A 57,671-nucleotide genomic window follows, 5' to 3' on the forward strand; every position below is an offset into this window, starting at 1 on the left:
TGGAGCATTACTAATCGGTCAGCAAACAATTTTAAGTAGATTGGGCAACCAGCTTCCCGGTGGTATTGGGGGTAAACTTTCAAGGTTTGCTGATTGGATGCATCTTGATAGAGTCCTAAATATATTGATTTTTGCTGCAACTATTCATAATGCATTGATGCTGTCTAATGATATAGGACAGACTTTAGTTGGAGCGCTAAATAATGTTTTACAGCTAATAGGTTTAAAAAAAGAAGATGGCAGCGCTTTTGACATTGGTTCTGTTATTAGTGGTTCTATTGAAAACTTAATAAAAGGTGCAATTGGAGCGGAAAATTATACTGAGCTAAAAGAAGCTTGGGCGAAAGCTAACAGAATATATCAGGCAACAAATAATGTCATAAATAGTTTCTTAAATCTATCTCAAACTATCCTGCAAGCGTCTGAACTGATAGCAGCTTATACAGGAAGGATTGGTAACGCTTTAAAAAAAGGTGGTGTCATTCTTGAAAGTGCCTATGGATGGATGAACCCCCAACCTAAATTTAATAGAGTAACTGGGTTTCTGGAAAAATTTCAGAATGGTGCTTCTACCATTCATCATAACAACGAGTGCCTGCGATCGCAGATGCGGGAATTGCTGCTTCAATGCGGGTTAAGTCTTCCGGGGATAGATTCACATCCAGAGCCGCCAACGATTCGGAAAGTTGGGTGCGCTTGCGTGCGCCGATGACTTACCATATAAATCGCCAGTATCCAGTAATGTCATCTCGCGATCGAGAGCTTTGGATAGTTGCAATGGTTTCGTTTTTGTCTGCTGCGCCGTACATATCGGACATACCCATACATCCGAGAGCTAGGGGAAAAATAGTTAGACCATTAGAACCAAGTTAGCGAGGTTGAATTTTATTTTGGGTGGTCATATAGCGGTTCTCAGTTGTTTTACTGCTAGCTTAGGTTGAAAATTCTTCGCATCTTTGCGTAATTATACGCTGCCTGTAGGACGCACGATAATCTCATTCACATCAACGTCATCCGGTTGTTCGATTGCAAAGGCGATCGCTCTGGCGATCGCTTCAGCCGGAAGCGCAATCTTGCGGAATTCCTGCATACCTTTGACAGCTTCGGCGTCAGTAATGCTATCGGCAAGTTCCGACTCCGTTACGCCTGGCGAAATAACTGTAACGCGAATGTCAGTATTTTCCTGACGCAGCCCCTCCGAAATTGCCAACACCGCGAACTTAGTGGCTGAGTAAACGGCGCAGGTTGGCCAGACAGCGTGTCCGCCGATGGAGGACAGGTTGACGAACTGGCCAAATCCTTGGCGTTTCATCAGTGGTAGCCCAGCAGCAATGCCATTGAGTACGCCACGGATGTTCACGTCAATCATCCAGTCCCATTCATCAACTTTCAGCGCTTCTAGCTTCGAGAGCGGCATAACGCCTGCATTGTTGACGATGACATCAATGCGGCCAAATTTGCTCTGAGCAAATTCTACAAAGGCTTGGAAGTCCGCGCGATCGGTAACATCAAGGGTCTGATACTCCGCCGAGCCTCCCTCAGAGCGGATTGTAGCCACGAGGGTTTCTAGCCGCTCCGTGCGTCGTGCGCCCAGGATGACGTGGATGCCCTTACGAGCGAGTAGACGTGCTGTCGCCTCACCGATACCGCTGCTTGCGCCCGTAATCAGTACTACTTTCTGTTGGTTGGTAGTCATAAAACCCTATCTCCAAGTTGTTGTATTTTCTAGCACACTTTTAATTTAAGAGAGTCAAAGCTTGATGCGGTAATCTGAATCTACGAATTTCTTGCCTAATCCTGCATTTTCCTTGATTGTCGATCGTAAAAAGATAAGCTGACATCAGCGGTCAAATAGATTGTGGCTCCCTGAATGTTAGTTTCATAAAGGATTTCAAACGAAATTATGGAACAGACTGTTAGAAAGCAGCAGTCCGAGCTAACTGCTCTGATTGCACAAAACAGTAATGGAGATGGTGTCCATCCCACAGCGATCGAGCGGTTATTCCTGATCCGTTCCTTACAACCTACTGCGCCTCTCCATACCCTGCATGAGCCTGCCCTGTGCATCGTCGCTCAGGGCAAGAAACAGGTAATGTTGGCAGACAATCTGTATGTTTATGGTCAAGACCAATATTTGGTGGTGTCCATCGATCTGCCTGTTGTCGGTCAAGTGATTGAAGCAACGCCAAGCTTTCCGTATCTGTGTCTTCGGCTCGATTTAGATATGGGAGAACTCAGCACACTGATGATGGAGGCAAAACTAGACGCTCCAGCAAACGAACCACTGGAACCGGGCTTGTCTATTAATCCTGTTAGCCCGCAACTGCTTGATGCTGCAATCCGACTTGTACGATTGTTGGAAACGCCTCAAGATATTGCCATCCTCGCACCTTTGATTGTTCGAGAAATTCTTTACCGTTTATTATCAGGCGAACACAGTGCTAGATTGCGACAGATTGCTTTAGTCGATAAACAATTCCAAGCAATTAGCAGAGCGATCAACTGGCTGAAATGGAACTACGAAAAACCATTTCGGATCGATACGATCGCTCGTGAAGCGCGCATGAGTCCTTCGTCGCTTCATCATCACTTTAAGTCTGTCACCACCATGAGTCCTTTGCAATATCAAAAACAACTTCGGCTTCAACAAGCCCGTCGTCTGATGCTGGGGCAAGGTATGGATGCGGCAACAGCTAGTCATTATGTGGGTTATGAAAGCCCCTCACAGTTCAGCCGTGAATACAGTCGCTTGTTCGGCGCACCACCATTGCGTGATATGGCTCGGTTAAAAAGTGGAGTTTTTGGGGATGGGGAGAAATCAATTCAAAATTCAAAATTCAAAATTCAAAATTAAAGAATTTCTGCCTCCTGCCTCCTTTGCCCCATGTCCTCAATTAGAAGCGATCGCACTTAAATCTGGCTCTATGAGTGAGTTTAGCAATGTCCACAACTGCAAATCAGTAAAGTCTGAAATTGCCATAAATGCACCGACTGACTGCAAAATTTGCGGATCGTGGGTGGAGGCGATGCCAATGGTGCGGATATCTGCGCCCACTGCCGAACGAATACCAGAGGGAGAGTCTTCTAAAGCGATCGCTTCTTCTGCTGTAATCCCCAATTTATTCAGGGCAACTTGGTAGGGCACAGGATCGGGTTTACCTGCAATACAATCATCCGCTAAAACAACTGTATGGAAAGCTTCTTTTATCCCCAAAACCTCTAGCATAAATTCTGCATTTAATCTAGGAGCATTAGTTACTAATGCTCGTTTTAATTGATGTGTTTCTGTCCATGCTAGTAGTTCAGAAAATCCATTTAGCGGTTTGAGATGTGGGGCAAGTTTGCGGAAGAACGCTTCTTTTTCGTCTGCAAATTGTTGCCCTTCTGCTGCTGATAATTGTGGCAGAATGTCTTTAACAATTTCTGGATTTAGCCTTCCACTAATTCGGGATTTATAAAATGTTTCATCTATTTCTATGTTGTAATTTAACAGCATTTCCCGCCAAGCTCGGTAGTGTATGGGATCGGTATTGACAATAGTGCCGTCTAGGTCAAAGAGAATTGCAGCCAGCATGATTTTTGGGTAAAATGTAAATAATTGTTAACTTAATTTAAATAGTTTACATTGTTTTTTGCCTTTAGTGATTGTTCCTTTGTTAATACGGGGATTGGGGATTGGAGAAGAAAATTTCAAGAGTCACAAATTACTTTGCTAAATCCTAAAATCTATACTGGATAGGGCATATAAGGGTAGACAGGTAAAACCTCTGGGCAAACTGCTGTATAATTGATAACCTTCTTCGTAAGCAAATGGTAGCCGCCACAAACTTTTTTCGCGTTGACGATTTATTAGTGCAGATTTACAACTCTGAAGTCGAAATGGCTGAGGATGTTGCCGAAATCGTGCAAAAGTATTTACAGCAAGTTCTTAATCTTCAGGAGACAGCTGCTGTATTGTTAGCTACAGGTAACTCCCAACTCAAATTTCTTGATGCTTTGATTGCATTGGGTGGTGTAGATTGGTCGCGGATTATTCTGTTTCATCTAGATGAATATTTGGGAATTACTGCCGATCATTCTGCTAGTTTTCGGCGTTATATGCGAGAACGTGTAGAAAAACGGGTTAATCCTAAGAAATTTCACTATATAGAAGGTGATACATTACAACCAGTAGCAGAGTGCGATCGCTACACTAAATTATTGCAAGCACAACCGATTGACTTATGCTGTCTTGGTGTTGGCGAAAATGGACATTTAGCTTTTAACGATCCGGCTGTAGCAAATTTTCAAGATCCTTACAGCGTGAAAATGGTAAAATTGGATACTGTGAACCGTCAGCAACAAGTAAGTACAGGTCACTTTCCGAATTTAGAAAATGTTCCACAGTATGCTTTTACTATCACCATCCCAACAATTTGTTCGGCTAAAAAAATTATCTGTCTTGCTCCAGAAAAACGTAAAGCGAATGTGGTAAAAGATATGCTGCAAAGCTATATCGGTACAGACTGTCCAGCTTCTATTCTTCGTCAACAACCACAAGCGACGTTGTTTTTAGATGTTAATTCTGCTAGTAAACTAGAATAAATTTAAACTTATTAACACATCAATCTTCCAAGCTAATTATTGCACTAGTGCACGAGCGCATTCAGAAGCTTTGCAAAGTGGCGGATTTTTCTTTGTTGACATTCAAAACAACCAAGTAGATGCTACTGGACAAGCTATTCTACGTTTTATCGCCGCTCAAGGGAAAGGGGCTATAGTCAGCCGCTAAACTCTATTGCAACAGTTACCCGATGCTGATATTACTTTCAACTTGCTGTTGCAACGGGAGTTAATTGAGGAAGTTGACGACGGCTATCGCTTCCAAGTGGAGTTTATTCGTCGCTGGCTTATTTGAATCATGTCTGATAAATTAACTTCTGACAAATACAGCAGATTGCAAGTAAGTGAGGTACAAAATTCAGGACTGATTTATCAGATATAAACAGTGTTTACCTCTTCCTCCTGCCTCCTGCCTTCTGCCTCCTGCCTCAAAACCCGTAACTTTGTACTTCATGCAAATGAAAATTGCTGTATTACTTGTGCTGCCGTAATTGCTCTACTATATATTCTTCTAGTTCTTGTTTTTCTCTGTTACTAGCATTTCGTTGATAAGTTCTTCCAGTTTCTTGAATAAACCTACGTTTCTCGCTGGGAGAAGATTTGAGTTTACCTCCAGTTCCTTGCAGCTTTTGCTGTAATTCTTCCCAAGTTTTTTCACCCACACTTTCACCTAGTTTGATCAGTGCCTTTGGGAGTAACATTTTTGCTTCTCTTTGAAAATCTTCTTCTGTCTCAAGGGAAGCTAAATCTATATTGCTAAAGTCGATATCGATTTGAAACTTATTCATACAATTGTATTTATTTTGTTCAAAATTATTACCCAAATCCGGGAAAGATGGGTTTTCAATTTTCAGTTACAATCGCAAGATAGTATAATTGTACTGTTTGATGTTGGTAACTGAAGTTGAAAATATCAATTCCGAAAGTTGATTTAATACTTCCGGTAGTATAGCCTTACTTATTCATTCATCACAAGATTCTCGGCTTATTGAAACAAGTGGGAAATCTCAGCCTTTTGGTTTTCATTTATAAAAGAAGATTGCTATATATTCAAAAAGAATACACATAACTAATGACCGTACAACCAAGTTAGCAATATTAGAAATGCTATCTTAAAAACAAGGTCATTTGCTCAGTTTTTGAGGATAATACTATGACTACAACGCTCAAAGAGCCTAATTCTATTGAGTCATTGCTAGGTAAAGAGGCTGAAGACCTGCTTACTTACAAAGCAAAAGTTTCTCGTGATTTAATACATTTACCGGGCCCAGACTTTGTAGATCGCATCTGGCTCAACAGCGATCGCAATCCTCAAGTATTGCGTAATCTCCATCTACTTTATTCTACTGGTCGTCTGGCAAATACAGGTTATCTATCGATTTTACCAGTAGACCAAGGGATTGAACACTCAGCTGGTGCGTCTTTTGCGCCCAATCCGATTTACTTTGACCCAGAAAATATTGTCAAGTTAGCGATCGCCGCAGATTGCAATGCTGTTGCTACTACTTTGGGAACATTAGGCATTGTATCACGGAAATATGCCCACAAAATCCCCTTTATTGCCAAAATCAACCACAACGAATTGCTGACTTTCCCCAATCAATTTGACCAGGTATTGTTTGCGGATGTAGAACAAGCTTGGAATTTAGGGGCGGCGGCCGTAGGTGCGACAATTTACTTTGGTTCCGAGAATTCTACCAGACAAATTCAGGAAATCAGCAAAGCTTTTAAACGCGCCCATGAATTAGGCCTGGCGACTATTCTCTGGTGCTATCTGCGGAATAACGCCTTTAAACAAGATAAAGATTACCATCTTGCGGCTGACCTCACGGGACAAGCGAATCATTTGGGTGTAACCATTGAAGCCGACATCATTAAACAAAAGTTACCTGAAAATAACAATGGTTACGGTGCAGTTGCCAAAGCCAGTGGTAAAAGTTACGGCAAAACCGATGAGCGGGTTTACACAGAGTTGACAACCGATCACCCAATTGATTTAACTCGTTACCAAGTACTAAATTGCTACTCTGGGCGTGTCGGGTTGATTAATTCTGGTGGCGCGACTGGTAAAAATGACTTCGCCGAAGCAATACGCACCGCCGTAATCAACAAACGCGCTGGTGGTTCAGGATTAATTTCTGGGCGAAAAACCTTCCAACGTCCCTTTGAGGAAGGTGTGAAGTTATTTCACACTATTCAAGATGTTTATTTGTCGCCAGATGTGACGATCGCTTAGGGAACGGGGAGTGGGGAGCAGGGAGAGCAGGGGAGCCGATGAGTAATGAGTAATGAGTAATGAGTTGGAGCAGGGGAGCCGATGAGTAATGAGTAATGAGTTGGAGCAGGAGAACATACTTCGACTACGCTCAGTAACCGAGGGAGCAAGAAAGAAGTTGCAGTAAGTCTTTTCCCTCTGCCCCTCTGCCTCTTCCCCATGCCCAATGCCCCATTCCCTATTCCCTATTCCCCATTTTTATCTAACATTTCTCAATAAGAAATCTGGCTGGCCACAACTTTTTTGCGATCGCTTCAAAATTTCGGCGCTACAAATACCAGGTTCGCCGTTTTTGGAATAACAAAAGAAGACTTCTTGCAAAAATCTTCCTGAACCAGAACAAAAAGGTGCTATACTATCAGCGGTAATTTGATTATTCGCACTCACAAATGAATTTTTAAAATTTGTAATTGTGGTACGCACGGGTTTATTAGGGCGATTATAAGCTGCGGGAATAGCGATCGCATCTTTTAATTTTTTACTCAATCCCAAGTATTCCACAGGAGTTTTACCCGAACAAGTACCATGTTTTTCCCATTCATGATCGTAAAGTTTATTACTAGGATATAAATTGGGAAATTGCCGCTTTACTTCCGACGGTAATTTTTGCGTAGAACAATTAGCAGGATAACCAGTTTGATACTGCGGCCACAAACCATGTAGTACAAAACCAAGTTTCCTTCCAGAACCGCACTGCTGCTTGTCACGGCTACCATTTGCCGCACAATAATCTGGCGACCAAGAGAGTGTCAATACATAAAAATCAAATTTACCTGGAGTACCGCGATTTTGAGCAATAGCAGCATTAGGTATAAAAAGACCAGTAATTAGCAGAGAAGATGCAATTAAAAGTTTCTTAATCTGCATATAAACAATTAGTTTTCACTAAAAATAAAGTTATATACGATACATCTTTAAGAGTCAATAATCAAACTGCTTTGCGGAGTCATTTGTCATTTGTCATTGGTCATTTGTCATTAGTTATTGATTATGCTCCCCTGCCCCCTGCCCCCTGCTCCTCGGTCACTGAGCGTAGCCGAAGTGCTGCTCCCCTATCCCTCAGATCCCCGATTCTCAACGAATTCAGAAAAAGCAAATCTTGGTAGGGATTCTGGGATATCCTTAGATAAGTGAAAGATTTGCCAAAAATAGTAAGAATGAAGCTGGCAGCAAGAGTAAGTCAGGTAACACCTTCATTAACCTTAGCGATCGCAGCCAAGGCTAAGGCACTGAAGGCGGAAGGAATAGATGTTTGTAGTTTTAGCGCTGGAGAACCAGATTTTGATACCCCGGCGCATATTAAAGCCGCAGCAGTCAAAGCTTTGGAAGAAGGCAAAACCAAATATGGTGCAGCAGCCGGAGAACCAAAGTTAAGGGAAGCGATCGCCCATAAGCTTAAAACCGACAACGGTCTTGATTACAAGTCGGAGAATGTGATTGTCACCAATGGCGGTAAGCATTCTCTGTACAACTTAATCGTGGCATTGATCGATCCAGGTGATGAGGTAATTATCCCTGCACCCTACTGGCTAAGTTATCCTGAAATGGTGACTTTGGTAGGTGGAGTTTCAGTAATTGTCCCTACAGATGCCACGACGGGTTATAAAATTACTCCCGAACAACTCCGTAAAGCAATTACGCCGAAGACGAAGTTATTTATCCTCAACTCCCCATCTAATCCCACTGGGATGGTGTACACGCCAGATGAAATCAAAGCACTGGCGCAGGTAGTAGTTGATGCAGATATCTTTGTTGTCTCTGATGAGATTTACGAAAAGATTCTCTACGACGGTGCAGAACACATCAGCATCGGTTCTTTGGGTCAGGAAATTTTTGACCGGACTTTGATTAGTAATGGGTTTGCGAAAGCTTATTCTATGACTGGGTGGAGACTTGGTTATTTAGCGGGGCCTGTGGAAATCATTAAAGCAGCCAGTTCCATCCAAGGACATAGTACATCTAACGTGTGTACCTTTGCCCAATATGGTGCGATCGCAGCCCTACAAAGTTCTCAAGATTGTGTCGAAGAAATGCGTCAAGCCTTCGCCAAGCGGCGACAGGTAATGCTAGACAGACTCAACGCCATTCCCGGATTGAGTACTGCAAAACCAGATGGCGCTTTTTATCTGTTCCCTGATATCAGCAAAACCGGTCTAAAATCCCTAGAATTTTGTGACGCTTTGTTGGAAGAACATCAAGTTGCTGTCATTCCCGGAATTGCTTTTGGCGCTGATGACAACATTCGCCTTTCTTACGCCACAGATATGGCGACGATTGAAAAGGGAATGGATAGATTAGAGAAATTTGTCAAGTCGCGTATTTAGTTGGTTGTCATTTGTCAGTTGTCATTTGTCATTTGTGAGGAGTATTTCTCTACTCTTCAACTTTTTAACTCCACCTTTTCGACTCAGAACTGGTGGAGTTCATTTTTAAACCTCAAGTTTCGTGTTCCGAAGTTCAAGTTCCGAGTTCTGAAGCTCAAGTTCCGAGTTTTGAAGCTCAAGTTCCAAGTTCTGAAGCTCAAGTTCAAGAGGTTTTTAGTAAAACATTGCTTGTTTCATTGGCTCTATGTCAGCTAAAAACAACTCGCGGGATTCAAGATAATATAAGATTGCTTCAATAGGATCTCGTGTTTCGGTTGGGTAATGCCTTTGCTCGTATGCTTTCACAAGCGCAGTTAAAACTTCCAAGCGGTCAAACTCTGGTGTATTTAGTTCTGCATCAAACAATCTTTCAATTTCATCAAGTGCAGCACGATAATCAGCTTCGGTGTGGATAAGATGGGTTTCAAGCATAGGTATTACTTCCTCAGATACTTATTGCATCTACGTTGTCATATTCTTTAAAGAATTATGCCCGTGAAGGCAATTATGCTGCCAACATCCCGAATACGAATAAAATATACGAAATAACTTTATTTCTTCATTGATAAAATAATGAAAAGTTTGATACTGCCAAAAGTTTTGATTTTAACTTTTGGGTTGGTATTTTTAGATTAGGTAACAATCGGGGAGAACTAGGGGAGGTAAGTTTTGAGACTATAAGTCAATACAGTTAACTTAACTGTATTGAACTATACTTCAGTCTGATGTTTTATGTTTCCAGCTTCAAGTTTTTGAAGTTCTGGATATTCACACAAACAACCTTTGTCATTTGTCATTTGTCATTTGTCATTTGTTATTCTCCTCCATACCCAATGCCCAATGCCCCATGCCCCATGCCCCATGCCCAGTGCCCAATGCCCCATGCCCCATGCCCCATGCCCAATGCCCTATATTAACTGCATCTCTTGCAATCCCTGGCGTAGTCTCTTCGCTTCTTCGGGATTATACCTTTCGTGAAGGGCGATCGCTTTTTTAAAAGCTGCTAAACTATCTTGATGATTGCCAACTTTCAGCAACACTACCCCCAAATTTTGATATGCTTCGGCATAGTTGGGATTTAAGGTAATTGCATGTTGATAATATACGATCGCATCTGCAAATAAACCCAAAGCCTTAAATGTCATCGCCAAATTATAATGTCCAAAAACAAAAGTGGGATCGATTTTCAAAGCTGTGATATAAGCAGTTTTCGCACCGTTGAAATCTCCTGCTGCTTTGAGTAAGTTACCCAAGTTGTTGTATGCTCCTAGTTTAAGCATGGGATAAATTGGCAATTTGATGGCAGCTTGATAGTGAGAAATCGCTTGTGGGTATTTTTGCAAGCGACTGTAGGCAATGCCTAAATGATAGTGGAGTTCATATAAAATATCGTAGTTGTCTTCAGCAACGGTGATTCCATGTCTTAGCAAATCCATACCTTGAGAAATTTTCCCAGTTTGCACATACAACGCTCCTAATTTACTGCAAACATAGGGATCGTTGGGATGAGTTGCGAGAAACCCTTCCATCGCTGTAGCGGCTTTGGCATATTTGTTATTTTGAGCGATCGCACTTTTTTGATATCCTGTGTGTACAAGGGCAACCCCAGGTAAATAACCTATTTGCCAGTGAGGTTCTTTGGTTAAAATTTCTGACACACTATCATCTACCAAGGCATGGTAAGGACGGTCAAAACGAATATCTGGATGATTGCGGAATAGCCTGGAAACCAGAGAATAAGGAGATTGTTCTGCACCAACTTCTTGGCGGACGAGGTTGATGAGCAGGTATTCATCTGTTGCGATCGCCTCTCGTAACTGCGGTACAATTGCTGGAGTTAGAGTTTCATCAGCATCTAATACCAAAATCCAATCACCAGTGACATATTTGAGAGCTGCATTGCGGGCAGCACTGAAGTCATTACACCATTTAAAATGATGAACTTTTGCACCGAGTTGTTGGGCAATATTGGGAGTGCGATCGATTGAGCCTGTATCCAAGACTATCATTTCATCCACTACTTTTCTCACACTGCTCAGGCATTTAGGCAGTGTTGCTGCTTCGTTTTTCACAATCATGCATAGACTCAAACTCATAATTTAAAACTTGGGAGTGGGGAGTAGTGAATAGAGGGATAAGGGAAATGAGAAAGCAACATCTTTACTTGCTATTCCCTTTAACAGTGATAGACTCTGGAATAATGAAAAATCTGCTTCGATTGTGAAATGTTACAATCAAGGCTTTTGTATAGAGCAGAAATACTGACATTTAGTGTCAATAATGACAGTGTAATGGATAAACTGCCAATCTATGCCGACCATCTGAGTTTGCAGGTAATATAAAATTGCTAGCGTAGACGTAGCCCTTCCTAGACATCGCATCAGGGAGTATTACCTGAATCTGGATTGGACTAACTATTTAGCTGTATTACCCATTTTTTATGATTATATAACTATAATACACATTATCTAAAAGTCATATATGTAATGAAAAACTCACTTACCAGAACATTCCAAAAATATTTGCGATCGCTTAAGCGTTGGTTTTCAGATACGCCAGAAAGGGCACTTTTAGAAGCTTACCAAGCAGCTCAGAGAATTAAAAACGTTGAGAACGAACATTTTGATAGCAAAAAAATATCTTTACAATCAGTAAACTATACTGAAAATGTCATGTCTTATTGGCAAGTATATCTTAATAAGAATCTAACTATTATTAAGATCAGGCTTGCTGAATTCCAGCTTAGTCGGGGAATTGTCAATATTTCTAATTCTGTTTTATTAGAAAAATTGAAGATTATTGATGAAGTAGTAGAGAAATATGCTATTAAAGATGAAGCAATTAATAATACTTCTTTAGTGTCAAATTATCAAACTTTAAACATTAACGATAGCGAAATAAAAAAACAGCTAAATTCATCTAATATAAACGATCCTCAAATTAACCCTCCAATTCAAAAAACTAGATTACCTAAAAGTTCTATTCGCAGAAGAATTAATAAAATTCAAGCAGATTTCGCACCGCAGACAGAAGAAGAATTTGTCAGAAATTATCGCCTTTCTAAAGGTAGAACAATAATTGCTCTGCGATTTTTGATAGTTCTCATTCTTGTACCGTTTCTAACTCAATATTTATCTAAAGAATATATTGTAAGTCCAATATTAGAAAGGGTTAGAGGAGATAATGCAGCTACAATATTCATCAATTCTGATATGGAGAAAGAAGCTCTCCATGAATTCCATAATTTTCAACAAGAATTGAGATTTGAATATTTTATTAATCAAGCACCAGCACTTTCTTCAGAGTTAACACAAGAAAAAATTAAAAGTAAAGCAATTGAAATCTCGGAAGAATTTAGCAGAAAAAGTAATAGTAGTATTAGTAATGTTTTTGCTGATTTAATATCACTATTTTCTTTTGGTATAGTTATCGCCATGAGCAAAAGAGAAATTGCGATCCTTAAGTCTTTTATGGATACCATTGTCTCTGGTCTGAGCGATAGTGCTAAAGCTTTTTTTATTATTCTGTTTACAGATATATTTGTTGGATTTCACTCACCAGACGGGTGGGAAGTCCTGCTTGCAGGATTGGCAGAACATTTAGGTTTACCACCCACTAGAAATGTAATCTTTTTCTTTATTGCTACATTTCCTGTAATTTTAAATACTATCTTTAAATATTGGATATTCCGCTATCTCAGTCGTTTATCTCCATCGGCATTAGCGACATTAAAAGAAATGGACGAATAGTTTTTCAGTAAGAATTCAGCACCCACGAGTCAGGAGTCAGAATTTATCAGTAATGTATAATGATTGGTATTTTTCTCAGAAATCAATTAATTACAAATTACGAATTATTTTCACGCATTTGTCTTTTGATTCGCTAGGCTATGTATATCCTGGTTTTTCCGAAGTATACTATGGATTTTGAAAGCAAAGCTAATGCCTCAACTCCTACAGACAACATAGAGTTTGCTCAACCAACTACTACCCGTAAACCACTGGAATTGCTGCGAGATACTGAGGCTTTACTTCGTTGCTCAACTGTAGCGAAACTGTCGCCGATTTTGCCATCAAAACTGAGTAATAGAGTCCAAGCAGCCTCATCTTTGGCGGATGACTCCTTTAAGGAACTGGCAGAAATTGACCTAAATACTATTAGTGATTTTGAACTGCGTTCTGCACGGATTTTTATTGGCTTGAGCCTTGTTGGTTTTGGGGCACTGATGATATTGATGCTGCTGCTATACTTAAATACATTGCATCCAAAAACCAGTACAGTTGTACAAATTCGGCAATATTGGTATCAATATATTTGGTTTGTCTGTTTAGGTATCACGGGGATGTTTATCTTGGGACGTGAAGCAATGCGTCCTATGCCAAAGCGACGGAAGTAATTCATAACTAAGTTTTGTCATAGAGAGATGAGTGAAAAAGAATGTAGAGAGGTAGTAGTGCTAACTCTCTACAAGGTTTCTGGATAACACATAATGGTTAAAAAATCAGGATAAACTTTGGTGAATAAATATATCAATTATTCTAAATTCCCGATCAATTTTGACTCATGAATCTTGGGTACTGAATTCTTATACCAATTCAATTAATGATTGCAACACATCTTTGGGTAAAGACGCGATGAATCGCGTCTCTACAAATGGTCTTTTCAAATTGGTATTACTATTAATAAATCATAACTTTCAGGGATTAACGCTTCAAAATGTGCTTGTGTATTAAATAGTTGTTAGGAGATTTTATAAATGAATCATGATGCTTTCATTGTTCCGCCAGGTTCAAAGATTTCTCTGAGAAAAAACTATGACCCAGCTTATAAAACTGATTTTCATCAAAAAGCTGATGCTGCAACCAAATTAAAGGTAGATATTGAACGACTAGCTAATTACCAAAATATTCTTTATGCTCAAAACACTTATGCTCTGTTGATTATTTTTCAAGCAATGGATGCTGCTGGTAAAGACAGCACTATTAAACACGTAACTTCTGGTGTTAATCCACAGGGATTTCAGGTGTTTAGTTTTAAGGGTCCCAGTGCGGAAGAATTAGACCATGATTACTTGTGGCGCTCAATGAAAGCTCTGCCAGAAAGAGGAAGAATTGGCATATTTAACCGTTCATACTATGAAGAAGCGCTAGTGGTTCGCGTCCATCCAGAAATGCTTCAAAAACAACAACTTCCTCACATTCCTAATGGAAATAAGATATGGAAACAGCGTTTTGAAGAAATAAATAACTTTGAAAAATATTTGGTTGATAATGGCGTAATTATTTTGAAGTTTTTTCTAAATGTCTCTAAGTCAGAGCAGAAAAAACGCTTTATAGCACGGATTGACTCTCCTGATAAAAATTGGAAGTTTTCAGATAATGATGTCCGAGAACGAGCTTTTTGGGATGATTATATGAATGCTTATGAAGAAGTTTTTAATAATACTAGTACTAAATGGGCACCGTGGTATATTATCCCTGCCGATCGCAAATGGTTTACACGCCTGACCGTTGCCAATATTATCTGCACAAAATTAGAAGAACTAAATCTGCAATACCCAACAGTTAGTGAGGAACATAAGCAGCAACTTTTGGAGGCGAAACGTATTCTAGAGCAGGAAGATTAACCTGTGAATTCGATCGCTAAAGGTAAAAAAATGCTGAAGTAGTTCAAATATCCTGTATAATATATGTAAATAATAAAAAATTGTAACTTAATTAATGTAATGCTATTTGTAACTAAAAAGTTACGCAGATAGTCATAGGCGCAAAATCATGATTGAAATGGCAGAAAATGCCAAAAATCATCCACCTCACTTTACCAATGCTGCCTTTGATATAGTGGCGATCGCAGCCTCCGCAGGTGGACTGACTGCTATAATTCAAGTGCTATCGACTCTAAAAGCAGAATTTCCCGCCGCGATCGCCATTGTGCAACACTTGGCTCCAGAACATCCGTCGTTTATGGCAGAAATTCTCAGTCGGCGCACAGATATTACTGTCAAACAGGCACAAGAAGGAGATTCCCTTACCCCAGGAACGGCTTACGTTGCTCCACCCGATCGTCACTTGTTAGTTAATGGTGACGGTACACTTTCTTTATCACAGTCGGAATTAGTACATTTTTTACGTCCTTCGGCTGACTTATTATTTGAATCAGTTGCAGCCACTTACAAAGACAGAGCGATCGCCCTCGTGCTAAGTGGAACCGGTAGCGATGGCGCAATGGGAGTAGAAGCGATTAAAAAAATGGGCGGTACTGTCATTGTCCAAGACGTAAAAACCGCCGAATTTGCGGGGATGCCCTCCGCCGCAATTAACACTGGCAATGTAGATTTTATTCTCCCCCTTGATGAAATTTCTACCACCCTGGTAAGTTTAATCATGGCAAAATTTAACTAAACTCAGAGGCATAGGGACAGGGGAGTAGAGGAGATATGTATTAAAGTGCAACCAACTTAGTGTCAACATAGTTTAATGAGGCTTTGAACTCCATTAATGAGGCTCAGAACTCCATTAATGAGGCTTTGAACTTCATTAATGAGTCTTTTAGCTCCATTAATGAGGCTTTGATACTCGTGGAAGCATAATCTATAACTCCACTCCTTTGTTCCTGCCCCCTGCCCCCTTAAACTATGACTTCCGCAGAAAAAGATCCTAAATTTGAAAATTTACTGGTTTATCTCAGACAAAGCCGGGGATTTGATTTTACAGGCTATAAGCGCTCGACTTTGATACGTCGAGTACTCAAGCGGATGCAGTCATTAAACATAGAAAATTTTGAAGAGTATCAAGACTATCTAGAAGTTTATCCAGAAGAATTTAATCATCTTTTCAATACGATTTTAATTAACGTCACCGCTTTTTTTCGAGATTCATCAGCTTGGGAAGAAATAGCAGAGCAAATACTGCCTAATCTGATTAACAATAAAAATGCATCCGATCAAATCCGTATCTGGAGCGCTGGCTGTGCTTCTGGAGAAGAAGCTTATACCCTGGCAATGTTGATGGCCCAAATATTGGGAGCAGAGGAATTTCGCCAACGAGTGAAAATCTACGCCACAGATGTAGATGAAGATGCTCTCAACCAGGCTAGGCAAGCCGTTTATTCAGTAAAAGATGTCCAATCTATACCAGATGAACTGCGGCAGAAATACTTTGAACTTGTCGGGAACCGCTATGTTTTCCGCCAAGACTTGCGCCGCTCAGTGATTTTTGGTCGCCACGATTTGCTTCAGGATGCACCAATTTCGCGCTTAGATTTATTAGTCAGCCGCAATACATTAATGTATTTTAATTCTGAGACTCAAGGGCGAATTCTAGCCCGGTTTAATTTTGCACTAAATGAGAATGGCTATCTGTTTTTAGGAAAAGCAGAGATGCTATTGATGCATTCTAATTTGTTTATGCCGCTGGACTTGAAAAACCGAATATTCACTAAACTATCGACGGTAAATTTACGCGATCGCCTTTTAGTTATGGCAAATCCCACAGATGACGAATCTACCAACCGTTTGGCTCGAAATCTCCGATTGCGAGATATGGGTTTTGACACAACTCCAATCGCCCAAATAGTCATTGATACCAATGGCATTCTGGTAATGGTGAACGAGCAAGCGCGGATTTTGTTCTCCCTTTTCCCCAAAGATTTAGCTCGTCCCTTCCAGGATCTAGAACTTTCTTATCGGCCTGTTGAATTGCGATCGCTAATTGAACGGGCTTATACCGAACGCCGCCCTGTGAGCCTAACAAATGTAGAGCGCTATATATCTAACACAGAAATTCAATATTTAGATGTACAAATTACGCCTTTACAAGAAACAGATAACAGCTTTTTAGGAGTCAGTATTTCCTTTCATGATGTCACCCGTTATATTAAACTCCAAGATGCCTTGAAACGTTCTCAACAAGAATTAGAAACTACCAACGAAGAATTGCAATCTACCAATGAAGAGTTAGAAACTACCAACGAAGAACTCCAATCTACCAATGAAGAGTTAGAAACTACCAACGAAGAATTACAATCTACCAATGAAGAATTGGAGACAATGAATGAAGAACTCCAATCGACTAATGAAGAATTACAGACAATTAATAGCGAATTGAATCAGCGCACCACAGAACTTAATCGCACAAATATTAGTCTAATTTCTATTCTCAGAAGTCTGCAAACGGGAGTAGTGGTAATTGACGGCAACTTTAATATCTCTATTTGGAATTATATGGTAGAAGATTTATGGGGTTTACGAACTGATGAAGTGATCGGCAAATCTATCTTCAACTTAGATATTGGGCTACCCGTCGAGCAGTTGCGATCGCCTATTCGTGAATCTCTATCCGGCAAAAAGCAGTTTCAAGAAATGATCCTTGATGCTACCAATCGTCGGGGTAGACAAATAAAATGTTACGTAGCAATTACTCCGCTGCTTGGTATTGAAATGCAAGGAGCAGTTTTGATGATGGTAGATGTAGAGAGAGTCAGCAGTATGATTTCTACTCAAGAAATCGAGAAACGGCAGCAGCAGGAATGAGGGAGTAGGGAGCAGGGGGCAGGGGGCAGGGGGCAGGGGAGGCAGGGGAGGCAGGGGAGGCAGGGGAGGCAGGGGGAGCAGGGAAGGTAGGGAGAAAAGAACTTGATTTTCTGACGATAAATCCTGCAAAGTTTCTTTGGTGGACTAATAGTTTAAACTATTGAAAAATCCAAAATTCAAAATCCAAAATCCAAAATTGATTGACTCTGTGCTTACTCAGTTATCGACTATCAACGCCCTGAAACAGCCCACTAGTTCTGCTTGGTTAGAACAAGCGATCGCTAATTTAGATATCATCTTACTCGACCACTCCCACTGCGAACGCAAAGCAGCAGGCGTAGCCTTAAACATGATGTTTCGCTACCCTTCCAATACTAAAATGGTTCGGGAGTTAACTGCGATCGCCCGCGAAGAACTAGAACATTTTGAGCTAGTCAACCAATGGTTAGAACGCCGAAATATTCCCCTAGCTCCCCTACCACCGCCTCCTTATGGCGCTGGTTTAAAAGCTCAAGTACGCCCCAAAGAACCTGAGCGATTTTTGGATTCCTTACTAGTCACTGGTTTAATTGAAGCTCGCTCTCACGAACGCCTGGGACTATTAGCTGCTCACTGTCCAGAGCCAGAGTTAGCAAAATTTTATCGTGGGCTAATGGCATCCGAAGCGCGTCACTACGGTATATATTGGGTTTTAGCTGCTACTTATTTCGACAAAGAAATTGTTATGCAGCGACTTGATGAATTAGCAATTGTCGAAAGCGAGTTGCTGGCGACTTTGCACCCAGAACCTAGAATTCACAGTTAATAGACTAACCCAACAGATATGAAGCTTCAGCTAACACACCTGAGACTGCTTGTCTCCAACTACAAAGATTCTTTTCTGTTCTACCGGGATCTGCTGAAATTTGATGTCGATTGGGGCGATGAAAATAGCGGATATGCTGAGTTTAATACCGGATATCTCAAGCTGGGTTTGTTCAAAAAAGAATTAATGGCTGAAGTAGTCCCAAGAATTGAACAGCCTTCATACGTTGTCAATCGAGATAAAATAGTCTTGATTTTGGCAGTCGATAACGTGGATGAGGTCTATGAGCAAGTAAAGGCTCAAAATGCGCTCGTTGTGACTCAACCACAAGATCGCCCAAGCTGGGGAATCCGCACAGCTCATTTGCGCGATCCCGATGGCAATCTGATCGAAATCTACAACAATCTCGGAATTATCAGTTAAAAGTTCGTGCCAACAACCTTATAAAGTAAGTAGAACGATGTGGAAAAACTAAACCATTTTAATAAAAATTAAATAGACTCAAACCCCTTCCCTCCTACCTCCTGCCTCCTGCCTCCTGTCTCCTGCCTCCTACCTCCTGCCTCCTGCCTCCTGCCTCCTGCCTCATCCCAAGGATAAATATTCCACACCGACCTACTTAATTAATCATGAAATGGCTTTCTATTGTTGGCATTGGGGAAGATGGATTACAGGGGTTAAGCGCGATCGCTCTTTCTTTACTCGATCGAGCGAAAGTAATTGTGGGAGGCGATCGCCATTTAGCAATGCTTCCTACAGACGATCGACGTGAGAAACTAGTCTGGACATCTCCCATTAGTGGTTCAGTAGAGGAAATCATTCAGCGCCGGGGTCAGTCAATCTGCGTACTCGCAAGCGGCGATCCGATGTGTTACGGCATTGGTGTCACCTTAGCGCGGCGAATTCCCGTTTCTGAAATGACGATTATCCCTGCACCTTCAGCCTTCAGCCTCGCCTGTGCCAGGGTGGGATGGTCTTTGACTGAGGTAGAAACCTTGAGTTTGAATGGTCGTCCATCCTCTCTACTCCAGTCTTACATTTATCCGGGAGCGCGACTGTTGATTTTGAGTGAGGGTAAAGACACCCCAGCGCTCGTTGCTCAAATTTTGGCAAATCGCGGCTATGGTGGCAGTAAGATCGCTGTATTGGAGCGTATGGGCGGCGCTCATGAAAGAATTGTAGAAGGTACGGCTGCATCCTGGAGTGAAACCGAAGTTGCGGCTTTGAATGCGATCGCAGTTAATTGTATTGCTGATACTGGGGTTATTTCATTGCCAAGATTACCAGGATTGCCAGATAACGCCTACCACCACGATGGACAGTTAACCAAGCGTGAAGTTAGGGCAATCACCCTAGCAGCTTTAGCACCCACACCAGGAGAATTATTGTGGGATGTAGGCGCGGGTTGCGGCTCAATTTCAATTGAATGGATGCGGAGTAATGCGCGATGTCGAGCGATCGCGATCGAACAAAACTCGTCTAGACTACTGTATATTGCTGACAACGCTGCCACTCTCGGTACTCCAAATCTGCAAATCATTGAAGGTAAAGCGCCCCACACCCTGAAAGATTTGCCAGCACCAGACGCCATTTTTATTGGTGGTGGGGTGACAGCAACGGGACTTTTTGATGTTTGCTGGGAAGCACTGCGGCCGGGTGGACGTTTAGTGGCCAATGTTGTCACAGTAGAAGGCGAGCAAACTTTATTTCAATGGTATGAACGAGTCGGTGGCAATTTAACTCGTATTGCCATTCAACGGGCGGAACCTATTGGTAAATTTTTAGGTTGGCGAGCAATGGCGGCTGTGACGCAATGGGTAGTAGTGAAGTCTTAAAAATTGAATAAAGTTATGAGTGCGTAGACGCTTCTCCTGTCGGAGACGCTACGTCTTGTCGCAGACATCGCTTTTGTAATTTGGCGATAACTTACGTAACTATTATTTTTTTATACACAGTGTGTTTTGTTAAATGTATCTTGCTGTCAAAACTATGAACAATTGTGAGTAGATTCTCTACCTTTAGATACAGCGAAATGAATATCTGTCTGCGGTTAAAATGTCTAATATTTATGTGCGATCGCAGCATTTTTCAATTTTCGCTTTTTGAAAAACTAAACATAAATAGCCACTCATTACCCGTTAATACACTGATATTCTTATAGTTCAGTTACCTACAATCTGCTGCCAATTGGTGATTAATAATCTTAATTTATAGCACCTGACAAAATTACATGACTCACTGATAGTAGCTACTATGCTCTGGGTATACTAAACCAGAGAAAGAAAATTATCATAACTAGACGCAATGTTAGTAGAATCAAATACAATATTTCCTATAGTTGGCTATCGCATTATTCAGCAATTATATTCAGGTAAAAAAACCTTAGTTTATCGAGCCATCAGAGAAAAAGATCGGCAATCAGTTATTTTAAAATTGATGCGTAATGAAGATCCTAATTTTGCTGAAATTAATCAGTTTCACAATCAATATACTATTACCCAAAATATTGAAATCTCAGGCATAATCAAACCAATCAACCTAGAAAAATATCACAACAGGTATGTGATAGTAATGGAAGACTTTGGTGGTATTGCCCTTAATCTCTGGCAGCAAGAAGAGCAGAAAAAAGGAAATCATTCTGTTTCATTGAGTGAGTTTTTCGATATTGCCATTGAAATTAGTGCAACTTTAGAACAGCTACATCGCCATCGCATAATTCACAAAGATATCAAACCCGCTAACATTTTGATTCATCCGATAACGGGTAAGACTAAAATCATCGATTTTAGTATTGCAACTCTATTACCAAAAGAAATTCAATTTCTTACAAATCCCAACGTCCTAGAAGGTACTCTAGCTTACATTTCCCCTGAACAAACAGGACGCATGAATCGAGGTATAGACTACCGTACCGACTTTTATTCCTTGGGTATCACCTTCTTTGAACTCCTGACAGGGCAGTTACCATTTAGTACTACTGAACCGATGGAGTTAGTCTACTCTCACATTGCCAAAGAACCGCCAAAAGCTAGTCATATTAACTTTAATATTCCCACAATTTTATCTGATATTATCAGCAAGCTGATGGCAAAAAATGCCGAAGACCGATATCAGAGCGCTCATGGACTCAGATATGACTTGGAGAAATGTCAAAAGCTATGGCAAGAGAAACAAAATATTACAGCCTTTGAATTAGGAAGTCGGGATATCTCAAATCATTTTGCCATTCCTGAAAAACTTTATGGTCGTCAAAGAGAGATTGAAATTCTCCTCACTACTTTTGACCGAGTGACAAAGGGAAGCACGGAAATGATTTTAGTCTCTGGTTACTCAGGGATTGGTAAAACTGCTGTGGTTAATGAAGTCCACAAACCCATTGCTAGACAGCGTAGTTACTTCATCAAAGGGAAGTTTGACCAATTCCAACGTGACATTCCGTTGTCAGGATTGGTGCAAGCTTTGCGAGATTTAATTAGTCAAATACTCTCTGAAACAGACGCCCAAATTCAACAGTGGAAAACCAAAATTTTATCGGCATTGAGTACGCAATCTCAGGTAATCATTAATGTAATTCCTGAACTGGAAATAATTATTGGCAAACAACCCCCATCTGCTGAACTTACTGGTAGCGCCGCTCAAAATCGTTTCAATTTATTGTTCCAAAGATTTATCCAGGTTTTCACTACGAAAGATCATCCTCTAGTTATTTTTCTAGATGATTTGCAATGGGCAGATACGGCTTCTTTGAAATTTATTCAACTATTAATGGATGGAACTTCTTCTCACCTTGCTAAGGATACAGAGAAAATATCTGAAAGTCAAGGTAGCTTGCTACTAATTGGCGCCTATAGAGATAATGAAGTTTCAAATCTACACCCTTTACATTTGACACTGCAAGAAATTGCCAAAATTGGAGGAGTAATTAATACATTTAAACTCTTACCTTTAAGTCAAGTTGATTTAAATTATCTGATTGCCGATACGCTACGTTGTCCAGAAGTCATTGCTGTACCTCTGACTCAAATGGTGTTTTTCAAAACTAAAGGCAATCCATTCTTCACATCTCAATTTCTCAAATTATTATATGATGATGGACTAATTGAATTAAATTTTGATGCTGGGCATTGGAAGTATGATATTACCAAAATTAAAACGTTATCTTTTACAGATGATGTAGTAGAATTTATGGGCATACAAATAGGAAAATTGCCCTACAATGTACAAAATGTATTAAAAATATCTGCTTGCATTGGTAATGATTTTGACTTAAAAACATTATCACTTGTTAATGAAAAATCTGTAATAGATACTGCATCTGACTTATGGCAAGCATTACTTGAAGGACTAATTATACTTCAGAAAGATAGTTATAATTTGGCACCAGAAAATGATAGAGAACTATTAAGCTTTTCAAGTAGAGAATCAGAAAATTTCTCAGCAACTAATTCCCAACTTCCCAGATATAAATTCGTACATGATAGAGTTCAGCAAGCAGCTTATTCTTTAATTCCCAAAGACCAAATCAAGCAAATGCACTTAAAAATTGGTCTGCTTCTCTTGAAAAATACTCCATTTGCCGAACGGGAAGAAAATATTTTTGAGCTTGTCAATCATTTGAATATTGCAGCTGAATTTATCACCCATCAAGCTAAACGTAATGAATTAGCTGAAATGAATCTAATTGCTGGACGTAAAGCTTTAGTATCAACAGCTTATTCATCGGCACTTAAGTATTTAACTACTGGAATTGAGCTACTAGCAGATAATAGTTGGGAGATAAAATATGAGCTAACTCTAGCTTTGTATGAAATAGCAACAGAAGCAGCATACTTGGCTGGCGACTTTGAGCAGATGGAGAAATTGGCAGAGGTGGTATTAGTAAGAGCTAAAACACTTTTAGAAAAAGTGAAAGTATATGAAGTAAAAATTCAAGCTTATGGCGCACAGGGTCAAGCACTAGAAGCTGTTAATCTTGCATTAGCATTTTTAAAATTGTTAGGGGTAGACTTTCCCTCTAATCCTCAGCAGTCTGATATTGAAATAGCATTAGCAAAAACAGCATCGCATTTAAACGACAGAAGTATTGAAGACTTAATTAATTTACCTCAAATGACGGACTTTCGGTCATTAGTAGTGATACGTATATTATCTAATATAACTGCTTTTGCCTACACAGCTGTTCCTACATTGTTTCCATTAATAGTTCTGAATCAGATCAACTTATCGATTAAATATGGCAATGCATCTTTATCTGCATTCGTGTATGTTGCTTATGGGATTATATTGTGCAGTGTAGTGGGAGATATTGAGTCTGGCTATCGATTTGGCAAACTGGCTGAAAGTATGTTGACGAAATTCCAAGCTCAAGAAGTTATGTTGAAGGTAATTCAAACATATAATCAACTCATCAAACCCTGGAAAGAACATGTTAGAAATACATTAAAACCTTTGATAGAAGTTTACTCTAACAATTTAGAAACAGGAGATTTAGAATTTGGGGCTTATTGTCTTTATACGTACTCCTATTATGCATATTTTATTGGTAAGGAATTAGTTACTCTTGAGCAGGAAATGGCAACGCATAGCAATGCTATAAAACAAATAAAGCAAGAGCGGGTTTTTCATTGGAATGAAATATATCGCCAGATGGTATTGAATTTATTAGGTTCCTCAGAAAACTCTTGCTGTTTAATTGGTGACGCGTATGATGAGAAAATAATGTTACCAATTCATATAGCGGCTAATGATGGAGTTGCAATGATTTGCTTATTTATTTGTAAGCTGCAACTATGTTACCTGTTTACAGATTATTCCCAAGCACTTGAAAATTCTCTGAAGGCAGAACAGTATTTATATGCCGGTCTAGGAATGATTATCAGTTCTCAATTCTATTTTTATGATTCATTAGTACAGCTTGCTTTGTACCCTGATGTTGATGAAGATAAACAACAAAAAATTCTAAAAAAAGTTATAGAAAATCAGGAAAAAATAGCACACTGGGCAGATCATGCTCCAATGAATTATTTACATAAATTTTATTTAGTTGAGGCAGAACGGCATCGAGTTCTTGGTCAATATCTTGAAGCGATAGATAATTACGAGAACGCGATTTCCCTGAGCAAAGAAAATGAGTACATTAACGATGAAGCTCTGGCTTGTGAATTAACGGGTACATTTTATTTCAAATGGGGTAAACAAAGAATCGCCCAACTATACTTCACTGATGCTTATTATTGCTATGTTCGCTGGGGAGCATTAGCCAAAGTTGATGATTTGCAAAAACGCTATCCTCAATTACTTCTCCCGATGATTCAGCAAGAAGAACCTAGCTATTCTTACAGTGGAAAGAATCTACCTGAACTGAGTCTACACTTATCTACACTTAGCAATAAATCTACTTTGGTGACGAATGAAACTGTCATTGGCTCCAACACTAGTATTTCAGATATGTTAGATTTGGGAACTGTCATTAAAGCTTCTCAAGCAGTATCTGGAGAAATTGAACTAGAGGCACTCCTTTCTACTTTAATGGAAGTTGTGATGGAGAATGCAGGAGCTTCTAAATGTGTGCTGATATTGAGTGAAGCTAATAACTTAGACTTAACTATTGCTGCAATTAGTTCTGCTTCCACTTTTAGAGATACTCACACAGAGTTTTTATCTATTCCTTTGGAGTCTAGCGATATTGTTCCTATTTCTCTGATTAATTATGTCAAACGAACCCAAGAAATATTAGTAATTGATGACATTACAGATCAAGCTTCTTTTGCAATAGATAGTTATATTAACCGTGAGCAACCAAAAAGCATATTATGTATTCCAATGCTTAATCAAGGTAAATTGCTAGGGCTGATCTATCTAGAAAATAATTTAACTACAGGAGCATTTACACGCGATCGCTTAGAAGTTCTCAAACTCTTAACTATCCAAGCTGCAATTTCTTTAGAAAATGCCATTCTCTACAATAATTTGGCTGAGGCGAATGAGCAATTGGAGGAATACAGTCATGTATTAGAGGAAAGAGTGGTAGTAAGAACAGCAGAATTGAACGAAAAAAATCAGCATCTGCAAGAAGCTTTAGAAGAATTACAAAGTACCCAAAGTAAATTAATTCAAAGTGAAAAAATGTCTTCGTTAGGGCAAATGGTGGCAGGAATTGCTCATGAAATTAATAACCCTATCAATTTTATTCATGGTAATATAACTCACGCAAGTGATTATGTTCAACAATTGCTAGATTTGATTAATATTTATCAGCAACAATATCCCCATCCCTCAGCAATTGTGGAGCAAAAAATTGAGGAAATGGATGTAGAATTTCTGACAGAAGACCTTCCAAGGGTTCTCGATTCGATGAAGGTGGGTAGTTCCCGTATCCGAAATATTATTCTGAGCTTACGTAACTTCTCTCGTCTCGATGAATCGGAAATGAAGCCTGTCAATATCCATGAAGGTATCGACAGTACCCTAATGATTTTACAGCACCGACTCAAAGAAAAGAGCGAACGTGCGGAAATTGAAGTATTTAAAGAATACGCACAACTGCCGAATGTTATTTGCTATGCCGGTCAACTCAACCAAGTGTTTATGAATATTTTAAGTAATGCGATCGATGCTTTAGAGGATTACAACAATGGAGAAGATTCTCCAAGGAAAAATCCTCAGATTCGTATTCGTACTGAACTAGGAGAAGTAAATACATTGAAGATTCGGATTGCTGATAACGGTTATGGGATGACTGCACAGGTGCAGCAAAAAATATTCGATCCATTTTTTACTACTAAGGCAGTAGGAAGTGGTACGGGGTTGGGGTTGTCAATTAGTTATCAAGTGGTAGTGGACAAACATAAAGGTCAGTTAAGCTGTGAATCAACTCTGGGAGAGGGGACTGAGTTTGTGATTGAGATTCCAATGCAACAGTAAAACAAGCTGTTAATACTGAAAAATTTAGGTTCTTTTAGTACTCAGCACTCTTCATAATACAGTTCGGTTTAGAACTTTATCGAACCGTATTATGGAGATATCAAGGAACGCTTGTTAACTCTACACTAGCCGCGATCGCAGAATCATTAAGAGACGACTGTTGTTTTGTCTGTAATTCCTGTCGGAGATTCTTGTAGGCAGATGGATCTGCTGGCATCATCAATGCAAGCAGGTTTCCTGGTTTGCGGCGGGTGCTAAGACCCATATCCTGAACCAATTCATCAATGTAATGGAATGTAAAAGGAGTTACACATGCTCCACTGACGAAAGCATAAGGTCTATCTTTCTTCCTCCATTCCAACTCTGCTGTTACATCCTCTAACATCTGTTGCGGGGATGGTAAAGGTAAATTTCCTTTGACATACTCTGATAACCACCTAGCACCAATTTCTGCTGATAACTGGGCACAGAAAGTATAGTTATAACCAACAAAACCCATCTGGGGAACATGAGGGTGAATGAGATGGCGGTAAAGATGGATAGTGCCTTCCTCATCAAATACGTGTCTGCGGTACTTCTCTTCTAGAAAGGGGATATCCTGAAGAAAGCCCGTGCCAAAGACAACCACATCTGCCTGTATTTGCTCGCCGTTATCCAATTCCACGCCACTAGCAAAAAACTTGTTGATTTTTGTCTTCACAGGACGAATTTTGCCTGCGCGTACATGCTCAAAAAAGCCTTTAGGCACCAAGCCGACACTACAACCAATCAATTTGTTCATCGGTTGTTTGGGCACCATCCCACAAGCATCAAGGGGAAACTGTAAACGCATGATAGTCTCATTTAGCCGCCAGAATGCCCATACCAGTGGCTTTCCAAAACTATGCAGCCACTTTTCCCATCCTTGAAGTTTATGATAGGGCATCCAAATTTCCGCAAACCGAGTTAGGAAAATATACTTGATGTTCAACAAACCGAGAAAGAAGTTGGGAAATTTCCACAACGCTTGACGGAACACAAGGGTACATTCCTTAGCCTTGCTAGCTGCGACATTCGCCAGATCGGTGGCTGACTTGCCAAAACCGACGACAACCACTCGCTTGCCCTCAATTACAGAGCCGTCATTAAAGTTATTACTATGTATTACCTCACCTCCGGCGGCAATGAACTCTTCCATTCCCGGCAAGTTAGGAATATAGGGAATATCACAAATACCATTGCATACAATCACAAAGTCGAACTCGTAATTTTGTTTTCCGATCTCCTTACCATCTTCTTGAAAGCTAACACTAACCACCCATCCAGGAGTATTTCCTGATTTGCGCTCCACTTTAGTTACTTTTGCACCGAACTGAATTTTTTTTGTGACACCAAAGTGTTGGGCATAGGATTCAAGGTAAGCGCATATTTGCTCTCCTGAAGGCCATTCTGGATAGGACGCAGGCATAGGATAGTCTGAGAAAGCATAGGTATCTCTGGGATTTTGGAGCGAGAGTCCTGGGTAAGCCCTCGACCTTTCCCACACACCGCCAAGTTCCTGCCGCTTCTCGAACAATGTAACCTCGTAACCTTCTTCAAGAAATGTCTTGGCTGAGACTAATCCGCTCACTCCTGCCCCAATCACGCATATTTGTTTCGCTGTCATCTTGGATTCTCCTCAATTATTATCAGGCTTACGGAAAAGTAGAGGCAGTAAGGGCAATTCATGAATTGCCCTAAGAAGAAAATCAAAGTTTTGACTATTGTTTGCGTAAGTTCTATATTAAATTGGCACAGGAATTTGATATGCGCTATCGTTAACTGATGAAGTAGGTAAATGATTGTCGCTGAGGTATTCTGACTGTTCTTGAGACTTGATTACATAAGTTAAGTATTCATATTGAGAGGGTAGATTTGTACTCAGGTAATTGGCTTTTTCCTTAATTGCCTTAAATTTAGCTAGCGCCTTCTCGTCGTCAAGATGCTCCAAGAGAGGTAAACTACCTTCAGGTTTATGATTGAGTCCAAGTAACATTACCGAATAAGAGTATGTCTCAAAGCCATGAAAATATGGATTGATATTCTTTTTATTTGGTAATCTGCTTCTCCACAACTTTAACTTTTCTTGCAGTTCCGTAGGAACTTTAATTTCTTGCTTAGTTGCTTGCCAAAACTTTGTATCTGCTCGATCGCTGGCACGGTAATGGAGTACCAAAAAGTCCCGAACACCATCTAGACAGTTAGCGATCGCTCTATTATAGTTGCGAATCAACTCTTCATTGAACGACTTCCCTGGAAAGTGATTGACTAGCTCTTCAATTCCATGCTGAATAAAAAATATGCCAGTAGATTCTAATGGTTCAACAAATCCACTGGAAAGCCCTATTGCTACACAGTTTTTCACCCATGAGTTTCTGTTACGTCCAATCCTCATCTGGATATGAGAGGCTTTGCAATTATCAGCAACATTTCCTAGATGCTGGCGAAATTCTTGTTCTGCTTCCTCCGCAGAGATGAAGGCGCTGGAATAAACATATCCTGTACCATCTCTGCCATACAAAGGTATATTCCAGACCCAACCTGATGAGAGAGCAGTTGCAGTTGTGTAAGGGTTGATGCCATTTTTCTGAATATCGCTTGGTATCTGTATGGCGATCGCGCGATCGCACAGTAGCGACTCTGAATAAGAAATGAATGGCTCACCAAGAGCTTTGTTAATCAAAAGACCACGGAAACCAGTACAGTCAATGAAAAGGTCTCCACTGATAATGCCATGCTCGTTAGTCTTGAGACTATCTATGCTTCCATCTTCGGTTAAATTTACATCTACCACATCATCAACAATTTGTTTCACGCCCCTCTGTATTGAATAATCTTTCAAGAATCTAGCAATTAGATTTGCATCAAAATGGTAGGCGTAAGGATATTGCCCTTCAGCATCAGCAAGTGTGATGAGATTTTTTTCAGAAAAATGTTTCTCTGAGAATAAATGTTCTACTCTATCATCAAAGATTTTGCCATTAAGATATCTCGGAGACCTTTGGCGATCGCACAGCGTCGGTGCCATGAAGCAGGAATAATCAAATGCCTCATTGGCACTCTTAAGTTTTAACCACCATTCAGAGATACTGAATCCATCAATAAAATCAAATCTTTCAAAAGGGTGGTAAAAGTGTCTTCGATCGGAATTCCAATCAACAAATTTAATCCCCATTTTATAAGTAGCATTGCATTTTGGCATCCATTCATACTCTTGTAATCCCAGAAAATCAAAAAATGACTTGATGCTACTAAAAGTTGCTTCGCCAACTCCAATTTTTGTAATATTAGAAGACTCTACCAAGGTAATCTGAACATTTTTTTTCAAGGCTTTGCTCAAATAAGCTGCCGTCATCCAACCTGCTGAACCACCACCGACAATTACAACATTTTGTACGTGCTGTGACATAGTAAAATTTCTCCTTCCGGCTTGAATTAGGTATTAATTGTCAATTTCAATAAATTTGCTGATTAATTTATGCAGTTTTCAATGGTTGCTCAATTTTATGGTTTTTGGCATATACCAAAAGACCATTTGTAAATTGGGTAAAAACTGTAAATAAGTTTTCAACCAGTTCAAAAGCTTCTTGTTGGGCTGCTTCTGATAGTTGAATATCTTGTAACAATTGCTCTATTCCAGATGAACCTGTCATGTGACCAGTTTCAACATCCAAATGGAAATCTGCAAAATATCGGCATGGTTTTTGGGTAATTGCTTTAATTTCTTTGCCAATCTCTGCTGCTATAGAAAACATTATATTACCTGTTGCTTCGGTAACTTCAATGACTATTGTTTTTTGAATAGGAGTAGCTTGCAAAGTATATCGATAGAGTTGATAGCTCAACCAGCGAGCATTCTGAGTTTCTTCACTCCAAAGAAATTTCAATGCATCACTAAATTGCAAAGTTTTGTCAAATTCTAGATTCTTCAAATCTTCCAGAAACCACAGCCAATGATGGTCATCTTCATAAGTATGTTTGTTAATTAATGTCTGAATTGGATCGTTTGTTGGTTCTACTCGCAAAAAATACTTATTCAGTTCTCCAAAATTCATAATAAAATGAGCAGCACATGGTGCCCAAGCTAACCTTTGTCTGGGATTTATACTTTTATCTTGCATAAAATTAAACAATGGCACTTGAGCAAATTCTTGTTTTTTTTGTTCAATTAATGCTAGTACTTGTTGCATTTTTAATTGTGCTGATTTTCAATGTTTAATATTCAAGCAGAAGTAACTTCCCCACTTTGTTGTGGGAAGGTAATCTGTTCAAGCTTTGGTTGTTAAATTCTCAAAGCTTTTTTGATAATCATTAGCTCAAAACCCACTATTTGAATAGCAAATAATGTCTAATTTGTGATATTGCAGGTTTAGTTAAAAGTGTGTAGATAATTGGTCTTTGAACACACGATCAATCCCGCCTCTATATCAGGGTTTTAGGTGTATTGTGTTATATCGTATTGAGGCTAACGCTAAATTGTAACCAGCTAATTTACTGTTATTGATTTTTACTTTAATTTCAATATTTCTATGTAATAAGCGCAGCTTTTACGTAAGTACACTTGTTAAGAAAGAGTCTTATATGAGCGTTTCCTGCGCTCATAAAAACCAAATCGGCTGGTTAGGCCTTCTACCTTAGCTAAAATTTGAGTATATACTTGGAAAGATTTTTAGACTTGTTGTAGCTAAAAGTAGTATAAATAATTACTTTACATTCTCAAGTATTAATGTAGACTCAGCAGTACGCCCAAATTCTTCTGGCGCATATTGCAGGTGAACTTCTGCACCAGGCCAAAAAAATGTCCCAGGTGTCATAGAACAAACTAAGTAATGCAAGCTATAAACTCCAGGTTTGAAGTGGTCGGGGTAGGCGATAATGCGATCGCCTTTATTGTAAAGGCAGATGGTGATGCTTACCAGTATTTAAATATCTAGAGGTAATGACAGCTGAATTCCAGCAGCAAGTCTTTTTTGCTTGGCTTCAGCTTTTAATCTTTTGTCTGCTTTGTAAATATTCTCTATAACTGGTATAAGTTCAGCTTTATGCTTAGGCATATATAAATCCAATGCTTTACAAACAGCTTCCACGGGATGGACATCGTGATAACGAATTTGGTTAGCTGCTAATTTACTCATAGCTGAGTAATCCATTAGAGGACGTGTGTCGTAATAGTCTCTGATAGCAGCATTTTTAGAAAGATTATTCTGTTTTTTAATTTCTCTAGACTTTAGTCCTTGGAGACATTTATTTAACGCATCATTGGTATCCGCAAAAATCATTCTAGAAGCACTATGTTTTTCTTGCCACAGTTGTACAGCAGACATAAGCTCTGGGTGATTTTCAATTTTTAATATTTGTCTAACAGTAAATCGCTCTTTATGTACAGCAAATTCCTGCTCAAAATCATTAGGTATGGAAGAGCCAGAATTAGCCTTCCAACCAGTCTTCTGGTGAATAAAAACCCGCATTCCAAGATGTTGAATTAGCTTTAATGCCTGTTGCGCCTTAATATTACCTCCTGGCTGTCTTGGTTTTGACCACTTTGCATAATACTCAACCACCGCAGCACAAAATCCATCTTCTACAATATCTCGTCCCTGTCCATCTGAATAACCCGTAAGGGTCAACCTCATGCCAGCAAAAGGTTTTAAACATGGAGCTAGATTGTTACTGTTAGGGTCAGATGCTCTAACTTTTCTAATCAATTTACTTATAGCAGTTCTATCTTTATCCACAAACCTAGCTAGTCCACCATGAGACATTCCTGATTCTCCCGTACTTTTTACTGTAAAGTATTCAGCACCATCTTCATCCACACCATGTAATAAGTCTTTGGAAAAATTCTGCTCATTACCAGACTTTTTCAATAGTTGTCCCACAAAAAACTCCTTTGTATGAAATATAATTAAGGGTTTACTGAAAGACGTTTGCCGTTGAGTTGGGAAATTGACTGGTAGGCGTATCAATTGATAGGGGTAACTCTGCACTTGCCTCAGATGATTTTATCTCTAGTAAAAAATGCTCTGAGTCATCAAGTTTTGCTAGTCTTCCTTCTTTGACACCCCGATTTAATTCTGCAAGCAGAGAGTTTCTAGCTCTGGCTAACTCGTCAGGTGAACAAGTTTCAAAAATTATCTCGGTCAATTGATTAATATGTAATCCGCTTGGATAATTAACTAAAATCTGTCTTGCAATTGTGACATATCCTCTAGTTCTTTTGTACTGAGGACGTTTCATATCTTTTGGAAGACGAAAGTCTTGTAAAGATTGACTCTTGGTTAAATGAACCTCACTGACTGAAACATCGACACAAGATAAACCTTTGATGTACTGCTGGTAATCTTTAGCATTCAATTCCTCGCCATGAGTAGCCATTAAGCTATCAATGGTTGACTGGATTTTCTTGGCTAAAGCCTCCATGATAGATGCTTCTATTTGAGCCTTTGCAGCAATTTCTCTGAGTTTGGCAGCATCTTGCTCAGTCTCGACAAGTTTATTTTTTAACAATGAGAGAAGCAAATTATTGTCCATAATGACAACTATTATACATATATTTGTCTTTCTTGCAAGATTTCAAGATTTGTTTATGAAATTGATCGGTAACTTAGATTTAAGCTATGATAAACTTTGTGACTAAATATTTATATCTTGCAAGAATGCACAAGAAAAAAGCGATCGCCTACTCTTCTCTCAGTTGTGGCAGTGCGATCGCCATAAATCATTGAAAATAAAAAAGTAACTTTATTGTCAAGTTATGAAACTCAGAGTTGTATTAGAACCCAGTGACGAAGGCGGATACACCGTCCATGTTCCCTCACTTCCTGGTTGTATCAGTGAAGGAGAAACATTAGAAGAAGCATTAGAGAATATCCAAGAAGCAATAGAACTTTACCTTGAGCCATTGGAAGATGAATGGATTACTCAAGAAGGCGTAATTGGCAAATAATTACTTCCCATCCTCCAATATTAATGTAGACTCAGCAGTACGCCCAAATTCTTCTGGTGCATATTGCAAGTGAACTTCAGCACCAGGCCAAGAAAATGTCCCAGGTGTCACAGAACGGACTAAGTAATGCAGACTATAAACTCCTGGTTCCAGGTGGTCGGCGTAGGCGATAATGCGATCGCGGTACACATTCTTAAACCCAAGTTCCCAGCTATCGGCTTTTGCTTGTAATGCAGCTGTAGCAGTTTGAAAACTCGCATCCACCGCCTCAAAACCTGATGGTAAAGGATCTTTAATCACCAGATGATCCACAGAACGATCGGCGATGATTTCTAAACCAATATCAAACACCTGTCCAGAGGCTAAAGTCAAGGGTTTATCAAAAGCATAAAGACCTGTTTTTTGCAAAACTTTCTCTTTATTTACTTGACTAATTTCTCGTGTTATGCGTAAACCGTTAAACCTGCCTGGTTGATTTCCTTGCAAGCGATAATTATAAGCAACCAGATAGTGTAAAGTGCCATTACCTGATTTTTGCAAAGTTAAATCATTACGCCCGCGAGGTAATTTAATCATCGGCACATTTAGCTGTAAGCTGGGATTTTGATAGCCATTAAACTGATTTTCTCCTAACTTATTACCAGCTAATTCCACTGTGGCAACAAAATTAGGTGGTGTGGGTTGCAGCTGGCTATAATCTACCAAAGCTGTTAAAGCTTGGGCATTATTATAGTTGGTTTGCCACGTACCATCCCGTCGCAATGCCAGAAGACTTTGGAATAATTTATCTATAACTTCGGGTTTACTCTGTTTGGCAATAAATAAGCGTAAAGCTTGCGCTTGGGTTGTAGTAGATGAACTCATCCATCCCCAACTAGTGGGTAAACTTACAACTGCTGTGCGACCAGTTTCATAAATATTCTGTTGCAGCTTATTCGCTAATTGCTGAGATTCATCTTGCCATTCTGGGAATTGAGATAAGTATCGCGCCAGTTTAATTTGAGTTGCTACATCAAAGCTATTGCGCTGTTCATAAATATCTGCAAGGAAAGTATTGCGTTTGTCTCCTAATTCTGCTAAAGAGATTAAAGCATTAAGTTGCAGTTGCCTTTTACAGAGTAGTTGTTTGCAAAAGTCGTATTCTCCGGGGTTTGCTAGAACTTTTTGTAAATAAGCTTTCAGGCGAGACACTATTGCAGAATCAACTAAATTAGGGAACACCTGATTAGCTTTAGCCAAAGATTCACCCGTATAGGAAGAAACCCAAGGGTCGGATTTTTCTTGTCCGGGGAAAGCAGCAAAACCACCATCAGCTATTTGGAGTTTTTGTAATTTTTCAATTGCTTGATTTGCTTGTTGGCTAGGATTAAATTCTGTAAATGTCTGACCATATTTCTGTGCAATAATTTGCAAATTAGCAGCAATTATTAATTGACTCGCCGCCGGTTCTGTAAATGGTAAATCATTATCTTCTACAGCCTGCTTTGCTGGTGCTTTAATTTCTGGAATCAAAGTACTCGCCAACTGAATATCTAAACCTCCCGCATCAGGAAAGGTATTTTTATCAACATTTAAGGGAATCTTCACCTGTTTTTCAGTGACACCAGATTCAACAACTTGTTCTGTAATTTCAATTGGCTTAATTTCCAAGGGTACTTCAAAAGCATCTGCGGCTGTACCATTTAACTGAGTCGTAAAGCGAACTTTACCAGTTCCCACACTATCCGCCAGCATGGGAAAACGATAAGCATGAGTTGCGGATTCAGCTTTGGTTTGCAAAGAAGTAGCTGTGGGGTTTTTATCAGCAAACTTCACCGTACCGCTAAGTTCGCCATTTATTGAGAGATTCCCTGTATTCCCAGTGTTGTTAGTTACAGATAAACCGGCGAGGATGCGATCGCCTGGACGGGCAAATTGTGGCAAGATGGCATTAGTTAGCAGTGGCTTTGTGCTGATAAACGTCGCCTCTCCATTCCCGAAACGCAGATTTCCATCAGTGGCGACAGCCATCACTCGCCATGTAGTTAAGTCATCCGGTAATTTAAAGGTTATCTGTGCGTTCCCATTTGTATCGGTAAGGACAGAACCGTTGTAGTAAGCTAAGGCTTGAAAATCGGTGCGAGTGCGAGTATTGGCTGCACCAGTGGAGAAACCACCGCCATAACCCCAACCTTTGGGTTTAGCTACATCTTGTGCTTGTAATATCACATCTGGGCGATTATCGCTAAAACGCGTAGAAATTGGCTGTTCTGCATAAACTGTATCTACCAAATCTGGCGGACGATAACCAGAAAGTTGTAACACCGCCTCGTTTACCACCATGACTGTAAACTGTCCTTGGGTGGGGTTTCCTTGATTGTCCTTCAGTTCTAGCTGTACCGTTTCTTCTGCGCCAGGTTCTAATGATGCTTGCACTGGCTTAACTTGCAGTTTTAAATACTTATCTTCTAAATTAACTTTAAAAGGTGTAAAACCAATTTTCACCAAGTTATCTAAACTTCCCGCTTCCACTTGGTTAATAGGTTTACCTTGTCTTACTAACACAGCTTCAATGGCTGCATTTGGCAGCATTTCTGGCGTAACTTGAAACTGAATTTGTGGAGCGCCTCCCTGAACTTTTATTATCTGCTGATAAAGCGGTTTATCTTTAATCACAGCAAAGTACAATTCTGCATCTGCATAGGGAGATTGAATTAGTGCAGTAGCAGTTTCACCAGGTTTAAACTCTTTTTTATCTAATTTAACTTCTAAAACATCTTCTTCTCTAGAACCCCAAAATACTGGATTTTCTCCAGTTGCCCAAATTTGTAAATCTGTGGCACTTAATTCACCTTTAGCATCGCTAAAATTAACTCTAATCCGATATGAAGCGGATTCTGGTGCTACTAAATTTACCGATTGTGGATTACTTGCAGATGTAATTTCTGCTTGTCCTACTGTTTTATATTCAACTTGATTTTTTGGAGTTCGGCTACCTTCGACCAATTGGGTAACGCTGCTGTATTTAATCTGTTGTAATTCCACCCGTACCCGTTGACCTGCGATCGGTTTTCCTGTAGGGTCAGTAACAATCACTTCAACAGGAAAAGCCTTACCAGCATCAGCGATGAAATTACTTTTTAATCCAATCAGGCGATTACTCGGTAAAGCTGTAAATGTTTTGGAATTCGCTACAGACAAATTAGAAATATCTGCAACTTGCACATCTACTTGGTAAGTCATCGGATATGGTAAATCATTAGCCACATTTACAGTCTGACTACTTTTACCATTAGCATCTAGTTGGGCATTAGTTTGTAATACATCAGTAGATATAGTAGGGGTTTCCTCCGGCCATAACCATTGCCTACCAAAAGTAAATCCCTCCCAACCTTTAGGCACAAAATCAGTCTGCTGGCGAGTGATAAAATATTTTGCTTCTCCCCCTTCTACAGGCGCGCCAAACAAATAATTGCTTGTAGCATTAATATTAATTTTCTCGTCAATATATGCAAATTCTTTATCTAAGTTAAGTTCGACTTTAAAGTTGGGTGGCTTAAACTCGGCTACCCGAAATTCTCCAGAAATTTCTTGTCCATTTTTACCTTTCGCCTGGATTGTATAGTAGCCTAAGCGCTGAGTAGTTTTGATTGGCAACTCCAGAGAAAAACTGCCAAATTCATTTGTGGTTTGCGTACCTAAGCTAGTTTTTTGCCCATCGGGATTTACCAAAGTTAAGTGGTAAGCAGCATTTTTATCTTGCTGAATTACACCATTTTGTAAATAGTCTGCAAAACCAGTCAACCAAGCCTTTTCCCCTGGTTGATATAACTGTCTATCCGAGAAAATTACCCCGCGTGATTCTGGCTTCTTATCTTGCCAACCCGCATCAATCCCGTAGCCATAAACACCGCTATATTCTTCAGTTCTAGCAAATGCCCAATCTTGATTCTCACGGGCAATTACTAATAACTGTGGTGATTTACTAGAGCTTTCATTGCCAGAATAACATTTCTGTAATCCTTCACGAATCATTCTAAAAATTCCATTGTCATCAGTTTTACCTGTTGCACAAGGTACGGGTTCTGGACGAGATTTTGCTTGTAATTTTGATTGATAAATTTCAACAGCAGCCGCTTGAACCGGCGAACCGTCTGTAAGATGATTGACACGAATTAACCCTGACTCAGGAAACCACTGAGTAAATACGCCCAAATTTGTCAATTCAACCATGCCATAAGTCGTAGGTTCACGCCACAGTTCCTTCCCATTCTCCTGATATTTATTCGTGCGGGCTTGGACTCCATAAGCTAACATGCCCGTAGTAGAATTTATTTTTTCCCGCAGAGGAACAGCAATATCAACTGATTGATTTTTCTTACCCGATACCTTAAAGCTTTGCCATTCAGCAGGTTGTGGTAATAACTCACTACTATTATCAAAATAAACTAAATCTGTCGGTTGGACTACTCGATAAGCTGCTTTATATTTAGATTCTGGCAAATTTCCCGTACTAATATTTAGCTGTAAATCTTTACTTGTAGGGAAAATATTCAAATCTGATGGTACCCAAATATCCCCAGCTAAATCTCCAGTGTCATATTTAAGGGTGACAGGTTTACCCAAAGTTTGCCCAAACTTATCTTTGAGATTTTCGCCGATAGTAATTGTATAAGTCTTGGCAGGTTCTAGCGCATAAGGATTAATCCCGACAATTTTATCTTCATCATTAACTTCCAAAATTCTCGAAATTTCTTTTGGTGCTGGATTAATAGTAATGTTTTCTTTAGCTGAATCTGCTAATAAAATGTTATTAAATTCAAGCTGCGGGCTGCCTTTAACAAATCGTCCAAATGTTCCGCCTGAATCCGGCTGTCCGTAATAGTTAATTTTCTGAAATGCTAAAGGCGAATAAGTTGCTAATTTACTGGCAAATTCTTTCTCTGTCGCTAGATTGCCATAAGCAGGACGTATTCCGGGAGAAAATACCAGGCGATAATTAGTTGCTTTTTCTAGATTTTGCTGTGAGATGAGATTATAAATCCAATTGCGTGCTGAAGGGTCAAATTTTTCTAAAGGTTCTTCTTCATTTTTTAATGGTTTTTCTTCTTTGTTTAATTCAACTTTAAAACCTATACCTTTCTTTTGACCTTCAGGAATTAGTTGTAAATGTTCTTGTACAGAAGCTAAATCCAATTCTACATTAGAAGTAAACTGTAACTTCTGTTGTAAATCAATTGGTTCGATATCAGCTTTCTCTATGGGATTGACACCGGGTAAATTAGTTATTTTAATGGATTCAGTGTTGAAAGTCCAAGGTAAATCTTTGTCTAGGCGATGATTTTTTAAATCGGCTAAACCTGCTTTTAGAGTAACTTGAAACCTCGTCGCTATTGGTAATGCTTTTTCAGCTTGGAATCCCACCATGCGTGGTGTTAAAAAGCGAAATTGACCGGGGAAAGGCGGCCAAAGGGCAAATTTTTGTAATATTTTTTGCTGTTCTGGACTATCAAGACTTTCAACTGGGATTAAAGCTTCTTGAAAACGGATGCGGATTTGGTTGAGGGGTTTTGCATCTCCAATGGGACTTATTTGTTCAATCCAGTCTGGTAATTTTGGTGGTGTAAGTGAGGAAACTGCTGGAAGTTGTTCTTTACTTGAATTGATACCAAAGAAATTACATCCTGTCATCGCTAGCATGAATGTGAAGAGAAGAATAAATTGTATTTTTCTCTTCTGGCGTGAAAAATGACTAATTTTTTTTAACAAACCGCTAAGGACGTTAATAAAGAGATAGAGAATTTTACGATAAGAACTGAGTAAAAATTTGATAATCATATTTTTTAGTAATTCAAAATAAAAAATTCACAAATTATAGCAGGCAAAAGCTTGCATTACCTGATTTACTTGGTAATGGCAAGATTAATAAGGGATGCAGACGACTATTTTTTACTCAGACTTTGGATTTAACTATGTTTATTTACATAGATAACCAATCTAGTGTAATTGTTCCAAAAAATCACTACAATTCTTAACTAATTAATAAGTATTTAACTTCTGCAAATATTAATTTACATCTGCTAAGTGATTTCAAATAAATTATTAAGGATTTGACATATTGACTGATATAGATGTAATCGCTGCGTCAAAATTAAGGTAGGTTTTCTTGGACAGGGGATTCCCTGATGAAACTAATTTTACGATCGCTACTCAAACTTAAGCCCACTAGTAAAGTTATCCTGGCTGTGCTGCTAATCTGTCTGGTGGTACGCTTACTTCCTTATTTTGCGCCTATTCGGGCCGCAGATATTGCCCAAAATCAGTTGGCAATGCAATTTAGCGATCGCAATGGTTTACCATTAGGAACATTGCTCACCCGCGACCAAGAGCATACATCAGTAGTACCACTAAATCAGGTTTCGCCCCAGTTTATCCATGCGATTTTAGCCGCCGAAGATGGCAGCTTTTACCATCATGGGGCGTTGGATATGAAAGCTATTATCCGCGCCAGCAAAGAAGCCATCCACGCGAAACGAATTGTTTCCGGCGCTTCCACAATTACTATGCAGTTAGCGCGGATGTTAGATCCCGTGCCGCGCAGCTTCTCTGGTAAACTGAGTGAAATTTGGCTAGCTTGGCGGTTAGCAGCAGGGATGAACAAAGATGAAATTCTGACTGCATATATCAATCGGCTACCAATGGGAGGGAATATATATGGTGTGGAAGCCGCTGCACAGACTTATTTTTCCATTCCAGCTAGTGAATTGAATCTTGCTCAAGCTAGTTTGTTGGCTGCTATTCCCAATAATCCCACATATTTTAATCCTTACGAACATTGGGAACGGCTGAAGCAGCGACAAAAATACGTCCTTAATCGGATGGTACAGGAAAAGTATATTAGTGGTGCGAACGCAACCCGAACACACACCGAAAAAGTTGTGTTTCAGTCTCGCCAAGGGGGAATTATCGCCGCACCACACTTTTTATTTTGGTTAGCCAATCAGTTTGATAAGCCGCAAACAGAACAAAATTCTCCCATCCGCACGACTATCAATCGCCCTTTGCAGCAGTTTGTGGAAGCACAGGTACAGCAGGTAATTTCTTCTTTAGCCGCTAACAATGTCCATGATGCTGCTGCGTTGGTGATTGACAAGCACACTGGTGAAGTTTTGGCTTATGTCGGTTCACCTGATTACTTTAATGAAGCCAAACTGGGACGCAATGATGGAGTGCAAGCACTACGTCAACCAGGTTCTACACTCAAGCCTTTTGTCTATGAACTAGCTTTAGAAAAAGGTTTAATTCGCCCAAACAGCATTTTGGCAGATGTACCTGCCCATTATGCAATTCCCGGCGCGAAACTTTACAGCCCCACAGATTACACAGAAAGGTTTCTTGGGCCTGTACGGGTACGAATCGCTTTAGCAAATTCTTTAAATGTACCTGCAATAAAGGTGTTAGAAAAAGTAGGTGTGGAAACTTTCTTAGAACGATTGCATCAACTGGGATTTGAACACCTCAATCAAACTCCAGAACATTATGGTTTGGGGTTGACTCTAGGTAGTGGCGAAGTCAGTCTTTGGGAATTAGCCCGTGCTTATCTGACCATAGCACGACAAGGAGAGGCGATTCCTTTAGTAAGCACATTTTCCAATTCCCCAATCCCTACAGACGCGATGAATCGCGTCTCTACAAACTCCTCACTCTTTAATCCGACAATCTGGCAATTAATCACCAATATACTCAGTGACAGCTATGCTCGTGCAACAGCATTTGGTGTAGACTCGGTGTTAAATTTACCCTTTCCTGTTGCTGTTAAAACTGGCACTTCTTCCAATTTTCGTGATACTTGGACTGTTGGCTTCACTACAGATTACACCGTCGCTACTTGGATAGGCAACTTCAACGGCGAACCGATGCGACAAGTTTCAGGTGTGACAGGTGCAGCACCTTTATGGAATCGAATTATGTTACATCTGCACGAACATCAAGAACCAGCAGATTTTCCATCTCCAGAAGGTTTAGTGCAATTACCTGTTTGTGCAATTTCTGGATTACGACCCACACCAGATTGTACCTCAGTGGTGCAGGAATATTTCTATCCTGAAGATAAAAGTAATTACGAACGCGAGCATCAATTCAATTTGCCACCAGAGTATGATGAATGGTTAGCAAAACAACAGCAGTCAAATTTTACTTCTGCCAGTTTGAGAATTTTATCTCCGCATCATGGCGATTTATTTTTAGTTTATCCTGGCGAACAAACGCAGCAAAAACTCGAATTTAAACTAGCGGGAAATAAATCTGCACCAGTCGAGTGGTGGTTAAACGGCGAAAAGTTAGATACAAACTCAGCTAATTCTTTATTTTGGAATTTACGTCCTGGTAAGTGGACTTTGGAAGCAAGAAGCGGGGAAATGAACGACAAAGTAAGCTTTCAGGTGGAGTTAGCTAATATTAAACCTACGCGTCGAGGATTTTCTATTAGTAATAATTGAAGCTCTCTAACTCTTATTCCTCTGTGTTCTCTGCGTTCTCTGTGGTTTGATCTTCCGTGACTTGTGCGTAAGTCCCGATCGCTAACGAATTAGATACCGGAAAGTGTCAAACTAAATATGAAGTTTATAAAAAAACTGCAAACTCAAACCATGACTCAGCAACCAACTGATTTAGATAATAAAGCTGTATTTGAGCAGTTGTGGGAGATTACAAAGGAACTCCGCCAAAAATTAGAGGCTCGTTTTCGGTTACATCCAGACGCTTCTGTAGAAAATTTACAGCAATATAGCAGTCTTGATGGCAATATGAAAGGTTCGCTGACTGCTTTTTCTGGAGAAGAAATTGACTGGCTAGTGCATTCGTGGTTGGGAAACCCGGAAAAATCAAACTTTGGGACTATGCGTCTCACTACTTGGTTGAAGTCCCATATTCAGGTTCCTCATTTGGCCTTTGAGTTTGGCACACTTCCAAATGGAAATATTTTATTTTATATAGATTACATTGCCAGAACTGAGCTTCTAACCGATTTGGCATATCTCGATCGCTACTATGAGCCAGTTAATCAAACATTCTTAAAGTTACAGTCAGATGCGCGGCTCAAGGTATTTACCAGCAAAAGTACTTATATTCGTCTATTTCAATCGCCTGTTAGCTTGTGTTACACAGGCGCACCTACTTTTGAAACTCTCGAACTAACTCGCACACTTGCACGCGAAACACTTGATCGCTGGTTAACTTGGGTAGATGCAGCCGAACCTGTGCCAGAAGATGCACGAGAAGCTTTAGCTGCTCGTGATTTAGCGCTCCGCCGTATCAGTGCTGAACGCGATCCAGGTAATAAATTTGCCGCACAGATGTTTGGCTCGGAATTGACAGATAAACTTGTGCGATCGCTCTGGGGTGGCGATCGGATTCTCTAAATTTGTCATTTGTCATTAGTCATTTGTCATTGGTCATTTGTTATGGCTCTCAATTTTCCATGTCCACTAATTTAGAATCGTACTGCGCTTTAGCATCGCAAGTTACCTGTTATGCAATCAACCTTCACTCGCGATCGCCAATCACACTTTTACCCTGCTAATACTATGCTGGAAAGAGAAGTAGACCGCAAACACTTCCTGCAAACACAGCAAACCACCATTGAGTGCTTCACCAAGTTGGGGATGATTTAAATTTGAGAATGGAAATTGGGGATTAGGAAGTAATAACAAATGACAAATGACAAATGACAAAACCAATAGAAGTCCGCAATCCCCGAACTGGCAAATTTGACTACGTAATTATCCCGCCGCCTCCAAGGTTGGTGGTACAGCAATGTAAGCGGACGCGCCGGGCACAAGTTCGCTGGCAGCAGTTGGGCTTAGAGGGGAGAATTGAAGCTTTACAGCAGTGGAAGGATGCGATAATATCTGGACGCGATCGCCTCACGGAAGCTTTGGTAAATGATACAGGAAGATTGTCAGCCTCGGTATTAGAAATAGACTCCTTCCTCTCCAGCATCGATCGCTGGTGTCGGTTAGCACCGGAATTGCTGCAAGAATCGGCAAAAAATACAGCCATTCCCTTTATTGCCTTGCAACAAACATCTGTTCCTTATCCCTTAGTTGGAGTAATTAGCCCGTGGAATTTTCCCCTGTCACTGTCTACTATTGATACCATTCCGGCGTTGTTGGCAGGTTGTGCTGTCATTGTTAAACCCAGTGAAATCACTCCCCGCTTTGTAGCACCACTCATTACAGCACTCAACACTGTTCCCAAACTGCACGAGGTATTAACTTTTGTCGAAGGAGCAGGTGCAACCGGATCTCTTTTAATTGAAAATGTAGATTTGGTATGCTTTACAGGCAGTGTAGCCACAGGGAGAAAAGTTGCACAAGCGGCTGCAAAACAGTTTATTCCAGCTTTTTTGGAATTAGGAGGAAAAGATCCGGCGATCGTTTTAGAATCAGCCAACTTAGAATTAGCAACTTCAGCAATCTTGTGGAGTTCTGTTGTCAACACCGGGCAGTCATGCCTCTCAATTGAGCGAATTTACGTTGCAGACTCGATATTTGAAAAGTTTTACCATCAACTAGTAGCCAAAGCACATCGCCTTAAACTAGCCTATCCCACAGTCGAAAGTGGAGAAATTGGCCCGATCATCGCCGAAAAACAAGCAGCCATTATTAGCGATCATCTTCTAGATGCAGTGGAAAAAGGAGCAGTAATTCACTGCGGTGGTGTCATCGAGGATTTAGGTGGGGGTTGGTGGTGTCGTCCAACAGTGCTTACCCAAGTTAATCATTCCATGAAAATCATGACTGAAGAGACTTTTGGTCCGATTATGCCAGTCATGCCTTTTTCTGTAGTAGATGAAGCAGTCTCTTTAGCCAATGACTCAATCTATGGATTAAGTGCTGCTGTATTTGCCTCAGAAACAGAAGCTTTAGAAGTTGCATACCAGATAGATGCAGGTGCCATTAGTATCAACGATGCTGGACTCACCGCCATCATGCATGAGGGAGAGAAAAACGCCTTCAAATTCTCCGGTTTGGGACAGTCACGCATAGGTGCAGCAGCGATGAAACGATTTATGCTAAAAAAAGCTATTTTGATTAAAACTAATGCTACTAATGACCCTTGGTGGTTTGAAAATGGGGAGTGACCAATGCCATCATCACTATGCAACTGATTAGCGTAACCAATGGCGTAGCTTGCCGCCGTACTTTTTTAAAGAAGCAAGCTACGCAAAGCGTCTCCAAGAGTTGGCATTGCATTCGCATCTTGTTCAAAATATCTATTTTACTAGAGGCGATCGCCTCTGCCACAGTTTCGTCCGCGATAATCAAAGCATCTGGAAGAATTTTGATGGTTTTGGTTCAGAACACAAGTCTTTTCTCAACAATTTGTTATCTAGTATTAAGAAAACCTATAGGTCGGTTTCTACAATAGCGTTACACTCTATAACGGACTAAGCCTTTATGTAGATTCTGTAGCGCCTGATGAACCTAGCCGATATCCTCAAAGACTCAAACTACAAACTGTCTCAGTTTACTGCGGCGGAAATTGAGCAGTTAGAGCAGAGCATTACTCTTAAAGCAATCAAAAGTAGCGAAGTGCCTTATATCGTTTGTTTGGTGCGTCAGAAGGCAATTAAGCTGACGCCAGAGGAAGCAATTCGGCAGCTATATTTACAGGTTTTGAATAAACGCCTCCACTATCCTCTCAGTCGCATTCAAGTCGAGTATGGGGTGAACTTTGGGCGGGAGGTGAAACGGGCAGACATTGTGGTGATGGACAAAGACCGTCCGAACACAGTCTACATGATTGTAGAGCTAAAGAAGCCAAAGCTAAAGGATGGGAAAGATCAGCTTCGCTCTTACTGCAATGCTACAGGTGCGCCGATCGCAATTTGGACAAATGGCGATCAAATCTCCTACTACCAGCGCAAAGATCCCAATTATTTTGAAGATATCCCTGGTCTGCCCAACGCTAATCAAACCCTAGCAGATATTCTTCAGATCAAGTTTACCCTGGAAGACTTGATCGCTAATGACAAGTTGATAAAGGAGAATAAATCTCTCAAAACCTTGATCGAAGAAATGGAAGATGAGGTGCTGGCGAATGCTGGGGTAGATGTATTTGAGGAACTGTTTAAGCTGATTTTTACGAAGCTCTATGATGAGTGGTATTCTGGGCAGGGGAACCGCCGTAAAACCCGTTCTCTAGAGTTTCGCAATACGGGACAAACAGAAGCGGCACTCAAAACCAAGATTCAGGATTTGTTTGATAGGGCAAAGAAAAAGTGGGAAGGGGTGTTTAGTGAAGATGCTAAAATTAGCCTCACGCCTTCGCACCTGTCGGTCTGTGTGTCGTCGTTGGAGAATGTGAAGCTGTTTAACTCCAATCTGGATGTAATTGATGAAGCCTTTGAGTATTTGATTAACCAGAGCAGTAAGGGTGAGAAAGGACAGTTTTTTACGCCCCGCTATGTGATTGATATGTGCGTGAAAATGCTCAATCCCCAAGAAGATGAGTACATGATCGATACGGCGGCGGGGTCATCTGGGTTTCCGGTGCATACGATTTTTCATGTGTGGCGGCAGATTTTGGCGGATGAGGGATTGCAGGCGAGTCATTTGTTTTCGTTGGAAGATAAGCCACCCCGTTGTAGTGAATATGTGGAAGAGAAGGTGTTTGCCATCGACTTTGATGAGAAAGCGGTGCGAGTGGCGCGGACGCTGAACCTGATTGCGGGGGATGGGCAGACGAATGTATTGCACCTGAACACACTGGACTATGAACTGTGGAATGAAGTAACGGAACAAGAAGAATGGGATAACATTTATAATGCTGGGTTCAAACGGCTAAAACGGTTGCGACCGAAAGGGAATAAAGATTTTCGAGAGTTTCAGTTTGATGTGCTGATGGCAAATCCGCCCTTTGCCGGAGATATCAAGGAACCGCGCATGATTGCCCGCTATGATTTGGCAAAGAAGCCCGATGGTAAGTGGCAAACCAAGGTGGGGCGCGATATTTTGTTTATTGAGCGCAATTTGGACTTTTTGAAACCGGGGGGTAGAATGGCGATCGTGTTGCCCCAAGGACGGTTTAACAATTCATCGGATAAGAATATTCGAGATTTCCTTGCCGAACGCTGCCGGATTTTGGCGGTGGTGGGGCTGCATGGCAATACGTTTAGACCGCACACGGGTACAAAGACTTCGGTGCTGTTTGTGCAGAAGTGGAATGATGACTCGAAGGCAGGCGCACTCTGCCCTCGACAGGATGACTACAACATCTTTTTTGCGACGATGCGGAAATCGGGCAAAGATAATTCTGGGGATAAAATCTGGCGGAAAATTTCATCGTCTACTTCACCGCCTGATGACGAACTTAGCGAATTGATGCCGCCTTCTCCGATGCAACGAGTGGTGGGGGTGGAGGGCGATTTTTTGCAAGATGTTCACGGTCATTTAGTGGTGGATCATGATTTGTATAACCACGAAGGACTGACGGAAGACGGCATTGCAGAAGCGTTTATTGAGTTTGCCAAAAAGGAGAAGCTCAGTTTTTTTGAATCTAGCCCATCTGTTGCGCCGTTTGATGCTGTGAAGTATGAGCGGTTAATGGGTGGGCTGGAAGCGGTTGAGATTTATTTTAATGTTTTGAATGAAAATGAGTTTTTTCGATATGATGCAGAATATTTTAATAAAGAAGCTCTAGATATCACATCTAAGATAAAAAAAAGGCACTTTATTTCGATTGAAGAAGAGTACGAAGTGACAAAGCTTGCTGGCTTTGAATTTACAAAATTCTTTACTGCTGAAAATATGGAATCTGATAATTTCTATATCGCCCTTACAAGCAAAAATATTCAAAATGAAAGGCTAGATTTAACTGATTACATAACCATAGAGCGAGAAACAGCAAATACATTTCTAAAACGCTCAAGACTTGACGAAGAAGATATAATCTTATCTTATACAGGTATTTACAGAAGATCCTTAGTTCTTCAAGAAGGATCTTATCAACTTGGCCCTAATATATGTAAACTCCGTAGAAAAGGACTTAAAATTAGCCCATACTTTCTCTCAACATTTTTCAATTCCAAAGTTGGTCAAGTTATTCTGGATCGAGAAAAAACTCTCTCAGCACAACCAACTGTTGCGATGTCTAGACTACGAAAAATCCAAGTGCCTATAGTATCAAAAATATTTCAAAACTCTATTGAGGGATTAATTAAATATTCGTATAAAATTTTAAAAATTAGTCAGAGAATTTATTTTGAAGCTGAGGATTTGCTGTTGTCGGAGCTTGGCTTGAAGGACTGGCAACCCACGGAAGAAACTGTTGCCGTCAAGACTTTTGCTGAGTCGTTCCTGTCCTGCGATCGCCTCGACGCTGAGTATTACCAGCCAAAACAGCAAAAAGTAATGACAATCATGCGTCAGTCTGGTCTTTGCATTGGGGATGTTGTTTCACTAGCAAAGCGCAAGTTTCAACCCGAAAAACAAGGCACATTTAACTATATCGAAATTGGCAATCTCAGTGGAGAAGGCTTTGCTAATAGTGAAGTGGTGGCTATGGAAGAAGCCCCTAGTCGAGCACAATGGTTTGTCAAAACTAACGATGTAATTACGTCAACAGTTCGCCCTATCCGCAGACTTTCAGCCTTAATTGAATCTGAGCAAAATAACTATATTTGCTCATCTGGTTTTGTTGTTCTCAAACCAACCAAAATTGAGCCAGAAGTTTTATTGGTTTATTTGCGATCGCCCATTGTATGCGAAATTCTGGATCTTCATACGACTGCCAGTATGTACCCAGCAATCTCAACTGAGGATTTATTGAAGATTCCAATCACTCTACCGCAAGAATCTACTCGTCAAAAAATCAGAGAAAAGGTTAGAGAATCTAGAAAAGCGCGGGAGCAATCCAAGCAGCTGCTAGAAATTGCTAAAACAGGAGTAGAAAGAGCGATCGAAACTGATGAAGCGACAGCAACAACTTGGATTAACCAGCAGCTTGAAGCTTTGGGCATTAACCTAACCACTACTACTTAACATCTTGGATTAGCAATGAAAGCAGTTAAAGTCATGGCAATGATTAATGAGCAAGGACAACTAACCTTAGATCATCCTCTCATAACAGATAAAAACAGTCGCGTAGAAGTTATTATTCTAATTCCAGAAGAGGAAGTTTTAGATAATCAATCTCAAGCAGAAGTCTTAGCAGATTTCCGGCAAGCTTGGCACGAAGCCATGACTGGGCAAACTATCCCGGTGGCTCAACTTTGGGAAGAGCTTGAAAATGACTGATCAGCCTTTCATTCAAGTTGAAGTTTCGCCAACATTCAACCGAAATCTACGCGCTCTTGCCAAGAAGTATCGCAGTATTCGGAATGATATGCAACCCGTCATCGAACAACTTGAACAGGGAGAGCTGCCAGGAGATCAAATACCTGGGGTTGGTTATGCGGTCTTCAAGTTAAGAGTCCGAAATAGCGACACTCAAAAAGGTAAAAGCGGCGGCTATCGTCTGATTTACTATGTCAAGACAGCAACGGGAATTATTTTGCTGACTATTTATGCAAAATCTGAACAAGTCGATATTGCCGCAGATGACATTCAGAGCATCATTACAGAATATGAGCAACGCGCGATCAAAGATAAAGAGGATATCTAAACAAGAGCCACCGAACCTCTTTATAACGTCCAAATTCCAACCGAAAGGTAGTAAAGCGATGCAAGCAAAACTCCAAGAGCAACTTTCCCCCAATGATGCCGAAGTTATTTTAGGATGCTTACCAGAACGAATTCGCGCCGCTCTAATTGCTCGTGCTACTGAAATTGAATATCCAATCGAAGCAGTTATTGAGATGGCGATCGCAAGTTTTCTCGACACAGAGGCGTTAAGTTTTACAGATTGCAAGCCAGGGCGTGGACAATAAAACCGTAAACTCGGTCTAACAACCCAATTGGAGCGAATACAGACTTACAGCAGTTTAACCGGAACATTAGAAGCTGACGACAAACGCGATCGCTTGGAAGAAAAACAGAATTTGTTATGCTTCGCATCAAGTTATAATTTCTGCTCTCACGACTGAAGTCTCAGCAGTGGGATGAATACAGAAGCCCAATTTTTCGCAGACTCTTTGCTTTGCAGAATTTCCAGTCGGGATTTTGGCACTAATTAGCGTGAGTTTGACGGATAAGACAAGAAGAACGGCTAAGATAGTAATTTCTCCTTTCAGAGATAACCACTGATTATTCTCCAGTCCGCGCAGGCGGACTTTGTTTGTGTAGCCACGACTTCCAGTCGTTAGGCTTTGATCTCAAATATGAACTTAGTAAGGTATACGCATGGTCAAAGGTGACAAAATAAACTTTTCTACCCCTAGCGGGTTTCCAGAATTTCTTCCTAGCGAAAAGCGTCTAGAATTATATTTGTTAGATATCATCCGTAGAGTTTTTGAAAGCTATGGATTTACGCCCATCGAAACACCTGCTGTAGAACGTTTAGAAGTACTGCAAGCTAAAGGTAATCAAGGCGATAATATCATTTATGGAATTAATCCCATATTGCCACCAAATCGACAAGCCGAGAGAGATAAATCGGGCGAAACTGGTTCGGAAGCCAGAGCTTTAAAGTTCGATCAAACAGTTCCTTTAGCAGCGTATATTGCCCGTCATCTGAATAAATTAACCTTTCCCTTTGCTCGTTATCAAACCGATGTAGTTTTTCGGGGAGAACGAGCGAAAGATGGGCGTTTTCGTCAGTTCCGCCAGTGCGATATTGATGTAGTTGCGCGTCGCGAACTAAGTTTGCTCTATGATGCTCAGATGCCTGCAATTATCACTGAAATATTTGAAGCAATTAATATTGGTGATTTTCTGATTCGCATCAATAACCGTAAAGTTCTTACTGGTTTCTTTAAATCATTGGGTATTACTGAAAATCAAATAAAATCTTGTATTGATATCGTTGATACTCTAGAAAAAATTGGTGAAAGTAAAGTCAAACAAGATTTAGAGAAAGAAGGGATTGCAGCCGAACAGGCGCAAAAAATCATTGAATTTATCAAAATAGACGGTTCCGTTGATGAAATCTTAGATAAGCTCAAACACCTCGCCCAAAATCTGCCAGAAACCGAGCAATTGAGTTTAGGAGTTAGCGAATTAGAAACGGTAATTACTGGAGTGCGTAATCTCGGAGTTGCCGAAAATCGTTTCTGTATTGATTTATCCATTGCCCGTGGTCTTGATTACTATACTGGCACAGTTTACGAAACAACTCTATTAGGACATGAAGCTTTAGGTAGTATTTGTTCTGGCGGTAGATATGAAGAATTAGTCGGGGTCTTTTTGGGTGAAAAAATGCCTGGTGTCGGCATTTCTATTGGCTTAACTCGCTTAATTAGTCGCTTGTTAAAAGCTGGTATTCTAAATACCTTAGCTGCTACACCAGCCCAAGTGATGGTAGTGAATATGCAAGAAGATTTAATACCTACTTATTTACAAGTTTCTCAACATCTGCGTCAGGCGGGAATTAATGTAACAACTAACTTTGATAAGCGTCCTTTGGGTAAACAATTTCAATTAGCAGACAAACAAGGAATTCAATTTTGCGTAATTATTGGTTCTGAAGAAGCAGCAGCGCAAAAGTCATCGCTCAAAGATTTGAAAACAGGGGAGCAAGTAGAAGTACTACTAGAAAATCTAGCTGAGGAAGTTAAAAGAAGGCTTACTTAAAAGTTGATTTATCAAGTAGCAACTGTCTATTGCAATCTGCCTCATATATCATATTTATTTGGAAGTCATTTATGAGTTTATCGGATGTCCCTAATCTCTGGGTTCCTATAGCACTTTTAGGTTTCATTGTGATCGCTGCTGTATTTTTCAGCCGCAGCAATTGATATTTAAAGCATTACAGTTGAGGTGGAGGTTCAGTTGTATGTTTGCTGTTGTCACACCCGATACAATCCATTTGCCCCCAGGTGCGGTAGTACGCCTACCTGGAAGCTGGCAAGATTATCAAGCACTCAATGAACAACTAGGCGATCGCTATACTGTTGAAACCAATAGCCGTTATTTCCCTAACATCAATGTGTCAGAAGTAGTCACAGAGTCTCTAAAAATTGCCTACGAGCGCAATACTAGCGCTGCTATTCGGGAATTACGGCGGAAATTGGCAAGTGAGAATTAAAGATTTTGATTTTGCGATGCCCTCGGCGGGCTACGCCAACGCAGAGAATCTTCATAAACGGCGGCTACTTGGTACGATAAAGTACAGAGTCTCACAACTTACTTTTAAATAAATAGAAAAGGAATGCGTACATGGGAAAAGGGAGATTAGAAGCATTCAGCGATGGGGTGATTGCTATCATTATCACTATCATGGTGCTGGAAATTAAAGTGCCGCATGGGGTCGATTTAGCCGCGCTACGTCCACTAATCCCAGTATTTCTGAGCTATGTGTTGAGTTTTATTTATATCGGCATCTACTGGAACAATCACCATCACCTACTACAAGCAGTCCGACAGGTTAATGGGCGTATCCTTTGGGCGAATTTGCATCTGCTATTTTGGTTGTCGCTAATCCCCTTCGTCACTGGTTGGATGGGCGAGAATCACTTTGCCGCCATGCCTGTTGCCCTTTATGGTACGGTGTTGTTGTTGAATGCCATCGCTTACTTCATTCTTACCCGCACCCTGATTTCTCACCACGGCAAAGATTCGACTCTAGCGATCGCAGTTGGTGAAGACTTCAAAGGAAAAATATCAGTAGTTGTCTATGCTGTGGCAATTCCACTTGCCTTTGTAAACTCATGGTTTGCTTGTGCATTGTATGTTTTAGTCGCAATCATGTGGCTGATTCCTGACCGTCGCATTGAGAAAATTTACACTTCCTAAAGGAATTACGAATTATAGCAAGGGACTGGGTGAAAAGCCTTTTTGTGTCTAAGTTTTATCGTCTGTTGATGTCCTAACCACCAAGGCTTGTGCTATACCTCAGCTGTTACGCATTTAATTTTTACGTATAAAAAATCAAGAACGCAAAGTATCTTTGATTGCTTTAATTTGTCTGAAGTTCTAAAAATGGATAGTCGGTGTATCCTGTAGCGTCAGGGGCATAAAATGTTTTTGGATCTGGAACGTTCAAATGGGCGTTAAGTTCTAAGCGTTTTGGTAAGTCAGGATTAGCAAGATATAACTTGCCAAAAGAAACTAAATCTGCATTGCTACTAGCAAGAATGCTATCTCCTGTTTGGCGATCGTAGCCACCATTAGTAATCAAAGTACCTTGGAATATTTGCCGAAAGTAGGGTGTAACTGGGTTCATGACTTCGCGGGTTGCTAAATCGACTTCGTTCGGTTCCATCAGGTGAAGATAGGCAAGTCCAAAGGGGTTAAGAGCATTGATAGCATAACCAAAAGTTTCTTGAGGGTTGGAGTCATGCATTCCATAAAAAGTGTTACTTGGCGAAAGTTTGATCCCAACTCGGTTTGCACCCCAAACGCTAGCGACTGCTTCCACAACTTCTAAGAGGAATCGGCTACGCTTTTCTATTGAACCGCCATACTCATCTGTGCGCTGGTTCGAGCCATCTTGGAGAAATTGATCGATTAAATAGCCAAATGCACCGTGAAGTTCAATCCCATCAAAACCAGCCGCCAAGGCATTTTCGGCACCTTTGCGAAATTGCTCGACAATTTCAGTAATTTCTGGAATTTCTAAAGCGCGGGGAGTTTCCAACGATACTTTACCTATGGGTGTGTGGAGTGAACCAATCCCTGCGAGCGCACTGGGAGCAACTGGCAATTCTCCATTAAGTAAAGCTGAGTGAGAAACTCTCCCAGAATGCCAAAGTTGCAAAAAAATTCTGCCCCCTTGTTCGTGTACTGCATTAGTTATCAACCGCCATCCTGCCACTTGTTCTTCTGAGTAAATTCCTGGACAGTTAATGTATCCTAAACTCAGAGGTGAAACCATTGTACATTCAGTAACGATCAGTCCAGCACTGGCGCGTTGGGTGTAGTAAGTTGCCATTAGCGAGTTGGGAATACTTGCAATTGCCCGTAAACGCGTCATCGGTGCCATTACGATTCGGTTTGGTAGAGTATAAGGGCCAAGCTGAACTGGTGTGAAAAGATTGATATTGGAATTCATGGCTTAAATTTCGATTACAGCGTTGCACATTACTGACTGAGGTTTGAAAACGGGGATCGTTAGGAGAGCTTTTCCTCACGCGATTCCACCATTGACACGGATGTTTTGCCCAGTGATCCACCTAGCTTCGTCGCTAGCAAGAAATGCTACTACATCGGCGATTTCTTGCACATCTCCGAGTTTATTAAAAGCAGCCATTTGCGCTAAACGATCTATCTGTTCTTGTGTTTTGCCTTCTCGGAATAGTTCTGTATCGGTGGGACCAGGAGAAATAACATTAACTGCGATCGCTTTTGCACCTAATTCTTTAGCTAGTACCCGTGTGATTTGTTCAACAGCACCCTTGGTTCCTACATAAGCACTATAAGTTGGCAGCATCATCACCGTGGTTGATGAAGAAAAATTGATAATCCGTCCGCCTTCTGTCATGTGCTGCGCGGCTTGTTGACAAGCAAAAAAAGTGCCTTTGACATTAATGGCAAAAATCGCGTCGAAATCTTCTTCACTCACCTCAGTAATTGGTTTATAGAAAGCAATTCCAGCATTATTGACCAAAATATCGACTTTACCAAAACGTTCAAGTGTTTGTTCAAATAATCTTTGGATGTCGGGTACTTTGCTAATATCAGCTTGGATAGCGATCGCTTCTACTCCCAACTTTTCAATTTCTGCAACAACTTCTTGTGCTTTGCCTGCATTACCTGCATAGTTAACGACAATAGATGCGCCATTACCAGCTAACTTGAGTGCGATCGCTCGTCCAATTCCCCGCGATGCACCAGTAATAATTGCAACTTTCCCGGTTATTGATGCCATAGATTAATCGAGTTTAATTTTGGTTAACTAGAATGATTATCTATTGTTAAAGGTACTGTACCAAGATTAAATTTAGCGATCGCTGCTAAAACTCCCGACTTGATTCCAGCAAAAATCCCGCCTGTGAATTCAAGTAACTCTCAGGCGGGAGAAATGAAAATACATTGCAAAAGGTAAAGATACGTGCCCTCTTGGCGGCATTTTCACAGCAGATTAAGATTTGCTACGGCTTGGCAAATATTGTTGAATATGTTGATCTAAATCGAATTTATGAGTCTTCATTGAGCCAAACACAATGCCTACGGCAGTAAACTACGCCCTACCGAACTTGACAGAAATTAAATGCTGATGACACAGGTATTGTCTTGACCATAGTCTACAAACATCTTTTATAAATTGTCTGTCTTCGTTAACCAAAAGCTCATCTGGTTTATCATATCTGCGTAGATTAAATTATTTTAAGAAGGGATTTTCTGAACCGATCAGGGATTCAACCTCAATTGGACACGTTGGCTCAGATAGGAGTGTTCCATTAAATGTATAAGTAGTGCCGTTGGAATTGATAGCATTACCACTTATCCTCCGATCTGGAATAAAGTCTCCTCTTACTTGACCGCTAAGTGCGATACTTACTTCTGAAGTTGGATCTGAAGTTGGATTTGTTACTGCTTGCCAATTTCTCTGATCCCGACCTAGATTTGTCCGGCTATAAGTAGCATCTAGCCCAACAAAGCGAAGGCTGTTACCATTGGCGTTAAATTCAAAACAAGCAGTAAAATTATCTCCTGACTTGACTGAACATTGACATCGTAGCTTTTGCCCTCCACTCCAGCTTGTACTGGCGCAGCCAACAACATTATTTGTCCAAGTAAACAAGTTAAAACTAAACCAAACCTAGATTGGATGATTTTCACTGACATAATTGTTTGCCTCTGTTACGTAATCAAGTAATTGCTTACTTTTACTCATTGGTGACAGGTTAAGATCATTAACCATTTACCAATAAGTAGTGGTGATTAAATTTAGTCAAATCGAGGTTACAAACGCAAATTTCCAGCCTGTGATGCCTTCGTATAGCGTTTCATAGACAAAACTAGCTACGCCTACGCATATTTAAAAGCATCGTTCATCCTTGCCATAAAATTTAGTATAAAGCTTAATGAGATACTCAATACCATAGATAATTTACAGCGTAATCACTATTGACAAAACGAGTTATATCTTAAAATTTCACTAATGCTTTCTTTTTAGCAGAAAAGAATGGAAGTGAGTTCAGAGTGTATTGCATAGATAGACACTTAGAGTATGTTTGAAAAGTTTTCTTCTCGGTAACAAAACGTTCTAGATCCCCCTAAATCCCCCTTAAAAAGGGGGACTTTGAAAGGTTTTGCCCCCCTTTTTAAGGGGGGTTGGGGGGATCAATAAGTGCCTAAAATCACAGCCAACCACTTTTCAAACAACCTCTTAGAGACTATTTTACAAGTTCTCCAACAAAGAGCGATCGCTATAGTAACGCTCTTGGGTAAAAATTGGTAGGAGACAAGATTGAGACTTCTCCCTTGCTCCTTTTTCTACTCCCTTTAATTAAAATTCTGGAACGATCGCAACACCATCTCTAAGATTGAGCAACCCTGAAATAATAACTTTATCTTCTGGCTGTAATCCTTCAATAACTTGGTAATTATTACCTTTGATCTCGCCTAGCTTTACTCGCCTTTGCCGAGCTACTTGTTGGGATACACCTTGGGGAGATGTTTCTGTTTCAACTACATAAACAAAAGTGTCCCCGCCTACACGAGTCATTGCTGTTGTGGGAATTAAAACTCCGGGGCGCTGATTCCAGAACACTCTAGTTCTCACCAATTGATCTGCACGTAGCTGACCATTAGTGTTGTCAAACAGTGCTTTAATCAGTATCGTTTGTGTTTCATTGCTGGCATTAGGTGCAATAAAAAATATTCTACTTCTACCAAGCTTTTGACCTTGTGTGTTCATCACCTCTACTGGCATACCCTTACGCAATTGGGGCCCTTGTTGTAGTGGTACAGAGATATTCACTTCTAAAGGCCGATTTTGGGTGATATTAACTAATGGTGTAGAAGTATTAACTAAATCACCGACTTTCACAGGGATGTTGCCAACTGTGCCACTAAAAGGAGCAGTAATTTTGTCAGACTGGGGCTGTTGTGTTTGAGTATTTACATTAGATTGCTGCAAAGATTTTTCAGCCTGCAAGATAGAGGCTCGTTGTGCTTGAATCCTGGAATCAATTGCATCCAGACTAGTCTTAGCATTGGCCAGACGATTAGCAAACTGATTGCTAGCCTGTCGAGACACGGCTCCTTGTTCAGCTAGGTTGACAAACTTATCGTAGTTCTGCTGGTACAATTGCAGATTCGCAACGTAGGATGGTCGTTCTGCTTCTAAAGATTTGAGTGTGGCGCGGGCATTTGCCAGTTGCATTAAAAATGCTTGAGGCACAGGATTATTCCTAGCGATCGCTGCCTGTGGTGTAGAATCTACTTGGAGAATTGGCGCTCCTTGGACAACTGGATCTCCAGATTTGACAAGTATCTGGGTAACTTGACCCTGAATTCTCGGCTGAAGCGTGACTGAGCGCAGGGATTTTAGACTAGCAATAAAATCTGAACTTTCCTCAATTATGCCGCTTTGTACTGTTGATATTTTGACTCTTACCCCTTGAGGTTGAGCGTTAGCATCTGAAGGTGCTGAATTCTGTGGAGTGAGTAAACGCCAAACTATAGCTGCTCCGCCCCCTAATAATAAGAGTGCGGCTAAACTCAACCAAAGCCACCGCCGTTTTCCAGAGGGTGGCTCAAATGACGTTTGTGGAGCTTTTTCTCCCAAATCAGTTTGAGGCTCAGGGGATGTCATGGCTTTTGAGGAACTTAAGGAACAAATTAACTACAATTCAATCAAAATTTCATCTGTCGTTTTTGAAATTACTGATTTGGCATGAGGTTTTGCGGCAAATTATGTGTTATCCCATCCAAATATACAGTTTTGATGATTCTATCTAAATCTACCGAAAGGTGAATCCGCTCCTGAAATTTCTGACTTCAACTGTATCCTTCAAAAAGTTAGGGATAATTTTATCGGAATCACTTTTATTACAGCAGATTTCAAGTTTGGGAGGTACGCAAATTAAGTCTGTTAGCCAGATATAAAGCGTATTTTAGTCCTGAATTTAACTGTAAGTATAAATCAATACTAATAGTTCGCTTGTTTCAAACATTGAAATT

At 40.4% G+C, this 57,671-nt stretch carries 42 protein-coding genes and 2 pseudogenes; 27 read left to right on the forward strand and 17 right to left on the reverse strand.

Annotated elements, in window-relative coordinates; genetic code table 11:
- The coding region (locus RMY32_RS18650) for a hypothetical protein (protein WP_322711007.1) at window positions 1–712 on the forward strand (712 nt) is incomplete at its 5' end.
- A 252-nt stretch (window positions 713–964) separates the two neighbouring features.
- Here RMY32_RS18650 and RMY32_RS18655 read toward each other — a convergent pair.
- A complete protein-coding gene (locus RMY32_RS18655) occupies window positions 965–1,696 on the reverse strand; it encodes an SDR family oxidoreductase (RefSeq protein WP_322711008.1) in 732 nt (243 codons plus the stop codon).
- Window positions 1,697–1,903: 207 nt separating this feature from the next.
- On the opposite strand from RMY32_RS18655, the gene RMY32_RS18660 reads away from it, so the two are divergent.
- The gene (locus RMY32_RS18660) at window positions 1,904–2,854 is read left to right on the forward strand and encodes an AraC family transcriptional regulator (RefSeq protein WP_322711009.1); all 951 of its coding nucleotides are present in this window, start codon (window positions 1,904–1,906) and stop codon (window positions 2,852–2,854) included.
- 36 nt (window positions 2,855–2,890) lie between these two features.
- On the opposite strand, the gene RMY32_RS18665 is transcribed toward RMY32_RS18660, so the two are convergent.
- Window positions 2,891–3,574, reverse strand: a complete 684-nt coding sequence (locus tag RMY32_RS18665) for an HAD-IA family hydrolase (protein WP_322711010.1) — start codon at window positions 3,572–3,574, stop codon at window positions 2,891–2,893.
- 236 nt (window positions 3,575–3,810) lie between these two features.
- On the opposite strand from RMY32_RS18665, the gene RMY32_RS18670 reads away from it, so the two are divergent.
- Entirely contained in the window at window positions 3,811–4,584 is a 774-nt protein-coding gene (locus tag RMY32_RS18670; RefSeq protein ID WP_322711011.1) for a glucosamine-6-phosphate deaminase, read from the forward strand.
- A 491-nt stretch (window positions 4,585–5,075) separates the two neighbouring features.
- On the opposite strand, the gene RMY32_RS18675 is transcribed toward RMY32_RS18670, so the two are convergent.
- Window positions 5,076–5,390, reverse strand: a complete 315-nt coding sequence (locus RMY32_RS18675) for a hypothetical protein (protein ID WP_322696549.1) — start codon at window positions 5,388–5,390, stop codon at window positions 5,076–5,078.
- A gap of 365 nt (window positions 5,391–5,755) precedes the next feature.
- Between RMY32_RS18675 and RMY32_RS18680 the strand changes: the two genes are divergently transcribed.
- The gene (locus tag RMY32_RS18680) at window positions 5,756–6,838 is read left to right on the forward strand and encodes a class I fructose-bisphosphate aldolase (RefSeq protein ID WP_322711012.1); all 1,083 of its coding nucleotides are present in this window, start codon (window positions 5,756–5,758) and stop codon (window positions 6,836–6,838) included.
- Window positions 6,839–7,075: 237 nt separating this feature from the next.
- Here RMY32_RS18680 and RMY32_RS18685 read toward each other — a convergent pair whose 3' ends face one another.
- Window positions 7,076–7,744 carry a ribonuclease T2 family protein gene (locus tag RMY32_RS18685; protein ID WP_322711013.1) on the reverse strand — a complete coding sequence of 223 codons (669 nt, stop codon included), beginning with the start codon at window positions 7,742–7,744 and terminating at the stop codon, window positions 7,076–7,078.
- A 290-nt stretch (window positions 7,745–8,034) separates the two neighbouring features.
- Between RMY32_RS18685 and RMY32_RS18690 the strand changes: the two genes are divergently transcribed.
- Window positions 8,035–9,201 (forward strand): pyridoxal phosphate-dependent aminotransferase, encoded by a 1,167-nt coding sequence (locus tag RMY32_RS18690; protein ID WP_322711014.1) that lies wholly within the window; start codon window positions 8,035–8,037, stop codon window positions 9,199–9,201.
- Between the two features lie 213 nt (window positions 9,202–9,414).
- Here the strand turns inward: RMY32_RS18690 and RMY32_RS18695 are convergent, their stop codons facing one another.
- Both RMY32_RS18695 and RMY32_RS18700 read right to left on the reverse strand, forming a co-directional pair.
- The gene (locus tag RMY32_RS18695; RefSeq protein WP_322696553.1) at window positions 9,415–9,672 is read right to left on the reverse strand and encodes a hypothetical protein; all 258 of its coding nucleotides are present in this window, start codon (window positions 9,670–9,672) and stop codon (window positions 9,415–9,417) included.
- 476 nt (window positions 9,673–10,148) lie between these two features.
- Window positions 10,149–11,318 carry a tetratricopeptide repeat protein gene (locus RMY32_RS18700; protein WP_409883397.1) on the reverse strand — a complete coding sequence of 390 codons (1,170 nt, stop codon included), beginning with the start codon at window positions 11,316–11,318 and terminating at the stop codon, window positions 10,149–10,151.
- 408 nt (window positions 11,319–11,726) lie between these two features.
- On the opposite strand from RMY32_RS18700, the gene RMY32_RS18705 reads away from it, so the two are divergent.
- The 9 genes from RMY32_RS18705 (at window position 11,727) to RMY32_RS18745 (ending at window position 26,498) form a co-directional block, all read left to right on the forward strand.
- Window positions 11,727–12,989, forward strand: a complete 1,263-nt coding sequence (locus tag RMY32_RS18705; protein ID WP_322711016.1) for a proton extrusion protein PcxA — start codon at window positions 11,727–11,729, stop codon at window positions 12,987–12,989.
- Window positions 12,990–13,159: 170 nt separating this feature from the next.
- Window positions 13,160–13,636, forward strand: coding sequence for a hypothetical protein (locus RMY32_RS18710; RefSeq protein WP_322711017.1), 477 nt, complete (start codon window positions 13,160–13,162; stop codon window positions 13,634–13,636).
- A 360-nt stretch (window positions 13,637–13,996) separates the two neighbouring features.
- Entirely contained in the window at window positions 13,997–14,866 is an 870-nt protein-coding gene (locus tag RMY32_RS18715) for a polyphosphate kinase 2 family protein (RefSeq protein WP_322711018.1), read from the forward strand.
- A gap of 148 nt (window positions 14,867–15,014) precedes the next feature.
- Entirely contained in the window at window positions 15,015–15,641 is a 627-nt protein-coding gene (locus RMY32_RS18720) for a chemotaxis protein CheB (RefSeq protein WP_322711019.1), read from the forward strand.
- 233 nt (window positions 15,642–15,874) lie between these two features.
- Window positions 15,875–17,770: a CheR family methyltransferase gene (locus tag RMY32_RS18725; RefSeq protein WP_322711020.1), complete on the forward strand. Its 1,896-nt coding sequence runs from the start codon at window positions 15,875–15,877 to the stop codon at window positions 17,768–17,770.
- Between the two features lie 208 nt (window positions 17,771–17,978).
- Window positions 17,979–18,575: a tRNA-(ms[2]io[6]A)-hydroxylase gene (locus tag RMY32_RS18730; protein WP_322668290.1), complete on the forward strand. Its 597-nt coding sequence runs from the start codon at window positions 17,979–17,981 to the stop codon at window positions 18,573–18,575.
- Window positions 18,576–18,593: 18 nt separating this feature from the next.
- A complete protein-coding gene (locus RMY32_RS18735) occupies window positions 18,594–18,998 on the forward strand; it encodes a VOC family protein (RefSeq protein ID WP_322694839.1) in 405 nt (134 codons plus the stop codon).
- Between the two features lie 206 nt (window positions 18,999–19,204).
- The gene (cbiE, locus tag RMY32_RS18740; RefSeq protein WP_322711021.1) at window positions 19,205–20,410 is read left to right on the forward strand and encodes a precorrin-6y C5,15-methyltransferase (decarboxylating) subunit CbiE; all 1,206 of its coding nucleotides are present in this window, start codon (window positions 19,205–19,207) and stop codon (window positions 20,408–20,410) included.
- A gap of 469 nt (window positions 20,411–20,879) precedes the next feature.
- Window positions 20,880–26,498, forward strand: coding sequence for an AAA family ATPase (locus RMY32_RS18745; RefSeq protein ID WP_322711022.1), 5,619 nt, complete (start codon window positions 20,880–20,882; stop codon window positions 26,496–26,498).
- A gap of 100 nt (window positions 26,499–26,598) precedes the next feature.
- Here the strand turns inward: RMY32_RS18745 and RMY32_RS18750 are convergent, their stop codons facing one another.
- The 6 genes and pseudogenes from RMY32_RS18750 to RMY32_RS18775 all read right to left on the reverse strand — a co-directional run bounded on the left by RMY32_RS18750 (window position 26,599) and on the right by RMY32_RS18775 (window position 33,047).
- Window positions 26,599–28,143, reverse strand: coding sequence for an NAD(P)/FAD-dependent oxidoreductase (locus RMY32_RS18750; protein WP_322711023.1), 1,545 nt, complete (start codon window positions 28,141–28,143; stop codon window positions 26,599–26,601).
- A 117-nt stretch (window positions 28,144–28,260) separates the two neighbouring features.
- A complete protein-coding gene (locus RMY32_RS18755; RefSeq protein ID WP_322711024.1) occupies window positions 28,261–29,925 on the reverse strand; it encodes a tryptophan halogenase family protein in 1,665 nt (554 codons plus the stop codon).
- A gap of 67 nt (window positions 29,926–29,992) precedes the next feature.
- Window positions 29,993–30,706 (reverse strand): hypothetical protein, encoded by a 714-nt coding sequence (locus RMY32_RS18760; protein WP_322711025.1) that lies wholly within the window; start codon window positions 30,704–30,706, stop codon window positions 29,993–29,995.
- 513 nt (window positions 30,707–31,219) lie between these two features.
- Window positions 31,220–31,399, reverse strand: a pseudogene (locus tag RMY32_RS18765) (hypothetical protein); the annotation flags it as partial.
- Between the two features lie 39 nt (window positions 31,400–31,438).
- Entirely contained in the window at window positions 31,439–32,395 is a 957-nt protein-coding gene (locus RMY32_RS18770) for a hypothetical protein (protein ID WP_409883403.1), read from the reverse strand.
- A gap of 34 nt (window positions 32,396–32,429) precedes the next feature.
- Window positions 32,430–33,047 (reverse strand): hypothetical protein, encoded by a 618-nt coding sequence (locus tag RMY32_RS18775; RefSeq protein WP_322711027.1) that lies wholly within the window; start codon window positions 33,045–33,047, stop codon window positions 32,430–32,432.
- Window positions 33,048–33,270: 223 nt separating this feature from the next.
- On the opposite strand from RMY32_RS18775, the gene RMY32_RS18780 reads away from it, so the two are divergent.
- A complete protein-coding gene (locus tag RMY32_RS18780) occupies window positions 33,271–33,462 on the forward strand; it encodes a type II toxin-antitoxin system HicB family antitoxin (protein ID WP_322711028.1) in 192 nt (63 codons plus the stop codon).
- On the opposite strand, the gene RMY32_RS18785 is transcribed toward RMY32_RS18780, so the two are convergent.
- Entirely contained in the window at window positions 33,463–39,141 is a 5,679-nt protein-coding gene (locus RMY32_RS18785) for an MG2 domain-containing protein (RefSeq protein WP_409883417.1), read from the reverse strand.
- 485 nt (window positions 39,142–39,626) lie between these two features.
- On the opposite strand from RMY32_RS18785, the gene pbpC reads away from it, so the two are divergent.
- The 12 genes and pseudogenes from pbpC to RMY32_RS18845 all read left to right on the forward strand — a co-directional run bounded on the left by pbpC (window position 39,627) and on the right by RMY32_RS18845 (window position 52,334).
- A complete protein-coding gene (gene pbpC / locus RMY32_RS18790; protein ID WP_322711030.1) occupies window positions 39,627–41,939 on the forward strand; it encodes a penicillin-binding protein 1C in 2,313 nt (770 codons plus the stop codon).
- Window positions 41,940–42,089: 150 nt separating this feature from the next.
- The gene (locus tag RMY32_RS18795; RefSeq protein WP_322711046.1) at window positions 42,090–42,860 is read left to right on the forward strand and encodes a red chlorophyll catabolite reductase; all 771 of its coding nucleotides are present in this window, start codon (window positions 42,090–42,092) and stop codon (window positions 42,858–42,860) included.
- A 135-nt stretch (window positions 42,861–42,995) separates the two neighbouring features.
- Window positions 42,996–43,112: pseudogene (locus RMY32_RS18800) on the forward strand (nitrilase); the annotation flags it as partial.
- A 53-nt stretch (window positions 43,113–43,165) separates the two neighbouring features.
- Complete coding sequence (locus tag RMY32_RS18805; protein WP_322711031.1) at window positions 43,166–44,584, forward strand: aldehyde dehydrogenase family protein; 1,419 nt, start codon at window positions 43,166–43,168, stop codon at window positions 44,582–44,584.
- Window positions 44,581–44,871 (forward strand): hypothetical protein, encoded by a 291-nt coding sequence (locus RMY32_RS18810; RefSeq protein ID WP_409883408.1) that lies wholly within the window; start codon window positions 44,581–44,583, stop codon window positions 44,869–44,871. The genes RMY32_RS18805 and RMY32_RS18810 overlap by 4 nt, the downstream gene beginning before the upstream one ends.
- A gap of 50 nt (window positions 44,872–44,921) precedes the next feature.
- Entirely contained in the window at window positions 44,922–48,485 is a 3,564-nt protein-coding gene (locus tag RMY32_RS18815; protein ID WP_322711033.1) for an N-6 DNA methylase, read from the forward strand.
- Between the two features lie 15 nt (window positions 48,486–48,500).
- Window positions 48,501–48,740 carry a hypothetical protein gene (locus RMY32_RS18820; RefSeq protein ID WP_322711034.1) on the forward strand — a complete coding sequence of 80 codons (240 nt, stop codon included), beginning with the start codon at window positions 48,501–48,503 and terminating at the stop codon, window positions 48,738–48,740.
- Window positions 48,733–49,107 (forward strand): type II toxin-antitoxin system RelE/ParE family toxin, encoded by a 375-nt coding sequence (locus tag RMY32_RS18825; RefSeq protein ID WP_322711035.1) that lies wholly within the window; start codon window positions 48,733–48,735, stop codon window positions 49,105–49,107. Before RMY32_RS18820 ends, RMY32_RS18825 begins: the two co-directional genes overlap by 8 nt.
- Before the next feature lie 58 nt (window positions 49,108–49,165).
- On the forward strand, window positions 49,166–49,372 hold the full coding sequence (locus RMY32_RS18830; protein WP_322711036.1) for a hypothetical protein: 207 nt from the start codon (window positions 49,166–49,168) through the stop codon (window positions 49,370–49,372).
- Between the two features lie 412 nt (window positions 49,373–49,784).
- Window positions 49,785–51,173 (forward strand): histidine--tRNA ligase, encoded by a 1,389-nt coding sequence (hisS, locus tag RMY32_RS18835; protein ID WP_322711037.1) that lies wholly within the window; start codon window positions 49,785–49,787, stop codon window positions 51,171–51,173.
- A 202-nt stretch (window positions 51,174–51,375) separates the two neighbouring features.
- Window positions 51,376–51,627: a hypothetical protein gene (locus tag RMY32_RS18840; RefSeq protein WP_322711038.1), complete on the forward strand. Its 252-nt coding sequence runs from the start codon at window positions 51,376–51,378 to the stop codon at window positions 51,625–51,627.
- A 131-nt stretch (window positions 51,628–51,758) separates the two neighbouring features.
- Window positions 51,759–52,334: a TMEM175 family protein gene (locus tag RMY32_RS18845; RefSeq protein WP_322711039.1), complete on the forward strand. Its 576-nt coding sequence runs from the start codon at window positions 51,759–51,761 to the stop codon at window positions 52,332–52,334.
- Between the two features lie 163 nt (window positions 52,335–52,497).
- On the opposite strand, the gene RMY32_RS18850 is transcribed toward RMY32_RS18845, so the two are convergent.
- The 4 genes from RMY32_RS18850 to RMY32_RS18865 all read right to left on the reverse strand — a co-directional run bounded on the left by RMY32_RS18850 (window position 52,498) and on the right by RMY32_RS18865 (window position 57,303).
- Entirely contained in the window at window positions 52,498–53,592 is a 1,095-nt protein-coding gene (locus RMY32_RS18850; protein ID WP_322711040.1) for an alkene reductase, read from the reverse strand.
- Window positions 53,593–53,667: 75 nt separating this feature from the next.
- On the reverse strand, window positions 53,668–54,408 hold the full coding sequence (locus RMY32_RS18855; protein WP_322711041.1) for an SDR family oxidoreductase: 741 nt from the start codon (window positions 54,406–54,408) through the stop codon (window positions 53,668–53,670).
- Between the two features lie 453 nt (window positions 54,409–54,861).
- Window positions 54,862–55,284: a hypothetical protein gene (locus tag RMY32_RS18860; RefSeq protein WP_322711042.1), complete on the reverse strand. Its 423-nt coding sequence runs from the start codon at window positions 55,282–55,284 to the stop codon at window positions 54,862–54,864.
- Window positions 55,285–55,992: 708 nt separating this feature from the next.
- On the reverse strand, window positions 55,993–57,303 hold the full coding sequence (locus RMY32_RS18865) for an efflux RND transporter periplasmic adaptor subunit (protein ID WP_322711043.1): 1,311 nt from the start codon (window positions 57,301–57,303) through the stop codon (window positions 55,993–55,995).
- Window positions 57,304–57,671 lie beyond the last annotated feature (368 nt).

This window comes from Nostoc sp. ChiSLP03a (assembly GCF_034531215.2).
GTDB lineage: Bacteria > Cyanobacteriota > Cyanobacteriia > Cyanobacteriales > Nostocaceae > Nostoc.

What these genes read in the sequence shown, in the direction of transcription:
- RMY32_RS18655 (WP_322711008.1), bottom strand. Translation starts at nt 1,696, where the DNA reads ATGACTACCAACCAACAGAAAGTAGTACTGATTACGGGCGCAAGCAGC.
- RMY32_RS18660 (WP_322711009.1), top strand. Translation starts at nt 1,904, where the DNA reads ATGGAACAGACTGTTAGAAAGCAGCAGTCCGAGCTAACTGCTCTGATT.
- RMY32_RS18665 (WP_322711010.1), bottom strand. Translation starts at nt 3,574, where the DNA reads ATGCTGGCTGCAATTCTCTTTGACCTAGACGGCACTATTGTCAATACC.
- RMY32_RS18670 (WP_322711011.1), top strand. Translation starts at nt 3,811, where the DNA reads ATGGTAGCCGCCACAAACTTTTTTCGCGTTGACGATTTATTAGTGCAG.
- RMY32_RS18675 (WP_322696549.1), bottom strand. Translation starts at nt 5,390, where the DNA reads ATGAATAAGTTTCAAATCGATATCGACTTTAGCAATATAGATTTAGCT.
- RMY32_RS18680 (WP_322711012.1), top strand. Translation starts at nt 5,756, where the DNA reads ATGACTACAACGCTCAAAGAGCCTAATTCTATTGAGTCATTGCTAGGT.
- RMY32_RS18685 (WP_322711013.1), bottom strand. Translation starts at nt 7,744, where the DNA reads ATGCAGATTAAGAAACTTTTAATTGCATCTTCTCTGCTAATTACTGGT.
- RMY32_RS18690 (WP_322711014.1), top strand. Translation starts at nt 8,035, where the DNA reads ATGAAGCTGGCAGCAAGAGTAAGTCAGGTAACACCTTCATTAACCTTA.
- RMY32_RS18695 (WP_322696553.1), bottom strand. Translation starts at nt 9,672, where the DNA reads ATGCTTGAAACCCATCTTATCCACACCGAAGCTGATTATCGTGCTGCA.
- RMY32_RS18700 (WP_409883397.1), bottom strand. Translation starts at nt 11,318, where the DNA reads ATGATTGTGAAAAACGAAGCAGCAACACTGCCTAAATGCCTGAGCAGT.
- RMY32_RS18705 (WP_322711016.1), top strand. Translation starts at nt 11,727, where the DNA reads ATGAAAAACTCACTTACCAGAACATTCCAAAAATATTTGCGATCGCTT.
- RMY32_RS18710 (WP_322711017.1), top strand. Translation starts at nt 13,160, where the DNA reads ATGGATTTTGAAAGCAAAGCTAATGCCTCAACTCCTACAGACAACATA.
- RMY32_RS18715 (WP_322711018.1), top strand. Translation starts at nt 13,997, where the DNA reads ATGAATCATGATGCTTTCATTGTTCCGCCAGGTTCAAAGATTTCTCTG.
- RMY32_RS18720 (WP_322711019.1), top strand. Translation starts at nt 15,015, where the DNA reads ATGATTGAAATGGCAGAAAATGCCAAAAATCATCCACCTCACTTTACC.
- RMY32_RS18725 (WP_322711020.1), top strand. Translation starts at nt 15,875, where the DNA reads ATGACTTCCGCAGAAAAAGATCCTAAATTTGAAAATTTACTGGTTTAT.
- RMY32_RS18735 (WP_322694839.1), top strand. Translation starts at nt 18,594, where the DNA reads ATGAAGCTTCAGCTAACACACCTGAGACTGCTTGTCTCCAACTACAAA.
- cbiE (WP_322711021.1), top strand. Translation starts at nt 19,205, where the DNA reads ATGAAATGGCTTTCTATTGTTGGCATTGGGGAAGATGGATTACAGGGG.
- RMY32_RS18745 (WP_322711022.1), top strand. Translation starts at nt 20,880, where the DNA reads ATGTTAGTAGAATCAAATACAATATTTCCTATAGTTGGCTATCGCATT.
- RMY32_RS18750 (WP_322711023.1), bottom strand. Translation starts at nt 28,143, where the DNA reads ATGACAGCGAAACAAATATGCGTGATTGGGGCAGGAGTGAGCGGATTA.
- RMY32_RS18755 (WP_322711024.1), bottom strand. Translation starts at nt 29,925, where the DNA reads ATGTCACAGCACGTACAAAATGTTGTAATTGTCGGTGGTGGTTCAGCA.
- RMY32_RS18760 (WP_322711025.1), bottom strand. Translation starts at nt 30,706, where the DNA reads ATGCAACAAGTACTAGCATTAATTGAACAAAAAAAACAAGAATTTGCT.
- RMY32_RS18775 (WP_322711027.1), bottom strand. Translation starts at nt 33,047, where the DNA reads ATGGACAATAATTTGCTTCTCTCATTGTTAAAAAATAAACTTGTCGAG.
- RMY32_RS18780 (WP_322711028.1), top strand. Translation starts at nt 33,271, where the DNA reads ATGAAACTCAGAGTTGTATTAGAACCCAGTGACGAAGGCGGATACACC.
- RMY32_RS18785 (WP_409883417.1), bottom strand. Translation starts at nt 39,141, where the DNA reads ATGCTAGCGATGACAGGATGTAATTTCTTTGGTATCAATTCAAGTAAA.
- pbpC (WP_322711030.1), top strand. Translation starts at nt 39,627, where the DNA reads ATGAAACTAATTTTACGATCGCTACTCAAACTTAAGCCCACTAGTAAA.
- RMY32_RS18795 (WP_322711046.1), top strand. Translation starts at nt 42,090, where the DNA reads ATGACTCAGCAACCAACTGATTTAGATAATAAAGCTGTATTTGAGCAG.
- RMY32_RS18805 (WP_322711031.1), top strand. Translation starts at nt 43,166, where the DNA reads ATGACAAAACCAATAGAAGTCCGCAATCCCCGAACTGGCAAATTTGAC.
- RMY32_RS18815 (WP_322711033.1), top strand. Translation starts at nt 44,922, where the DNA reads ATGAACCTAGCCGATATCCTCAAAGACTCAAACTACAAACTGTCTCAG.
- RMY32_RS18820 (WP_322711034.1), top strand. Translation starts at nt 48,501, where the DNA reads ATGAAAGCAGTTAAAGTCATGGCAATGATTAATGAGCAAGGACAACTA.
- RMY32_RS18825 (WP_322711035.1), top strand. Translation starts at nt 48,733, where the DNA reads ATGACTGATCAGCCTTTCATTCAAGTTGAAGTTTCGCCAACATTCAAC.
- RMY32_RS18830 (WP_322711036.1), top strand. Translation starts at nt 49,166, where the DNA reads ATGCAAGCAAAACTCCAAGAGCAACTTTCCCCCAATGATGCCGAAGTT.
- hisS (WP_322711037.1), top strand. Translation starts at nt 49,785, where the DNA reads ATGGTCAAAGGTGACAAAATAAACTTTTCTACCCCTAGCGGGTTTCCA.
- RMY32_RS18840 (WP_322711038.1), top strand. Translation starts at nt 51,376, where the DNA reads ATGTTTGCTGTTGTCACACCCGATACAATCCATTTGCCCCCAGGTGCG.
- RMY32_RS18845 (WP_322711039.1), top strand. Translation starts at nt 51,759, where the DNA reads ATGGGAAAAGGGAGATTAGAAGCATTCAGCGATGGGGTGATTGCTATC.
- RMY32_RS18850 (WP_322711040.1), bottom strand. Translation starts at nt 53,592, where the DNA reads ATGAATTCCAATATCAATCTTTTCACACCAGTTCAGCTTGGCCCTTAT.
- RMY32_RS18855 (WP_322711041.1), bottom strand. Translation starts at nt 54,408, where the DNA reads ATGGCATCAATAACCGGGAAAGTTGCAATTATTACTGGTGCATCGCGG.
- RMY32_RS18865 (WP_322711043.1), bottom strand. Translation starts at nt 57,303, where the DNA reads ATGACATCCCCTGAGCCTCAAACTGATTTGGGAGAAAAAGCTCCACAA.